55 protein-coding genes and 3 tRNA genes (1 of these 58 running past the window's edge) are annotated in these 56,412 nt (G+C 69.5%); 33 read left to right on the top strand and 25 right to left on the bottom strand.

Going from position 1 to position 56,412, the window contains the following annotated elements; genetic code table 11:
* From OG758_RS22840 to OG758_RS22760, 17 genes are all read left to right on the top strand, one after another.
* On the top strand, positions 1-829 hold the 3' portion of the coding sequence (locus OG758_RS22840; RefSeq protein WP_326711685.1) for a complex I subunit 1/NuoH family protein. Its footprint begins 140 nt before the window's first position; the window shows 829 of its 969 coding nt (coding positions 141-969); its start codon lies off the left edge, out of view; the stop codon is at positions 827-829.
* Positions 829-1,431, top strand: coding sequence for a NuoI/complex I 23 kDa subunit family protein (locus OG758_RS22835; RefSeq protein WP_326711684.1), 603 nt, complete (start codon positions 829-831; stop codon positions 1,429-1,431). Before OG758_RS22840 ends, OG758_RS22835 begins: the two co-directional genes overlap by 1 nt.
* Positions 1,428-2,048, top strand: a complete 621-nt coding sequence (locus tag OG758_RS22830; protein ID WP_326711683.1) for an NADH-quinone oxidoreductase subunit J family protein — start codon at positions 1,428-1,430, stop codon at positions 2,046-2,048. Before OG758_RS22835 ends, OG758_RS22830 begins: the two co-directional genes overlap by 4 nt.
* Entirely contained in the window at positions 2,048-2,464 is a 417-nt protein-coding gene (gene nuoK, locus OG758_RS22825; RefSeq protein WP_326711682.1) for an NADH-quinone oxidoreductase subunit NuoK, read from the top strand. Before OG758_RS22830 ends, nuoK begins: the two co-directional genes overlap by 1 nt.
* Entirely contained in the window at positions 2,461-4,455 is a 1,995-nt protein-coding gene (locus OG758_RS22820; RefSeq protein ID WP_326711681.1) for an NADH-quinone oxidoreductase subunit 5 family protein, read from the top strand. The genes nuoK and OG758_RS22820 overlap by 4 nt, the downstream gene beginning before the upstream one ends.
* A 6-nt stretch (positions 4,456-4,461) precedes the next feature.
* Positions 4,462-6,036: a complex I subunit 4 family protein gene (locus OG758_RS22815; protein WP_326711680.1), complete on the top strand. Its 1,575-nt coding sequence runs from the start codon at positions 4,462-4,464 to the stop codon at positions 6,034-6,036.
* Positions 6,033-7,574, top strand: coding sequence for an NADH-quinone oxidoreductase subunit N (locus OG758_RS22810; RefSeq protein WP_326711679.1), 1,542 nt, complete (start codon positions 6,033-6,035; stop codon positions 7,572-7,574). Before OG758_RS22815 ends, OG758_RS22810 begins: the two co-directional genes overlap by 4 nt.
* A 46-nt stretch (positions 7,575-7,620) precedes the next feature.
* Entirely contained in the window at positions 7,621-8,076 is a 456-nt protein-coding gene (locus OG758_RS22805) for an MscL family protein (RefSeq protein ID WP_326711678.1), read from the top strand.
* Positions 8,077-8,250: 174 nt separating this feature from the next.
* A complete protein-coding gene (gene htpX / locus OG758_RS22800; protein WP_326711677.1) occupies positions 8,251-9,114 on the top strand; it encodes a zinc metalloprotease HtpX in 864 nt (287 codons plus the stop codon).
* Entirely contained in the window at positions 9,111-9,503 is a 393-nt protein-coding gene (locus tag OG758_RS22795; protein WP_326711676.1) for a YccF domain-containing protein, read from the top strand. The genes htpX and OG758_RS22795 overlap by 4 nt, the downstream gene beginning before the upstream one ends.
* A 172-nt stretch (positions 9,504-9,675) precedes the next feature.
* Entirely contained in the window at positions 9,676-12,756 is a 3,081-nt protein-coding gene (locus tag OG758_RS22790; RefSeq protein ID WP_326711675.1) for an AAA family ATPase, read from the top strand.
* Positions 12,734-14,020, top strand: a complete 1,287-nt coding sequence (locus OG758_RS22785; RefSeq protein ID WP_326711674.1) for a serine/threonine-protein kinase — start codon at positions 12,734-12,736, stop codon at positions 14,018-14,020. The genes OG758_RS22790 and OG758_RS22785 overlap by 23 nt, the downstream gene beginning before the upstream one ends.
* Before the next feature lie 3 nt (positions 14,021-14,023).
* Positions 14,024-18,793: a hypothetical protein gene (locus OG758_RS22780; RefSeq protein ID WP_326711673.1), complete on the top strand. Its 4,770-nt coding sequence runs from the start codon at positions 14,024-14,026 to the stop codon at positions 18,791-18,793.
* On the top strand, positions 18,790-19,251 hold the full coding sequence (locus OG758_RS22775; protein WP_326711672.1) for a hypothetical protein: 462 nt from the start codon (positions 18,790-18,792) through the stop codon (positions 19,249-19,251). Before OG758_RS22780 ends, OG758_RS22775 begins: the two co-directional genes overlap by 4 nt.
* On the top strand, positions 19,235-19,939 hold the full coding sequence (locus tag OG758_RS22770) for a hypothetical protein (protein WP_326711671.1): 705 nt from the start codon (positions 19,235-19,237) through the stop codon (positions 19,937-19,939). Before OG758_RS22775 ends, OG758_RS22770 begins: the two co-directional genes overlap by 17 nt.
* A gap of 32 nt (positions 19,940-19,971) precedes the next feature.
* Complete coding sequence (locus OG758_RS22765) at positions 19,972-22,599, top strand: Hsp70 family protein (protein ID WP_326711670.1); 2,628 nt, start codon at positions 19,972-19,974, stop codon at positions 22,597-22,599.
* Positions 22,596-23,078, top strand: a complete 483-nt coding sequence (locus OG758_RS22760) for a tetratricopeptide repeat protein (RefSeq protein WP_326711669.1) — start codon at positions 22,596-22,598, stop codon at positions 23,076-23,078. The genes OG758_RS22765 and OG758_RS22760 overlap by 4 nt, the downstream gene beginning before the upstream one ends.
* Here OG758_RS22760 and OG758_RS22755 read toward each other — a convergent pair.
* From OG758_RS22755 to OG758_RS22745, 3 genes are all read right to left on the bottom strand, one after another.
* Complete coding sequence (locus OG758_RS22755) at positions 22,966-25,029, bottom strand: CHAT domain-containing protein (protein ID WP_326711668.1); 2,064 nt, start codon at positions 25,027-25,029, stop codon at positions 22,966-22,968. The genes OG758_RS22760 and OG758_RS22755 overlap by 113 nt on opposite strands.
* The gene (locus OG758_RS22750) at positions 25,026-25,451 is read right to left on the bottom strand and encodes a hypothetical protein (RefSeq protein ID WP_326711667.1); all 426 of its coding nucleotides are present in this window, start codon (positions 25,449-25,451) and stop codon (positions 25,026-25,028) included. The genes OG758_RS22755 and OG758_RS22750 overlap by 4 nt, the downstream gene beginning before the upstream one ends.
* Before the next feature lie 127 nt (positions 25,452-25,578).
* Positions 25,579-26,067 carry a YajQ family cyclic di-GMP-binding protein gene (locus tag OG758_RS22745; protein WP_116511131.1) on the bottom strand — a complete coding sequence of 163 codons (489 nt, stop codon included), beginning with the start codon at positions 26,065-26,067 and terminating at the stop codon, positions 25,579-25,581.
* Positions 26,068-26,283: 216 nt separating this feature from the next.
* Between OG758_RS22745 and OG758_RS22740 the strand changes: the two genes are divergently transcribed.
* Positions 26,284-26,365, top strand: a tRNA-Tyr gene (locus tag OG758_RS22740).
* A 163-nt stretch (positions 26,366-26,528) separates the two neighbouring features.
* Here the strand turns inward: OG758_RS22740 and OG758_RS22735 are convergent.
* The 15 genes from OG758_RS22735 to OG758_RS22665 all read right to left on the bottom strand — a co-directional run bounded on the left by OG758_RS22735 (position 26,529) and on the right by OG758_RS22665 (position 37,501).
* On the bottom strand, positions 26,529-27,890 hold the full coding sequence (locus tag OG758_RS22735) for a tyrosine-type recombinase/integrase (protein WP_326711666.1): 1,362 nt from the start codon (positions 27,888-27,890) through the stop codon (positions 26,529-26,531).
* Between the two features lie 59 nt (positions 27,891-27,949).
* A complete protein-coding gene (locus tag OG758_RS22730) occupies positions 27,950-28,138 on the bottom strand; it encodes a helix-turn-helix transcriptional regulator (protein ID WP_266741820.1) in 189 nt (62 codons plus the stop codon).
* 298 nt (positions 28,139-28,436) lie between these two features.
* The gene (locus OG758_RS22725) at positions 28,437-29,984 is read right to left on the bottom strand and encodes a YfjI family protein (RefSeq protein ID WP_326711665.1); all 1,548 of its coding nucleotides are present in this window, start codon (positions 29,982-29,984) and stop codon (positions 28,437-28,439) included.
* On the bottom strand, positions 29,981-30,310 hold the full coding sequence (locus OG758_RS22720; protein ID WP_326711664.1) for a hypothetical protein: 330 nt from the start codon (positions 30,308-30,310) through the stop codon (positions 29,981-29,983). Before OG758_RS22720 ends, OG758_RS22725 begins: the two co-directional genes overlap by 4 nt.
* Entirely contained in the window at positions 30,307-31,224 is a 918-nt protein-coding gene (locus OG758_RS22715; RefSeq protein WP_326711663.1) for a bifunctional DNA primase/polymerase, read from the bottom strand. Before OG758_RS22715 ends, OG758_RS22720 begins: the two co-directional genes overlap by 4 nt.
* Before the next feature lie 89 nt (positions 31,225-31,313).
* Entirely contained in the window at positions 31,314-31,598 is a 285-nt protein-coding gene (locus tag OG758_RS22710; protein WP_326711662.1) for a hypothetical protein, read from the bottom strand.
* Positions 31,599-31,610: 12 nt separating this feature from the next.
* Positions 31,611-31,976, bottom strand: coding sequence for a hypothetical protein (locus tag OG758_RS22705; protein ID WP_326711661.1), 366 nt, complete (start codon positions 31,974-31,976; stop codon positions 31,611-31,613).
* Positions 31,973-32,233 carry a hypothetical protein gene (locus OG758_RS22700; protein ID WP_326711660.1) on the bottom strand — a complete coding sequence of 87 codons (261 nt, stop codon included), beginning with the start codon at positions 32,231-32,233 and terminating at the stop codon, positions 31,973-31,975. The genes OG758_RS22705 and OG758_RS22700 overlap by 4 nt, the downstream gene beginning before the upstream one ends.
* Positions 32,230-32,835, bottom strand: coding sequence for a hypothetical protein (locus tag OG758_RS22695; protein WP_326711659.1), 606 nt, complete (start codon positions 32,833-32,835; stop codon positions 32,230-32,232). The genes OG758_RS22700 and OG758_RS22695 overlap by 4 nt, the downstream gene beginning before the upstream one ends.
* A gap of 10 nt (positions 32,836-32,845) precedes the next feature.
* Positions 32,846-33,034 (bottom strand): hypothetical protein, encoded by a 189-nt coding sequence (locus OG758_RS22690; RefSeq protein WP_326711658.1) that lies wholly within the window; start codon positions 33,032-33,034, stop codon positions 32,846-32,848.
* Positions 33,035-33,038: 4 nt separating this feature from the next.
* Positions 33,039-33,332, bottom strand: coding sequence for a hypothetical protein (locus tag OG758_RS22685; RefSeq protein WP_326711657.1), 294 nt, complete (start codon positions 33,330-33,332; stop codon positions 33,039-33,041).
* Positions 33,333-33,484: 152 nt separating this feature from the next.
* Positions 33,485-35,659 (bottom strand): cell division protein FtsK, encoded by a 2,175-nt coding sequence (locus OG758_RS22680; RefSeq protein WP_326711656.1) that lies wholly within the window; start codon positions 35,657-35,659, stop codon positions 33,485-33,487.
* A gap of 83 nt (positions 35,660-35,742) precedes the next feature.
* Positions 35,743-36,129, bottom strand: a complete 387-nt coding sequence (locus OG758_RS22675; protein ID WP_326711655.1) for an RRQRL motif-containing zinc-binding protein — start codon at positions 36,127-36,129, stop codon at positions 35,743-35,745.
* Positions 36,129-37,238 (bottom strand): conjugal transfer protein, encoded by a 1,110-nt coding sequence (locus OG758_RS22670; RefSeq protein ID WP_326711654.1) that lies wholly within the window; start codon positions 37,236-37,238, stop codon positions 36,129-36,131. Before OG758_RS22670 ends, OG758_RS22675 begins: the two co-directional genes overlap by 1 nt.
* The gene (locus tag OG758_RS22665) at positions 37,235-37,501 is read right to left on the bottom strand and encodes a DUF6284 family protein (RefSeq protein ID WP_326711653.1); all 267 of its coding nucleotides are present in this window, start codon (positions 37,499-37,501) and stop codon (positions 37,235-37,237) included. The genes OG758_RS22670 and OG758_RS22665 overlap by 4 nt, the downstream gene beginning before the upstream one ends.
* Positions 37,502-38,101: 600 nt before the next feature.
* On the opposite strand from OG758_RS22665, the gene OG758_RS22660 reads away from it, so the two are divergent.
* The 3 genes from OG758_RS22660 to OG758_RS22650 all read left to right on the top strand — a co-directional run bounded on the left by OG758_RS22660 (position 38,102) and on the right by OG758_RS22650 (position 40,529).
* On the top strand, positions 38,102-38,485 hold the full coding sequence (locus OG758_RS22660; protein WP_326711652.1) for a GntR family transcriptional regulator: 384 nt from the start codon (positions 38,102-38,104) through the stop codon (positions 38,483-38,485).
* A gap of 130 nt (positions 38,486-38,615) precedes the next feature.
* Positions 38,616-39,800 carry a hypothetical protein gene (locus tag OG758_RS22655; RefSeq protein ID WP_326711651.1) on the top strand — a complete coding sequence of 395 codons (1,185 nt, stop codon included), beginning with the start codon at positions 38,616-38,618 and terminating at the stop codon, positions 39,798-39,800.
* Positions 39,801-39,818: 18 nt separating this feature from the next.
* Entirely contained in the window at positions 39,819-40,529 is a 711-nt protein-coding gene (locus OG758_RS22650; protein ID WP_326711650.1) for a creatininase family protein, read from the top strand.
* 41 nt (positions 40,530-40,570) lie between these two features.
* Here OG758_RS22650 and OG758_RS22645 read toward each other — a convergent pair whose 3' ends face one another.
* A complete protein-coding gene (locus tag OG758_RS22645) occupies positions 40,571-41,731 on the bottom strand; it encodes a hypothetical protein (RefSeq protein WP_326711649.1) in 1,161 nt (386 codons plus the stop codon).
* Positions 41,732-42,072: 341 nt separating this feature from the next.
* Here OG758_RS22645 and OG758_RS22640 point away from each other — a divergent pair, with 341 nt between their 5' ends.
* Both OG758_RS22640 and OG758_RS22635 read left to right on the top strand, forming a co-directional pair.
* The gene (locus tag OG758_RS22640) at positions 42,073-42,975 is read left to right on the top strand and encodes an S-4TM family putative pore-forming effector (protein ID WP_326711648.1); all 903 of its coding nucleotides are present in this window, start codon (positions 42,073-42,075) and stop codon (positions 42,973-42,975) included.
* 62 nt (positions 42,976-43,037) lie between these two features.
* The gene (locus OG758_RS22635; RefSeq protein ID WP_326711647.1) at positions 43,038-43,871 is read left to right on the top strand and encodes an SMODS domain-containing nucleotidyltransferase; all 834 of its coding nucleotides are present in this window, start codon (positions 43,038-43,040) and stop codon (positions 43,869-43,871) included.
* Between the two features lie 250 nt (positions 43,872-44,121).
* On the opposite strand, the gene OG758_RS22630 is transcribed toward OG758_RS22635, so the two are convergent.
* Positions 44,122-44,352, bottom strand: a complete 231-nt coding sequence (locus tag OG758_RS22630) for a winged helix-turn-helix transcriptional regulator (protein ID WP_326711646.1) — start codon at positions 44,350-44,352, stop codon at positions 44,122-44,124.
* Positions 44,349-44,549 (bottom strand): hypothetical protein, encoded by a 201-nt coding sequence (locus OG758_RS22625; protein WP_326711645.1) that lies wholly within the window; start codon positions 44,547-44,549, stop codon positions 44,349-44,351. The genes OG758_RS22630 and OG758_RS22625 overlap by 4 nt, the downstream gene beginning before the upstream one ends.
* Positions 44,550-45,148: 599 nt before the next feature.
* On the opposite strand from OG758_RS22625, the gene OG758_RS22620 reads away from it, so the two are divergent.
* On the top strand, positions 45,149-45,973 hold the full coding sequence (locus tag OG758_RS22620) for a reverse transcriptase domain-containing protein (protein ID WP_326711644.1): 825 nt from the start codon (positions 45,149-45,151) through the stop codon (positions 45,971-45,973).
* Here OG758_RS22620 and OG758_RS22615 read toward each other — a convergent pair.
* A complete protein-coding gene (locus OG758_RS22615) occupies positions 45,924-47,186 on the bottom strand; it encodes an IS4 family transposase (protein ID WP_326709833.1) in 1,263 nt (420 codons plus the stop codon). The two genes, OG758_RS22620 and OG758_RS22615, sit on opposite strands and share 50 nt — an antisense overlap.
* A 2-nt stretch (positions 47,187-47,188) precedes the next feature.
* Here OG758_RS22615 and OG758_RS22610 point away from each other — a divergent pair, with 2 nt between their 5' ends.
* Both OG758_RS22610 and OG758_RS22605 read left to right on the top strand, forming a co-directional pair.
* On the top strand, positions 47,189-47,995 hold the full coding sequence (locus tag OG758_RS22610) for a reverse transcriptase domain-containing protein (RefSeq protein ID WP_326711643.1): 807 nt from the start codon (positions 47,189-47,191) through the stop codon (positions 47,993-47,995).
* A 464-nt stretch (positions 47,996-48,459) separates the two neighbouring features.
* A complete protein-coding gene (locus tag OG758_RS22605; protein WP_326711642.1) occupies positions 48,460-49,779 on the top strand; it encodes a calcium-binding protein in 1,320 nt (439 codons plus the stop codon).
* 499 nt (positions 49,780-50,278) lie between these two features.
* On the opposite strand, the gene nadE is transcribed toward OG758_RS22605, so the two are convergent.
* Positions 50,279-51,124: an ammonia-dependent NAD(+) synthetase gene (nadE, locus tag OG758_RS22600; protein WP_326711641.1), complete on the bottom strand. Its 846-nt coding sequence runs from the start codon at positions 51,122-51,124 to the stop codon at positions 50,279-50,281.
* Positions 51,125-51,250: 126 nt separating this feature from the next.
* On the opposite strand from nadE, the gene OG758_RS22595 reads away from it, so the two are divergent.
* The gene (locus tag OG758_RS22595) at positions 51,251-51,475 is read left to right on the top strand and encodes a hypothetical protein (RefSeq protein WP_326711640.1); all 225 of its coding nucleotides are present in this window, start codon (positions 51,251-51,253) and stop codon (positions 51,473-51,475) included.
* Positions 51,476-51,481: 6 nt separating this feature from the next.
* Here the strand turns inward: OG758_RS22595 and OG758_RS22590 are convergent, their stop codons facing one another.
* Positions 51,482-52,138, bottom strand: coding sequence for an NAD(P)H-binding protein (locus OG758_RS22590; protein ID WP_326711639.1), 657 nt, complete (start codon positions 52,136-52,138; stop codon positions 51,482-51,484).
* Positions 52,139-52,214: 76 nt separating this feature from the next.
* Here OG758_RS22590 and OG758_RS22585 point away from each other — a divergent pair, with 76 nt between their 5' ends.
* Positions 52,215-53,297: a hypothetical protein gene (locus OG758_RS22585; RefSeq protein WP_326711638.1), complete on the top strand. Its 1,083-nt coding sequence runs from the start codon at positions 52,215-52,217 to the stop codon at positions 53,295-53,297.
* 114 nt (positions 53,298-53,411) lie between these two features.
* On the opposite strand, the gene OG758_RS22580 is transcribed toward OG758_RS22585, so the two are convergent.
* On the bottom strand, positions 53,412-54,671 hold the full coding sequence (locus OG758_RS22580; protein ID WP_326711637.1) for an amidohydrolase family protein: 1,260 nt from the start codon (positions 54,669-54,671) through the stop codon (positions 53,412-53,414).
* 286 nt (positions 54,672-54,957) lie between these two features.
* On the opposite strand from OG758_RS22580, the gene OG758_RS22575 reads away from it, so the two are divergent.
* The 5 genes from OG758_RS22575 to OG758_RS22555 all read left to right on the top strand — a co-directional run bounded on the left by OG758_RS22575 (position 54,958) and on the right by OG758_RS22555 (position 56,411).
* Positions 54,958-55,030: transfer RNA gene (locus OG758_RS22575), tRNA-Thr, on the top strand.
* Positions 55,031-55,075: 45 nt separating this feature from the next.
* Positions 55,076-55,148: transfer RNA gene (locus tag OG758_RS22570), tRNA-Met, on the top strand.
* An 87-nt stretch (positions 55,149-55,235) separates the two neighbouring features.
* A complete protein-coding gene (gene rpmG, locus OG758_RS22565; protein ID WP_100594914.1) occupies positions 55,236-55,400 on the top strand; it encodes a 50S ribosomal protein L33 in 165 nt (54 codons plus the stop codon).
* A gap of 127 nt (positions 55,401-55,527) precedes the next feature.
* Positions 55,528-55,980, top strand: a complete 453-nt coding sequence (locus OG758_RS22560; RefSeq protein WP_116511118.1) for a MaoC family dehydratase N-terminal domain-containing protein — start codon at positions 55,528-55,530, stop codon at positions 55,978-55,980.
* 2 nt (positions 55,981-55,982) lie between these two features.
* Entirely contained in the window at positions 55,983-56,411 is a 429-nt protein-coding gene (locus OG758_RS22555) for a MaoC family dehydratase (protein ID WP_326711636.1), read from the top strand.
* Position 56,412: the final 1 nt, after the last annotated feature.

The raw sequence follows: 56,412 nt of genomic DNA, 5'->3' as shown, positions 1-56,412 counted from the left end.
CTTCCACGGGTGGGCCCAGCTCGTCGCCGACGGCGTGAAGTTCGCGCAGAAGGAAGACGTCGTCCCCGCCGACGCGGACCGCCGCATCTTCCAGCTGGCGCCCGCAGTCGCGCTCCTGCCGTACCTCCTCGTCCTGCTCGCCATCCCCATCGGCCCGAGCGAGGGCGCGGTCGGCCAGGTCGTCGACGCCGGCATCTTCTTCGTACTCGCCGTCATGGGCGTCGGAGTGCTCGGCTCGCTCATGGCGGGCTGGGCGTCGGCCAACAAGTTCTCCCTCCTGGGCGGCCTGCGCACCGCCGCGCAGCTCCTCGCCTACGAACTGCCGATGCTGCTCGCCGCCGCCTCGGTCGCGATGGCCGCCGGCACCGTCTCGCTGCCCGGCATCGTCGACGCGTTCGAGTGGTGGTGGGTGCCGTGGCAGATCGTCGGCGCTCTCGTCTTCTTCGTGGCGGGCCTCGCCGAACTCCAGCGCCCGCCCTTCGACATGCCGGTCGCCGACTCCGAGATCATCTTCGGCGCCTACACCGAGTACACGGGCCTGCGCTTCGCCCTGTTCCTGCTCGCCGAGTACGCAGGGATCGTCGTCCTGTGCGGACTCACCACTGTCCTGTTCCTGGGCGGCTGGCACGGGCCGTGGGGCGCCGACGGCCTCGGCTGGGTCTGGACGCTGCTGAAGACCGCCGTCCTCGCGTTCGTCGTGATCTGGCTGCGTGTCACCTACCCCCGTCTCCGCGAGGACCAGCTCCAGAAGCTTTCCTGGACCCTCCTCGTCCCCCTCGCACTCGCGCAGATCGCGCTCACCGGAATCGTGAAGGTGGCGATCAACTAGTGGCTCCGATCCCAGGCGCAGGTCTCGCCAAGGGCCTCGCCGTCACCCTCCGCACGATGACGCGTAAGACCGTCACCCAGCAGTACCCGGACGTCCAGCCCGAACTGCCGCCGCGGACCCGTGGCGTCATCGGTCTGTTCGAGGAGAACTGCACGGTCTGCATGCTGTGCGCCCGCGAGTGCCCCGACTGGTGCATCTACATCGACTCCCACAAGGAGACGGTGCCGGCCGCCGTCGAGGGCGGCCGCGAGCGCAGCCGCAACGTCCTCGACCGCTTCGCCATCGACTTCGCCCTGTGCATGTACTGCGGTATCTGCATCGAGGTGTGTCCTTTCGACGCGCTGTTCTGGTCCCCGGAGTTCGAGTACGCGGAGACGGACATCCACGAACTCACCCACGAACGCGACCGGCTCCGCGAGTGGATGTGGACCGTCCCGGCCCCGCCCGCGCTCGACCCGGCGGCCGAGGAACCCAAGGAACTCGCCGCCGCCCGCAAGGCCGCCGACAAGCTGGCCGCCGCGCAGGCCGCCGCCGCGGAAGAACCCACCCCCGGCGAATCCACAGCCGGCGAATCCACCCCCGGAGAGGAGGGACCCGCGTGACCTCCGTCGCAGCGGCCGCCACCGCGGCCACGCAGACCCACGGATTCCTCTCGCCGACCGGCGTCGAGATCGCGTTCCTCCTCGTCGGCCTGGTCACCTTCGGTGCCGCGATCGTCACCGTCACCACCAAGCAGCTGGTGCACGCGGCCCTGTGGCTGGTCGTCTCCCTCGGCGGCCTCGCCGTCGAGTACCTGCTGCTCACCGCCGAGTTCATCGCCTGGGTGCAGGTCCTCATCTACGTCGGCTCCGTCGTCGTCCTCCTCCTGTTCGGACTGATGCTCACGAGGGCGCCCATCGGCCGCTCCCCGGACGCCGACTCGGGCAACCGGTGGGCCGCGCTGACGGTCGCCGTCGCCGCGGCCGCCGCCCTCGTCTGGGTCGTCGTGGACGCCTTCCGTACCACCTGGGTCGACCTCGACGGCGTACCCCAGGGCACCACCGCGGTGACCGGATCGATCCTCTTCCAGCACTGGGTGCTGCCCTTCGAGGCCCTCTCGGTCCTGCTGCTCGCGGCCCTGGTCGGCGCGATCGTCCTGTCCCGCAGGACCGCCAGGGCACAGGACACGAACACGAAGGCACAGGACACGAACACCAAGGCCCGGGAGGGGAACCGCTGATGCACCTCGCCTACCCCGCCGTCCTCTCCTCCCTGCTCTTCTGCACCGGCCTGTACGGAGTGCTGGCCCGCCGCAACGCGATCCTGGTCCTGATGTCCGTCGAGCTGATGCTCAACGCCGTCAACCTCAACCTCGTCGCCTTCGACGTCTGGCTCAGCAAGGCGGCCCGCGACACCCTCCACTCCGGCCAGGCGCTGACCCTGTTCACCATCGCCATCGCCGCGGCCGAGATCGGCATCGGACTCGCGATCGTGCTCGCCGTGTACCGCGGTCGCGGCACCTCCGACATCGACAAGCTCCGTGACACCGCCGAGTCCCCGGACGACGGCGGACCCGACGGCTCCCTCCCCGACGGCTCCGCACCGGACGCCGGCGCCGAGGCCGTCACGGACGAGAAGGCCGAGGCCACCGCGTGACCACCACGACCCTCGCCGTGCTCGTCCCCCTCCTCCCGTTCCTCGCCGCGGCGGCGGGACTGCTCCTGGGCCGCACCGCGCCCGGCTTCGTACGGCCCCTCGCCGTGCTGCCGACCCTCGCGGCGCTGGCCCTCACCGTCCTCGTCGCCGTGCGCCAAGGCGGCGGCGCGAGCATCGACGCGGCCACCGAACTCACCCCGACGGGCTCGGTCCCCATCGAGCTCGCCCTGTACATCGACGGCTTCGCCGCGCTCGTCGCCGTCCTGGTCTGCGTCGTCGCGTCGTGTGTGCAGATCTACTCGACGGCCTACCTGCGCGACGACCCGCGCTACCCGTCCTACGCCGCGCTCGTCTCCCTCTTCACCTCCGCGATGCTTCTCGTCGTCTACTCGGGCGACCTGATGGTGCTGCTCGTCGGCTGGGAAGTCATGGGCATCTGCTCGTACTTCCTCGTCGGCCACTACTGGGAGACACCGCAGGCGCGCGCCGCGTCCCTCAAGGCGTTCCTGGTCACGAAGCTCGGCGACGTCCCCTTCCTGATCGGCCTGTTCGCGCTCGCCGTGGACGCCGGGTCCTTCCGCATCACGACGGTCCTCGGCGCCGTCGCGAGCGGCGGCCTCGACCACCCCACGCTGATCGCGCTGCTGCTCCTCGCGGGAGTGGCGGGCAAGTCCGCGCAGTTCCCGCTGCACACCTGGCTGCCCGACGCGATGGCCGGCCCCACGCCGGTCTCCGCGCTGATCCATGCCGCGACGATGGTCGCCGCCGGTGTCTACTTCGTCGCCCGGCTCCTCCCCGTCTTCGCCGGCTCCGGCGCCGCCCTGGTCGTCCTCGCCGTCATGGCCGCCGTCACCATGACCGGCTCGGCGCTGGCCGCCCTCGCGCAGGACGACATCAAGCGCGTCCTCGCGTACTCGACGATCGGCCAGCTCGGTTACATGACCGGCGCCCTCGCCGTCGGCGACCGCGGCGCCGCCGTCTTCCACCTCCTGTCGCACGGCGCCTTCAAGGCGCTGCTGTTCCTCGGGGCGGGCGTGGTCATCCACGCCGCCGGCACCAACTCGCTCGCCGCCATGTCCCGTATGAAGGGCCTGCGCGACCGCGTCCCCGACGCCTACTGGACGATGACCGTGGCGCTCCTCGCGCTCGCCGCGATCCCGCCGTTCAGCGGCTTCTTCTCCAAGGAGGCCGTCCTCGGCTCCGCCGAGCACGCGGCCACCGGCCACGCCGAGGCGATCCCGTCCTCGGCGGGCTGGATCGTCCTCGTGTCCGGCCTTCTCACGGCTCTGCTCACCGCCGCGTACGCCACGCGCCTTTGGCTCCTGGTCTTCCGGGGCCACGGCGCCGAGGCCCCCGACCACGGCAAGCAGCCGGTCGCGATGAACGCCGTCCTGTGGGTCCTGGCGATCCCCTCGCTCGCCTTCGGTCTCACCGTCGGCGTCGTGCCCGACTGGTTCGACGGCCGTTCGCTGGCCCCGACCCTCACCACCTCCGTCCTCGGCACCGGCGTCGCCCTCGTCGGCGGGCTCGTCACCTACGCGGCCTGGCGCCACACCACGGCCCTCGCCGCGGGTGCCCCGCTCGGCGCCGTGGCCGCCCACCCCGACGCGGACGGCGGCGTCGTCGAGGCCGAGGCCATCGCGACCCATGCGGCCGCGTACGGGGACATCGCCTACGCCCCCGATCCGGCGGACCCGGGCCGTCTCCTGCTCGGCCCGCTGCACCGCCACGCGGCCACCGGCTTCCACCTGGACGCCGTCTACGCGGCCCTGTTCGTCCGGCCGGTCATGGCCGCGGCCTCACTGGTCCGCTTCCTCGACCGCGAGGTCGTCGAGACCTATGTGCGCGGCGCCGCCGCCGTACCCAACTGGCTGGGCCGGGCCGTCCGCCGTGCCCAGACCGGCAACGTGCAGACCTATCTCAGCGCCCTGCTCGCAGGGACCGTCGTCCTGGCGATCGCCGTCGTCCTCGTCGCCACCGCCGGAGCGTGAGCAGCCGTGATCGATATCAGCGAATCCGTGATGCAGTTCCTTCTCGCACTGATCGTCGTCGGCCCGCTCGTCGGAGCCGCAGCCGCTCTTCTCCCTGCCCCGCCCGGGCTGAAGGGGAAGTCCCCGGACCAGGCCGTGCTCCGCCACGGCGTGACCGTGACCGGCGTGATCCTCATCGCCGCGATCGTCCTCGCGCTCGGCTTCGACCATGACCACCCGTCAAAGATGCAGGCCACGACCGATATCAGCTGGATCCCCGCACTCGACGTGCGCATCCACCTCGGCGTCGACGGCATCTCGCTCCCCCTCCTGGTCCTGACCGCGCTGCTGACCTTCCTCTGCGCGCTGTACTCCTACTTCAAAATGCCGGCGGGCCCGTCTCCCAAGGCATTCGTCGCGCTGATCCTCCTGCTCGAGTCCGGCACCCTCGCGACCTTCGCCGTGCTCGATCTGCTGCTCTTCTTCCTCGCCTTCGAGATGGTCCTCATCCCGATGTACTTCCTCATCGCCCGCTGGGGCGGAGAGCAACGGGCCAAGGCCGCCTGGAAGTTCATCCTCTTCACGCTCCTCGGCTCCGTCGTGATGCTGCTCGGCATCCTCCTCATCGGACTCAAGTCCGGCACATTCGACATGGTGGCACTCGCCTCTGACAACGGCCGCGGCTTGAGCACGTCCGTGCAGGTCACCGCCGTTCTCGCGATCGGGATCGGACTCGCGGTCAAGACGCCGATGTGGCCGCTGCACAGCTGGCTGCCCGACGCCCACACCGCCGCGCCCACCGTCGGCTCGGTCCTCCTCGCCGGCGTGCTGCTCAAGATGGGCACGTACGGGTTCGTCCGGATCCTGCTGCCGGTCACGCCCGACGGGATGCACACGTTCGCGCCGTACCTCGCCGCGTTCGCCGTCGTCGGGATCATCTACGGGTCCCTGGCTTGCCTCGCCCTCGCGCGGCCCGGTGCCAAGGGCGACCTCAAGCGCCTCATCGCGTACTCGTCCGTCGGGCACATGGGCTTCGTCCTGCTCGGCATCTCGACGATGTCGCCGACCGGCGTCAACGGCGCGCTCTTCGCGAACATCGCCCACGGCCTCATCACCGGCCTGCTGTTCTTCCTCGTCGGCGCCCTCAAGGACCGCACGAGCAGCACGGACCTCGACACGCTTGCCCAGCAGGGCGGCATGGCGCTCTACGGCAAGGCGCCCCGCCTCGGCGGGCTCCTCGCCTTCGCCGCCGTCGCCTCCCTCGGGCTGCCGGGCCTCGCCGGGTTCTGGGGCGAGATGCTCGCCCTGTTCGGCGCGTTCAAGCCGGCCGCCGACCTGAGCCGCCCCGCGTTCCTCACGTTCATGGCGATCGCCGCGTTCGGCACGCTGCTCACCGCCGCGTACATGCTCGCCGTCGTCCGCCGGGTCTGCATGGGCCCGCACGAGGCCGGGGCGCCGAAACTCGCCGACGTCCAGGGCTACGAGTTCGCCGCCTGGACCCCGCTCGTCGCCCTCACCGTCGTCGGCGGGCTCTGGCCCGCGGCCCTGATCGGCCTCACCGACCCGGCCGTGCAGAAGCTCCTCGCAGGAGGCATCCAGTGACCGCCGTCGCCGCGCCGTCCGTGGCGTCCCTCGTCCAGTCCGTCGACTGGCTCGCGATCGCGCCGCCCACCATCGCGGCGGTCGTCGCCCTCGTGGTGCTCGTCGCGGACCTGTTCCTCGGCGAGCGCAGGAAGGCGCTGCTCGGTTGGGTCTCTGTCGCAGGTCTGGCGGCCGCCGCGCTCGCGCTGCTGCCCCTTCTGGACGGCGACCGCTCGACCTTCTGCCTCAAGACGCTCAAGGGCGAGCAGCCCGCGTGCAGCTACACGGCCGACCACTTCACGCTCGTCATCCAGTTCCTCGTCCTGGCCGGCGCCCTGCTGACCGCGCTGCTGTCCATCACCGGCATCAAGGACGCGAAGAACACGCCCAGGGAGCTCCCCGAGGGAGAGTTCTGGTTCCTGCTCCTGTCCTCAGCCGCGGGCGCCGCGCTGCTGCCCGCGTCGCGCGACCTGGCCACCCTTGTCGTCGCCCTGGAAGTGGCGTCCCTGCCGGCGTTCGCCCTCGTCGGAATCAAGCGGGACGACCGGCGCTCCTCGGAAGCGGCCCTGAAGTTCTTCCTGTCCTCGGTCACGGCGACCGCGGTCACCCTCCTCGGCGTGAGCTTCGTCTACGCGACGACGGGCACCCTGCACCTCACGAGGATCGCCACCGCCCTGACGCACGTCGACGGGCAGTTCCACACCCTGGCCCAGGCGGGCGTCGCCCTCACCCTGGTCGGTTTCGCCTTCAAGACCGCCGCCGCCCCCTTCCACTTCTGGGTGCCCGACACCTACGTAGGAGCCCCGCTGCCGGTCGCCGCCTACTTGTCGGTGATCGGCAAGGCGGTCGGCTTCTCCGGGATCATCCTCGTCACCGTCGTCGCCTTCCCGTCCTACGCCGACGTGTGGGGCCCGGCCCTGGCGGCGCTCGCCGCGCTCACCATGACGGTGGGCAACGTGGCGGCGCTGCGCCAGCAGGCCACGCGCGCGTACAGCGCGGTACGCCTGCTCGCCTGGTCCTCGGTGGGCCAGGCCGGCTACCTCCTTGTCCCGATCGCCGCGGCCGCCTACTCGAAGGACGCCGACAAGGCCATCGGCTCCACCGTCGCGTACGCCCTCATGTACGCCGCCGTGAACCTCGGCGCCTTCGCCGTGGCCGCCCTCGTGGCCCGTACGAAGCCCCTGAACCGCATCAGCGACTACCGCGGCCTGTACCGGTCCCGGCCGCTGGCCGCCCTGGTCCTCGGCTTCTTCCTGCTCTGCCTCGCGGGCCTGCCGCCCGGCATCATCGGGCTCTTCGCGAAGGTCACCGTCTTCTCGGCGGCCGTCGACGCGGGCCTCGGCTGGCTCGCCGTGGTCATGGCCGTCAACGTCGTGATCGCTCTCTACTACTACCTTCAGTGGACGGCGACCCTGTTCCGCTCCGCCGAGGGCGAGCAGGCGGTACAGCGGATTCCGGCACCGCTCACCGCGGCGATCGGGCTCACCGCCGTCATCGGGGTCGTCCTGTCGGGTGCACCTCAGGTGGTTCTCCGTTTTGCGTCGACGGGCCTCTTCTAGGCACCCTCGTAGTGACCTCAATGTCGTACACCAGGGAGACACTGCCGTGCTGAGCGGGTTCAAGGACTTCATCCTTCGCGGAAACATCGTGACCATGGCGATCGGCCTCGCCGTCGGTGCCGCCTTCACGGCCGTCGTGACCGGCTTCAGCACGGCGTTCATCGCCCCGCTCATCGGGCTCGCCACGGCCTCGACCGGCGACTTCAGCGACGCGTACTTCACGGTCGACGGCTCGCGCTTCCCGTACGGCAAGTTCGTCGCCGCGGCGATCGCCTTCGTGATCACGGCGGCGGTGCTCTACTTCCTCGTCGTCGTCCCGATGATGAAGTTCCAGGCGCGCCTCGACCGCGGCAAGCCGGTCGACATCAAGGCCGCCCTGCGCGACTGCCCGCGCTGTTTCAGCCAGATCCCCGCGATCGCCACCCGCTGCTCCCACTGCACCAGCGAGCTGAAGGCCGACCCCGCGGCCCTCGCGCTCGCCGGGCTCCCCGAACAGCGCTGACCCCCGCCGGCGGGGCACCGTCCCACCCGTACGGCCCACGCGCCCTCCGCGCGCACAAGGGAACTCGTCCTCCTCGTCTGGCGTTGACCAGTACGGGAGGGTCCACTGGACCGTGGAAGCACCCAGCACCAGTAAGCAGAGGGTTCCCCTGCCGCACCACATGGAGGGCGTACCGTGCACCGCCGGCACAACGGGCTGAAGACCGCCGTACTCCTCGGGGGGCTGTCGGCCCTCATCATCGTCATCGGCAGCTTCTTCGGTCGTACGGGGCTGATCGTGGGCCTCGGCATCGCCCTCGCGACGAACGCGTACGCGTACTGGAACAGCGACAAGCTGGCCCTGCGCGCGATGCGCGCGCGGCCCGTGAGCGAGTTCGAGGCCCCCGCGCTCTACCGCATGGTCCGCGAGCTGTCGACGCAGGCCCGCCAGCCGATGCCCCGCCTGTACATCTCGCCGACGGAAGCGCCCAACGCCTTCGCGACGGGCCGCAATCCGCGCAACGCCGCGGTGTGCTGCACCGAGGGCATCCTCCGGATCCTCGACGAGCGCGAGCTGCGCGGCGTCATCGGGCACGAGCTGAGCCATGTCTACAACCGCGACATCCTGATCTCGTCGGTCGCCGGCGCGCTCGCCTCGGTGATCATGTTCCTGGTCAATTTCGCCTGGCTGATCCCCGTCGGCCGTTCGAGCGACGACGACGGCCCCGGCCTGCTCGGCATGCTGATGATCATGATCCTGGGCCCCATCGCGGCCACGGTCATCCAGCTCGCCATCAGCCGGTCCCGGGAGTACGAGGCGGACGCGTCGGGCGCCCAGCTCACCGGCGACCCGCTGGCCCTGGCGAGCGCCCTGCGCAAACTCGACGCGGGGACCAAGCAGTTGCCGCTCCCCCCGGAGCCGCGGATCGAGACCGCAAGTCACATGATGATTGCGAACCCTTTCCGTCCCGGGCAGGGCATGTCCAAGATGTTCTCCACGCATCCGCCGATGGCGGAGCGCATCGCCCGGCTAGAGCAGATGGCAGGTCGTCACCCGTGAAGACAATCCTCAACATCATTTGGCTAGTGCTGAGCGGCTTCTGGCTGTTCCTCGGCTACCTGCTCGCGGGCCTGATCCTGTGCATCACGATCATCGGAATCCCGTTCGGCATCGCGGCGTTCAGGATCGGCGTGTACGCACTGTGGCCGTTCGGCTATACGACGATCGAGCGCCAGGACGCGGGCGCCCCGTCCTGCGTCGGGAACGTGTTGTGGCTGGTCCTGGCCGGCTGGTGGCTCGCTCTCGCCCACATCGTGACGGGTATCGCGCAGTGCATCACGATCATCGGCATCCCCCTGGGCATCGCCAACTTCAAGCTGATCCCGGTCTCCCTGATGCCACTCGGCCGCGAGATCGTCCGCACGGACCAGCCGTTCGTATCGCGGTAGGCGCCGGCCTGACGTCGTAGCTGGAGGGGATCAACTCGGCCGTACGGCCAAAGAGTTGTCCCCTCTTTTGCGTAGCAAAGGGACCCCGCGTACTCCGTGTGGAAGCATGGCCGGTGCACGGGGGAGGTGGGCAGGCAGGCCCGAAACGTCGTGAAGCCGTGGCCTGCGCGCGATGATGCAGCACGATTCCGCAAAGAGTCCGGACAGTCCCGACAACGGCCCCGAACGCGGCTCCGACAACGGTCCCGAAGGCGGCTCCGAAGACCGTTCCGAGGGCCGTTCCGTGCGCCGTTCCGTGCGCCTCTTCACGGACGGCTTCCTCGATCCGGACGCCCTCGGGGACGAGCGCACCGCCACCGTCCTGCTGTCCGCCGCGGAGCGCGCCAACGAGCGCTTACGCCCCGGCGACATCCTGTACGCGGCGCTCGACGCCCGTGACCCCGCGGTGCTCCCCGCGTTCGAGGGCGCGCTCGCGGAGGGTGCGGCCCCGCATCACCTCCTGGAGACAGTCGCCGTCTACGCCCCGCCGGGGAACGGCTACGCGTTCGACGGCGCGCGCGACCATGTGAGCCCCGAGCTGGCCGCGGCCTTCGAGGAGTTCGAGTCCCGGTGCACGCGGGACGCGGTGGGCGCCGAGGTCCGCCTGGAGCTGCTGCTGGCTTGTCTGCTCGACGCCCCCTCCGCGGACGAGCGGGACTTCCTGTCCCCGCTCCTCGATCTGCCCCTGGCCGCCGAGGCGCTGCGCAGGCAGGTCGGGGTCCACGCCGACGAGCCGCCCGAGCTGTACGACGACGCGTCGGGCCGGCTGCGCTCCGAGGAGTTCACGAACGACGCGTGGGCCGTCCTGGAACTGGCCGCTCAGCGGGCCGCCGAGCTCGGCTACGACCGGCTGCTCCCGCCGCACTGCCTGATAGCTCTCCTGTCGGAGACCGAAGGGCCCGCCGAGCGCCTCTTCCGGCTCCAACTGCCGCTCCAGGTCGGCCTGGTGAAGGCCGTGGAGATCATCACGCAGGCGTTCCGGATCACCGAGCGGGGAAGCCGGACCGCCCCGCGCCTCGACCGCGACGGGATCGGCGAGTCCCTGCGGGACCTGCTGCACGCGGCGCGCACGACGGCCGCCCGCTGGGACGCGGAGCAGATCGACACCCCGCACCTGCTCGCGGCCCTCCTGGACAGCCCGCCGCAGCGACTCGCCTCCGTCCTGGCCGCCGAGCCGCTGCGCCTCGACATCAAGCGGCTGCGCGAGAGCGTGCGCGACGTACTCGGCGAGACCCGCTCGACGGCGCCCCGCGAGGTGCCTTTCCGGCTGCCCGCGTTCCTGCCGCCCTCCGAAGACCTCACCTGGCTCGCGAGGACCGGGGCCATCGGCCCGGCCGCCCACCTGGACGGCTACTTCGAGCCACTGTGCCGGGCCCTGCACCGTACGGAGAACAACCACGTACTGATCACCGGCCTGCCCGGCATCGGCACCACCACCCTGCTGCGCGAGCTCGCCCGGCGGGCCGCCACGGGCGAGATCCCGTTCCTGCGCCGCAAGCGGTTCCTGCGCGTCGACTGCAGGGACGTCGCCGCGGAAAGCAGTGGCGAGCAGCTGACGGCCCTGATCGGCCAGGTCGCGGGCCGCACCGACCTGGTCGTCTGCGTCGACGGGCTCGGCCCTCTGCTGCGCGGCCGGCACGGCGCCGACCACCTGCTGGAGCTGCGCCGCGCACTCAAGGAGCGCAGCATCCATCTCATCGGGGTGCTCGCCGAGCACGACTACGAGGATCTGGTCGCCGCCGACCACGTCCTCCAGGAGCTGACCTGCCGTATCGACATGGCCGAGCCGGAGCGGGAGGCGGCGCGGGCCATGGTGCGCCTCGCGGCGGACGCGCTGGAGACGGAGTTCACCGGCATCCGGATCGAGCGCCACGCGGTGGCGAGGGCCGTGGTCCTCGCGGGTGACTTCGTCCGGCACCAGCGGCTGCCGCTGTCCGCCGTCAAGGTCCTGCGCCGCGCCTGCGAGGACCTCGACTACGCACGCAGGCAGCACGGCGACGAGCGCAGCGCCGTGACGCTCGACGAAGTGGCCGACGTGGTGTCCGAGCTGTCCGGGATGCCGCGCGAGCAGATCGCCGGCACGGGCGGCGAGCGGGTCGACTACGCGACGGCGCTCGGCGCGGAGGTCGTCGGGCAGGACCAGGCGGTCCGGGTGGTCGCGGACGAGCTGCGGCGCATCAAGGCGGGCCTGGCCGCGGTCAGTTCGGGGCCGGCGTCGGTGCTGCTCTTCGCGGGTCTGACCGGCGTCGGCAAGACCGAGCTGGCCAAGCGGGTCGCCGGTCTCTACTCGGCGTCCAAGCGGCTGCAGACGTATCCGATGGAGAACTTCACGGAGCCGCACAGCGTGTCCGGCATCCTCGGCTCACCGCCGGGCTACGTGGGGCACGAGCGCGGCGGGCGGCTCATCAACGAGCTCAACAGCGACCCGTACTGCGTATTCCTCCTCGACGAGGCGGAGAAGGCGCACCCCGAGGTGCTGCGGCCCTTCCTCAACCTCTTCGACGAGGGCTGGATCACCGACCAGCGGGGCGTCAAGGCACACGGCGACCGCGCCATCTTCATCCTCACCACGAACGCCGGGCACGAGATCATCTCGCGCCTCGGCGAAGGCAGTTCGGACGAGGAGATATCCGCCGCCGTACGCGCCAAGCTCGCGTCCGAGCGCAGCCGGGACGGCACGCCCGTCTTCACCCCCGAGTTCCTGGCCCGCGTCCGCCGCGTCATCGTCTTCCGCCCGCTCGGCGGCGACGCGATGACCGCCATCGGCCGCAAGGTGCTCGACCGGCAGGCGGCCTTCTGGCGCGAGAAGCGGGAGAAGGAGCTGACCGTCCCCGAGGGTCTGGTGCAGTACGCGGGCGCGCTCGGCCACCGCCTCAACTCCGAGGCGGGCGGGCGCGAGGGCGGCCGCATCATGGCCAAGGTGCTCTCCGACCTGGTCGAGAACCCCGTTCTCGCGGCGGCCGAGGAGCGGGCGGAGGAGTTCCAGGCCTGCGACCGGATCGTCGTCGACTTCGCGCCTCCACCGCCGCCGGGCGTGCGTGACGCCCTGTTCTCCGGCCGGGACGGGACCGGAAGTGGTTCCCGTACGCGGGTGCGCTTCCTGTCGCCGGAACCGGCGGGCGGGGTTGAACTGTCCTCTGTGGAAGGCGGGTTGACCAAGTCCGGCGGGAGCGGAGAGGGGGGCGCACACGATGAACCAGGCCGCACCGGATGAGTCCGACCTGCGCGGGCTCGAAGGCCGGGTGGTCGACGGCCGCTACGCACTGAGCGGCTGGATCGGAGGCGGCGGTTTCGGGGCGGTCTTCCGCGCCGACCAGTACATCCTCGGCCATCCGGTGCGCAGTGTGGCCCTCAAGCTCTCCCGGCGCTCGGGCCTGACCGAGGAGAACGCCGCGGAGCTGTTCCAGGACGTCCTGCTGCTCGCCGAGGCGATGGACACCATGGCGGACGCCGAGGCCCGCCGCCATCTCGTGCACGTGTACGACGGCGGCCTCGCCAAGGGCCTCGGCGGCCGCGCCTTCCTCGCCATGGAATACGTCCCCGGGGCCACCCTCGCCGGCCAGTTCGCCGAGATGGGGCGCGTCCCGGCGCCGCTGCTGGTCAAGTGGGCGCGGCAGATCTGCGTGGCCCTGCGCGGACTGCACCGCCTGGACCCGCCGCTGCTGCACCGCGACCTCAAGCCCGACAACGTCCTCCTGGGCAGCGACAACTGGGTCCGGCTCATCGACTTCGGCCTGGCCGCCCGGATGCTGGAGCTCGGCCACGTCCCGGGCACGGTCGGCACCCTCCAGTACATGGCGCCGGAGACCGCGGCCGGCTCCAGCGTCCCCGAGTCCGACCTGTACTCGCTGGGGCTCCTGATGTACGAGGGCCTGACCGGCCGCCACGCGTACGCGCATCTGACGCCGCCGCCCGAGCTGCCCGAGTCGGCGCACGGCGACTGGCTCCAGGAGCAGAAGCGCAATGCGCCGCCCGTACGCCCCTCGGTCCACAACAACCTCGTCCCGCCCGCCCTGGACGCCCTCGTGATGCGCCTGCTCGAACTGCGGCCCGCGCAGCGGTTCCGCAGCGCGGAGGAGGTGATCGCCGCCCTGGACGTGGTCCTGGAGAGGCCCGTCGTGCGGCAGCCGGGCGAGGCCGAGCTGGCGGAAGGGCGGTGGCTGAGGACGTCCGGGCAGGGCCAGGCCGCCGCGACCGTGCTCCGCAGGGGCCTCGAACGCAACCACGTCCCCGACCCGTTACGCCTGGGCCTGCTGACCGAACTGGGGCAGGTCCACGAGTCCGCGGGCGATCACCTGGCGGCCGCCCACTCCTGGGCCGACGCCTGTGAACTCGTCCGCGGGCGCGCCCTGATGCCGTCCGGCGCGGACCGCGCCAGGCTCGCCCGCCGCGCGGAGGAGGCGTTCCGCAAGGCCGGCAACCGTTTCCAGGCGGAGCGGTTCGGGCGCCTGGCCCGCGCCGAGCGGGACCGGGGGTGACGGGTGGAGCCCCAGCGGTCCCTGAGGAAAGGTCTGTCCCGGCGCGGCCGGCTGGAGAACGCCTGGGCGAGCGCGCTCGCCGACGCCGATCCGCGCGCCGGCCTCGTGAGCCTGCGCGCGGTCCTCGCGGGCATCGAGGAATACCAGGACCGCACCGCTGACCTGTGGCCCTCCTTCCAGCGGTCCTTCCTCGGCCCCCGCTTCCTGCCCCTCGTCGAGACCGCCGACCTGGACCGGCTCGCCCAGGTCGGCGAGCGCATGGCGGCCGAGGGGCGCATCGGACTCCACCAGAGCTGGGTACCGCTCGCCGACGCCGCCGTGGCCCGGTCCGACGCAGGTGACCGGGACTTCGCGGTGTCCCTGTACACGCGGCTCTACCGCAGCGCGTTCGTCCACGAGGAGTCCCGCTCCATCGCCGCCACCGCCCTGGCCAGGATCGGTGCCGACCAGGACGACCAACTGGCCATCTACGTGGACATCTTCAGGCGGTACGCGACCGTGCCGCCAGAAGTGCACCAGGCGGTGGGGCGCCTCCTCGGAGCCGGATTCGCCGACGAGACGGGCCGCGTGGAGCGGGCCTTCGCGTTCGCCACGCAACTGTCCGCGGCGGGCCTGCGCCTCGCCGGCCTCGACCGCACGCTCGGCCTCGGCGCCCTGCTGCTGCACCGCGAAACGGCGGACGCGGCCGACCACTTCACCCGCGCCTGCAGCGCCGACCCCACCGACGGCGAGGCCCTGCGCGGTCTCATCGCCGCCCGCCTGCACAGCGGCGCGTACGCCGAGGCCCTCACCGCCGTACGCGGACGGGAAGCCGCCCTCACACCGCGCGGCGCCGAACTGACCGACCTGTGCCGGATGCTGGAGTGGCTCGAACTGGAGCCCGGCCGCGACGGACCCCCGGGGCCCGCCACCCCGGCCCCGCTGACGGCCGTACGGCTCGCCACGATCGGCGACGGCGGCGACAGCCGTCCCTGGGGCCGCTACGCCCAGGGCCGAGCCCAGCTCCTCGAAGGCAACGCCGACCTGGCCGCGAAGAACCTCGTCGTGGTCGCCGACGCGTTCCCGGACCGGTCCGACCTCGGCTATCACGCGGCCTGGGCCCAGCTGCTGTGCGGCGAACACGAGGCGGCGGGACGCCGCTGCCGCGCGCTGCTCGCCGACGGCGACGCGCGCGCCTGGCCGCTCGGCTGCCTCCTGGCGGACGCCGATCCCGGCCACCGCGCCACCGACGGAGAACGTACGGTCATGAAGGGCGCGGCACACGCCTTCACCGCGGTCGTCACGGCCCGGCTGAGGCTCGCCGAGGGACAGGAACCCGGCGTCGACCTGGCCTGGGACCCGCTCGGCGCCGAGGGCGCCACCGTCCCGGAACTCCTGGAGGCCCTGCGCACCCTCCTCGGCGTCGAGGTCGCCGGCGGCCGCCGGAACGCGGTCGGCCACCTCACTGCCCTCTCGCTCTTCGGCCGCCTGCCCCTGCCCGAACAGCTGTTGTGGCGCGCCCTGTCGGCCCTCCCGGAAGACCGCGACCGGGCCCACTCCCTGCTCGAACAGGCCCGCGGCCAGGGCCTGGACCGCGCCACCCTCGTCCTCGCCGTGACCGAACTGAACGCCGGACACCCCGACCGGGCGGCTGACCTGCTCGACGGCATACGCGGCCCCAAGGCCGAACTTGTTCGCGCCCGCGCCGAACTGGCCCTCGGCCGCACGGCCGACGCCGGGCGGCGCCTCGATCGCCTGCCGACGCCCCGGGCCCGCTACGAGAGCGGCGTACTGGCGCTGCGCGAGGCCGCGGCGCTGTGGGCCGGCGGGGAGGCCGACCGGGCCGTGCAGCGCGCCGGGTGGGCGGCGGCGCGGCTCATCGACGCGCAGGTCACCGGGCCCGGCGCCCTCCCGCCCGTCCCCGCCGACGCCGGACGCCTCGCCCGCGCGGCCCGCCTCCTCGCCGAACGCGCGGCACGGCCCGCCGACGGTACGGGCGCCGCGCCGTGGCGCATCGTCCGCCATCACCCCCGTACGGCCTGGCTGCTCGGGCTGGGACAGCTGCTGGTGGAGCCGCGCGGGGCGGAGCCCGTACTGGTGGAGGCGCTGGTGGGGTGGGCGGGGGAGGCCGATGGGCCGACCGCCGCCGATGTGGGCGACGCCCGTGCCGTGGAGGTGCTCGCCAGGGCTCTGGGGCGGGCCTGCCTGCTGGGCGAAGAACCCGCTGTACGGGGCGAGTTGGCCGAGGCGCTCGGTGTTCTCGCGGAGGCATGGCCGCTGCCGGCGGTGGCGCGCGAAGCCCGTCGTGCCGCCTCGCTGGCCGGGCCGCACGACGAAAGGGCCAAGGACGCGGATGCCGATGCGGATGCCGCGGCCGAGGTCAGGGACGACCCGCTGCTGGCCCTGCCCCTCGCGGCGGCCGCGCTCAAGGCCGGTGACAGGGCGGATGCGGTACGGCTGCTGCGGGCTGTGGGCGACATACCGGACGGGGGCACGGAGGGCCGGGAGGGCGATGTACAGGACGGGGGCGCGGAAGGCCCGGAGGGGGACGTGCAGGATGAGGGCGCGGAGGGCGCCGACGGCGCAGGCGGCGCCGAAGAGGCCCGTCGCGCCGCCGCGCAGGTCGTCGCCTTCCTCGCCCGGGCCCTCGAAGGCAAGCCGCCCGCCGAGCTGCCGTCCGTCGGCGGCAACCCCGCCCTCCCCGCCCCGCTCCTCGTCGTCCAGGCGGCCGGTCACCTCCCGGCCCAGCGCGCGAAGGCGGCCGAGGCGCTCACCCTGGCCCTGCGCGATCACGACCTGACCGGCCTGGTCGACGTGGCCGCGACCCTGCCCGCGCTCTGCGCCAGGGTGGCCCGCGCCAGGCGGCGGGACGGCCGCGCCCAGGCCCTGGCGGAGGTCGTACGCCGTCTGGCGGACCGCCTCACCGAAGACTCACCGGAAGCGGACGGTCTCGTACCTTTCGATGCCGTCACCCTCGCCCGGTGCGCCGCCGCCGTCGGGGACCACGAAGTCGCCGACAGGCTCTGGCGGCACGTCCTGAACGCCGATGCCGACGCCGACACGGCCGCCGCCGAGTACGGGAAGTACCTGTGCCACCGGGCGGTGGCCGCCAAGGCGGACGGAGACCCCGCACGGGCCCTGGAACTCCTGGGCCGGGCCGCCGGTCATCTCCCCGGGGAGCACCCGGCTCACCGGCACCGCGCCGACCTGGAGCGCAACGACCGCTCCGACGCCCTCCTCAGCCACCTCTTCCCGGACGCGGCCCAGACCTGGGAACGCCCGGGCCGGCTCCCGGCCGTGGAGGCCGCGATGGCCGAGCACCCGGTGTGGCAGGCGCTCGCGGCGGACCGGGCAGGCGCCATAGAGCGGGAGCTGACGCGGTTCTTCGCGCACAGGGCCGCCCGTAACGACATCCCCGTACTGCACTCGATGGCCGTGGTCTACCGCGAAGAGGCCCTGGCGAAGCTGACCCGCACGGGAGCCGCCGACCAGGACCTGGTCACTGCGACCGTCCTGTGGGTCCTGCTGCTGTGCCATCCAGGATTCTGGGAGGCGTTCGCCGACCGCTCAAGGTCCGACGACGCGGGAGTCCCCGGCGCCGACGCGGCGACGGGCCCCGACGGCGAGTATCTGCGCACCTCCCTGACCGAGGAGCTTCTGACCCTGCACCGCGGCCACGGCGCGCGGGCCCTCGCCGAGCACCGCGAGGATCAGGCCCGCCTCCATCTGAACTGCCTGACCGCCCTGCGCCAGGGCACCGATGTCACCCGAACCCTGCTGGCCGAGGGGCCCCTGGCCGGGGTGCTGCCGGGTGTCGACGAGGACCTCTTCGCCGCCGTCTCGGACCGCGCGGGCGCCCTGCTCGACGACTGGTCAACCGACCTGGTGCGCGCGGCCGAGAAGCGCATCGACGACCCCGAGCGGGTCCGCGCCCTGCCGGACGGCATCGACAAGGACTACGAAGAGGGCATCAGCAGCCTGGCGAACGCCGTCGACCACGGCTTCGCACCCAGCAACGTCCTGTGCACCGTCGTCGCCTGGCACAACGAGTGGCAGAACTGCCTCTACCAGATGGGCGACCGGGACCACATGCGCACCGTCGTGACCAAGGCCGTGCGGTACGCGGAACTGCTTGCCCAGGGCGCCGTGAAGGGACGCCCGCACCTGCGCGATAACCAGCTGCTCGCCGCCCATTACGTGGACCGTGGCCTCCTCGACCGGGACACCGGCAAGGCCATCGCGTACTTCGAACTGGCCAAGGAGTGGAACCCGGCCAACACCAACGCCTCGCAACTCCTGGAGCAGTACCGCCAGGACGCCCTGTTCAGCGCCGCCCTCGAACACATCAAGGCACGCCGCTACCCGAAGGCCCTCGCCGAACTCGACCGCGTCCCGAGGACCGACGCGACCAAGAAGACCCTCGACCGGCTCCGCACCAGCACCCTGATCAACCACGGCTACGTCCTGCTGGACGCCGAGCGGCTCGACGAGGCGGAGCGCTCGGTGCGCGACGCGGAGCGCATCGCGGCCGCCGGCGACGACCCCAAGATGCGCGAAGAGGCCGCCAAGGCGCTGCGCGCGGTGGCCACCGGGATGAACAACCGCGCCGTGGCCATGAGCAACGCCGCGCTCAGCAACCTCGAACGCTCCGTCCGCATCGGCCCGAACGCCGTGGAGGGTGAACTCCGGGCGGCCGTAAGCCTGTTGCGGCGGGCGGAGCGGATCGCCCCGGAAGCCGCCACCCGGGACAACATCACCCGTATCGAAGACCTCCTGCGAAGGCTGCGCCCATGACGACACTGCCGTCGGCGAACCGTCGGCCCAACCCCTTCCATGTACTCGGACTCCCCGTCGACGCCACCGAGGCGCACATCGTGGAACGCGCCGAGGAAGGCATCCAGACCGCGTCCACCGCCCAGGACCGCGACCTCTACGACTGGGCGATGCGGGAACTGATCCGCAACCCGCGGGCCCGGCTGCGGTACGAGGTGACCGAGCCGCCGGGCACCGACTACCGCGACCGCCGGTGGGACGCGTTCGCCCGCACCCACCGCACCTACCCGGCGGACCTCGGGGGCCAGAACCTGCGGCCCGAGGACTTCGACCTGCCGGAGGCGCTGCGCCGCACCGTCCGTGCCCTCGCGGCGGCGCCCGTCGCGGGGGCGGACGACGCCCTGCGCACGGTCCCTGCGGCGGCCCGTGCCCAGGACGAGGAGCCGGAACTGGAGGTGCGCGATGTCCTCTTCGGATGAGCCCGACGCCGCGCGGCCGGGCTGGGAGAACTTCGCCGAGCGCCCCGTCCCCGAGGTTCACGGCGCGACCACCGCACCGGAGGCCGAGCTGGCCGGCGTACTGCAGCGCCGTCACGAGGAGCTGGCCGCTGCCCGTGGCGCCTCCGCCTCGGCCGCGACGCGCGTGCACGCCACGCTCTTCGAACTCGCCATGCTCATCGGCACGTTGGAGCAGCAGGTCAACAGGGCGGGAGAGTCGCGCGAGGCCGTGGACGAGAAGCTCCGGCACCGTGAGCTGAAGAACGTGAAGGACCGGATGCTCGACGTGCTGCGCGGCGCCGGCGTGGAGGTGCGTGACCCGAAGGGCCTGACCGCCGACGAGGTCCTGGACTGGGCGGATCCGGTGCACTGGCTGCAGAGCCCGGAGTTCGACGCCGAGGTCGTGGCCGAGACGAACGAGTACGCGGTGTTCCATGACGGCGCCGTGGTGCGCTTCGCCCAGGTCGTCATGGGCGCCCCCGCCCCCGCCCCCGCCCCCGCCCTCGCCCCCGCACCCGCCCCCGCACCCGCCCCCGCACCCGCACCCGCACCCGCCCTCAAGCCCGAACCCGAGCCTGAGGCACCCCCCGAGCCGGATCTCCAGGTGAAGCCCGATCCCGGCACCGAGATGCCACCGCCGGGACAGACACCTGCACCCACGGACACCTGAACGAGCAGGCCAAGAAGGAGCGGTCACCCCACATGAGCCAGCAGATCGTCAGCAAGGCCGTAGGCATCGACCTCGGCACGACCAACAGCGCCGTAGCCGTGATGAACCCCTCCGACAGCGACATCGTGATCCACCGCGATCCGGTCTCGAAGTCGTACACGACGCCCAGCTGCGTCTGGCGCAGCCCGGCCGGCGGTGAACTGGTCGTGGGCCGCAAGGCGTTCGCCCGCAAGGGCAGCACCCCGGAGCCGGTCACCTCGGTGAAACGCCTGATGGGCAGCCGTACGACCGTCGACCTGGCCGGCGAGGAGTACACCCCGGCGCAGGTCTCGGCCGCGATCCTGGCCGAGATGAAGCGCCGGATCGAGACGGACGTGGCGGCGTTCGACAGCCCGGACGTCCGCTGGATCGTCGACCGGGCCGTGGTGACCGTGCCGGCCTACTTCGACCAGCCGCAGATCGACGCGACCCGCAAGGCCGCCGAGCAGGCCGGGCTCGAAGTCCTCGGCCTGCTCCACGAGCCGACCGCCGCCGCCAGCCACTACTGCTGGCGCACCACCACTCGTAACGGCACCTTCCTCGTGTACGACCTCGGCGGCGGCACCTTCGACGTCAGCGTCCTGCGCTGCACGGAAGGCACCTTCGAGGTGCTCGGCATCAGCGGCAACAACCGCCTGGGCGGCGACGACATCGACGAGGCCTTCGCCCGGTACCTCCAGAAGATGCTCCAGGCGGACGGCTACGCCCTCGACCTCGACCCCGAGAACGACCCCGAGGACCGGCTCCGCTTCAGCCAGCTGAAGATCCTCGCGGAGGGCGCGAAGAAGGCGCTCACGGACCAGCCCGACTACATGCTCCGCGACACCGGGCGCCTCACCGACCAGGAGAAGCGGCCGGTCGTCATCGACGCGCTCCTGGAGCGGCCCGAACTGGACGACATCGCCCGCCCGTTGATCGAGCGGACCTTCGCCTACTGCGACGAGGCCCTGCGGCGCGCCGGGGAGCGGGCCGGCATCACACTCGCCGACGTCGACCACATCATCCTGGCGGGCGGCTCGACCCATATGCCGCTGGTCAGGGAGATGGTGACGCAGGAACTCTGCGCGAACCCCGCGTCCGGCTCCGACCGCCAGGTCCGCGCGGCCTGCGAGGCGCCGGTCGTCGAGCACGCCGACACGGCCGTCGCGCTGGGCGCCGCGGTGCGCGCGGCGGCCGTCGGCGGTCTCGCCGTCTACGACGAGGCCCGTACCGTACGCGTCTCGTTCCACGGCTTCGCCGCCACGGGCTCCGAGGCCACCCACGTCGGCGGCACCGTCCAGGCACTCGCCGACGGCCTCGACCTCTCCGGCGGCCGTGTCCACCTCACCACCACCGGCTTCGAGGACGAGGCGGACCTCACCGAGGAGGGCGCCTTCGCCTTCACCCAGGTCCCGGTGCAGCCGGACGCGGAGAGCCTGCTCACGTTCGAGGTGTACGACGCCGAGGGCGACGTGGTCGCCACGGCCGGCCGGGCGCTCGCCCACAGCGCGCGGCCCGGCGGTGGCGGGGGAGGAGCGGCCATCACGGCCAAGTCGGTCCTCCTGGAGGTGGACCTGGGCGACGGGCGCACCGGCCGCCGCGAACTGATCCCGGCCATGCAGCAGCTGCCCTTCGAGGCCGACTTCGACTTCGGGCACCCCGGCCGGGAGCAGGTCGAGCTGCGGCTGTTCCAGCAGGCCGTACCGATCCAGGTGATCAAGGTCGTGGTCCCCTCGTCGACGCCGCGGGGGACGGCGATCCGGATGAACGTGGCCATGCAGGAGGACGCGTCCATCACCGTCCGCGGCTCGATCGGCGAGGACACCACCTTCGACGCCCTGCTCGAAGTGCCGGTCGACCCGCCGATGCCCGACGCGTCCGTGGTCGAGGAGCTCTACCACCGCTTCGAGGAGAACGTGGGCTATCTCGCGACGGGCCCGCAGACCGTGGTCCGCGCCAAGTGGACCAAGGCCCGCCGCGCCTTCGAGGAGGCCCGCGACCGGGGCGACGTGGCGGCGGCGGTGCACGAGTTCCGCGAGCTGGAGGAGATCGTGGCCGTCCTGGGCGAGGTCGACCAGGAACTCCAGCCGCCCAAGCGGGAGTTCGACGCCCTGGTCGACGACTGCCTGCGGCTGCACGCCCATCTCTCCGAGGCGGGACCGGCGGGCGACAAGCCGTTCGACGCCCCCGAGGTGATCCGCGCGATCGAGGCCCAGCGCGCCGAGGGAGAACGCGCCCACGCCGCCGGTGACCAGCGCAGGTACGGCGAGGCGATCGCCCAGCTGCAGGGCCACTTCACCTACCTGAGGGGGCTGCTGCGCTCCTCCCCGGGCGGGGAACTCTCCCCGCAGGAGCGCGCCGAGGGCCTGCTGCGCTTCGGGTTCCAGCGGGCGGAGGAACTGAGCCGGGTCGCCGTGGCCACCGGCAGGACCTCGGAGGAACGCGACCTGACCGACGTCAGGAACCGCCTGGAGCAGCTCGTGCCCCTCCTCGCCACGAACCCGGAGCAGGTGGGCCAGGACGCGGGCAAGCTGGTCGCACGGCTGCGTCAGCTCGGCCAGATCCTGCTCACCGAACGGGCCGAGGCCGTCGGCATCCCGGTCGACAACCCCGGGAACCGGTCCGCAGGGGGGAACTGGTGACGTCGGACCCGGGCCGGCTGGCCTGCCCCCTGCCGCGCTGCCGGGCCGTCAACAGCGCGACGGCGGAGACCTGCCGGTCCTGCGCCACCCCGCTGCGCGCGTGGGCGCGCCTGAGGGCCCACCCGGCGAAGCTCTTCAACGCGGGTCTTGAGGCGGCCAGATCCGGCCGTACGGCCACCGCACGCGACCACTTCGCCGCCGTCGTCCACTGGTGCCCCGGTGACGCCGAGGCCCGCAGTGCCCTCGCGCTGGCCTGCCTCCTCCTGGACGACCCGGAGGAGGCGCGCGACCACTGGAACCAGGTCCTCATCCGCCGCCCGAGCGACGCGACGGCGCTGAAGGGCCTGGCCCACCTGGACTCGCGGGTTACGGAGAGTCCGGAGCCCGCGGAGTCTTCGACGCCCCCGCAGAATCCGCAGCATCCGAAGCCGTCGGAGCCGCCGAAGCCTCCGGAGAAGGAGCCTGCAACGACTGAATGACCAGCTCCGGCGCCACCCCCAGGCGCCGCAGCATCGTCCGCGCCGTGGAGTCCTCGTCGGTGAGCATCGCTATCAGCAGCGTCTGCTCGTCGACGGGCTCCTGCGCGTCCCGGCAGGCCTCCTGCACCTTGGACAACGTCCGCGAGGAGAACTCCCTCGGTTTGGGATTCCCCAGCCCGGCCAGCTTCCGGAACGCGGCCGCGCCGTCCTCGCCCTGCGCGGCGAGCGCCCCGCGCAGTGCCTCGCTCCCGACGACCCCGAACGCGCGCAGCATCATGTACGTGCTGATCTTCTTGCGTTGCACCGAGGCGAGCAGCCGCGCGCACTGCACGGCGGCGGCCGCACGCGGGTCGAGCGACCCGATGTCCACGCGCTCGTCGTCGCCCAGCGCGGGCGCGTCCGAGTGCGGCAGCAGCAGCCGCTCGGGTGCGACCCCGATGAGCTGCAACAGCTCGGCGCAGCTCCCGCCGCCCGTCGCGAGGAACGCCAGGGAGATGTCGTCGACGCCGATGTCCCGCCCGGCCTCCTGGGCCCGTGCCTCGGCCCCGTCGAGGACCCGGGTCACGGTGCCGGACAGCCCGATCCGCGGCCGGTGCCCGTTCACCGCGGTGAGCGACGCGCTGCTCGACCCGGCCTGGGTATCGCTCCCGCGCGGTGTCTGCCCCTGCATCTCGCGCAGCACCTTGGCCAGCAGATCCATGCGCTGGGCCCCGATCCGCGCGGCGGCCCGTTCCCGTACCGCCTCGTCCTCGAGCAGGGCCATCAGCAGATCGATGGAGGTGACCAGACCGCGTACGGCGGCGAACTCCCGTGTCTTGCGCAGGAGTTCGGCGGCCTCGGGAGTGAACTCGGGCCGCTCCGGCGCGGTGGGCGGCGGTGGGGCGTGCTCGGCCGCGGTGGAGATCCGCACCTCGGGATCCCCGTAGAGCACGAACGACGCCCAGGCCCAGTCCGCCCGCTGCTCCAGATCGGCCCGCGCCTGCCGCATCGCGGCCCCGGCCGTGATCTGCTCCTGGAGCTGGCCGTAGAAGGCCTCGGCGAAGCGCAGCGCGCTCGCGTCCCCGACCGGCGTCCGGGTACCGACGACGGTCTTGGCCCCCATGACCATGAAGGACATGCAGGCGCTCATGGTGAGCGAGGCCTCGGCGAGCGCACGCGAGGCCGGTTCGAGCGCGGGGTCGGCGGACGCGCAGCCGTTGATGAAGACGACGGGGGGCGCCCCGAGCCCGGCCAGCGGCTGGAGGGCGTCCATGTCGATCAGCTTCCGGTTGTGCACCATGAGCCCGGCGGCCCCGGAGACCCCGGACACGTGCCCCGAGTAGTGGAAGAGGTCGTACGGATCCTCGTCCTCGGCCAGTTCCTGGATCACCCGGACCAGGGTCGCGTCCCGCCCGATGAGGACGGTGCACGCGACGCCGTGCCCCTCCAGCCAGGCGCTGATCCGCTCGGTCTCCTCACGGGCCGACGGCAGATCCCCCAGGGTGTCCCCGACGATCAGCGCCCGCCGCACCTGTGTGCACTCGCGCCCGCCCACCACCGGTCTGCTGACGACGGACCGCCGGCCGAGCTCGTGCACGAGGCCGAGGAAGCTCTCCCCGTCGTGCAGCAGTTCCCACGGCACCAGGGACTCGTTCGTGCTGACCAGGAGCGATCCCGTCGACTCCTTCAGCTGGCGCACCATCTCGCCCGAACCGGCGCGTGGAAAGAGCGAGTTGAAGAGGAGTCTTCCCTTCTGCCTGAGCACTCTGCCCAGCGTCGGATCGTCGTCACGGGCGTCCTTGAGCGCCTCGTCGATGTCCTTGCACAGGTCCTTGACCAGGTCCTGGCTGACATCGACGGCGTGTTCCTGCTCCAGCGGCCCCACCACGGACCCGCCACCGGACTTCAGCCCGTACGCGTACTGGGTGCGCCCCGGCCCGTGCGCCGAGGTGCGTACGTCGAGGGTGGTCATCGCCCGTCCCGCCGGTGCAGGTCCAGAAAGCGCGCGATGGCATCGCTCTGCGCGCGGTCCGACGGATACGTGATCTCGAGGCGCTGGTCACCGATGGTGATGACGACGGACGGGACCACGTCGTCCGCGCCGGCCGGGGCGGGCTGCCGCGCCGCCGCCTCCCGGCGCCCGGCGAGCCAGCCGCGTACGGCCTCGACGATCGACACCACGTCCACCGCACCGCCGACGAGCAGCGTGCAGACCTGGACCAGCTCGGCAACCCGCTGGTCGGAGGAGGGCGCGGTGAGTCGTACCTGGTCGACGCTGGCGGCCCCCGCGGCCGTCAGCGCCTCGTGGAGGGTGGCCAGTTCGGGCCCCGGATCCGGCCCGTGCAACGCCAGTTCGAGGGTGGAACCTGCGCCGACCGTGGGTTCTGCCGCCACAACAACCTCCAGTGCCCTGTGGGCAGCGGGAATCTAGTCCCACCAGCCTCGCACCGGGAGCGGCGGCAGACCATCACGTCAGGGCAATTGCCCCTGCTTCAGCGACAGTTGCGGTCACCCGCTGTCCCTACCGGTAGTTCACGAACTGCAGCGCGAAGTCGAAGTCCTGGCCCTTCAGCAGCGCCTGCACGGCCTGGAGGTCGTCACGGCTCTTCGAGCTGACCCGCAGCTCCTCGCCCTGGACCTGCGCCTTGACGCCCTTGGGGCCCTCGTCGCGGATGATCTTGGCGACCTTCTTGGCGTTGTCCTGCGAGATGCCCTCCTCGATGGAGGCGAAGATCTTGTACTCCTTGCCGGAGAGCTGGGGCTCTCCCGCGTCCAGCGCCTTCAGCGAGATCCCGCGCTTGACCAGCTTGGTCTGGAAGACGTCGAGGATCGCGTTGACGCGGTCCTCGGAGTTCGCCTCCATCAGGATCTTCTCGCCGGACCACGAGATCGAGGCGCCGACGTTCTTGAAGTCGTAGCGCTGCGAGATCTCCTTGGCGGCCTGGTTGAGGGCGTTGTCGACCTCCTGCCGCTCGACCTTCGAGACGATGTCGAAACTGGAGTCGGCCATGTCCTGTGGCTCCTTGTATCGGGTGGTGAAACGGCTTGCGTCTGAATGCGTCATCCACGGCCCTCGGTCCCCGGGCCGCATCCGCAAAGCCTAGCCACCACCCCGCCCCCAGGTGCCGATCAATCGGGTGGCGAAGCACCCCCGTCCATCAGGTATCGTTTACGTCGTTGCCACGGAGCACCGCCCCAAAGCGGAGATCCAAAGCAGCAAACCCATGGCGGTGTGCCCGAGCGGCCAAAGGGAGCAGACTGTAAATCTGCCGGCTCAGCCTTCCCAGGTTCGAATCCTGGCGCCGCCACACGACCGAGAGGGTCCGTGACCAGCGAATACGCTGGGAACGGGCCCTCTCGTCGTTTCCTCGGGCGGTAGATCCGCTTTAGGCGCATTGCCCCACTGTGTCTCACCCTGATTCGCATGCTGACCAGCGTGTGTGGGGCAGCCGTGGGGCGCCCCACGAGCCACTAGCCCTTCAACGCGGCCTCGATCCGAGCGTTGGCGGTGGCCGCCGCACCGTCCAGGCACTTCGCGTAGACGCGGAACAGGACGGCCACGCTGTGTCCCGCTCTCTGCGCGACCGCCTGTGGCTCGACTCCGGAGCTCAACCATGTCGACACGGCGGCATGACGAAGGTCGTATGGGCGCTTGGCGAGGGTAGACGCGTACTGCGTTGGAGAGAGCGCCCGCCGGCGAGCCTCGGCCCACACCTCGCCGTAGCCGGTGTCTTGGATGATGCCGCCTCGCAGGGTGCGGAACAGGCGGCCGTCGGGTGACACCCCGTACGCCGTGACGTGCCACCGGAGCAGCGCGACCAGGTCCGGGGGGATGGGGACCACTCGGACTGCCTTGCGGGGCCGGTGCTTCAGTCCCCGCCTGTCGTGAGACTCGCCCGTGTCGGTCCAGGCGGATCCAGAGCGGGGGCGCGTCTCGCGCAGTCGCAGCGTGCCCCATCCGCGGCGTGGGAGGTCGCAGTCTGCCAAGCGGAGCCCGATCACCTCCGCTGGCCGTGCCGCCGCGAAGTACATGCATCCGAAGAAGGCGACCATGCGGCGCCCTCGGGGGCCCTGTGCACGCACGGCACTGAGCAGTGTCGCCGTTTGGCGCGGTCCCGGCACGCAGGCGGGATCCACCTCGTCCGCGACCTGCTCGGGTGCCTTCCACTGGATCTGGGGTAGCGGATTGGCGGGGAGGCGATCGGCGTCGACCGCGTAGCCAAGGGCGTTGTGGAAGATGGCCCGCTTCCGGCGGATGGTGCTCGCAGCGGCCGTCGTACCGTCCAGCTTCTTGGTGAGCGCATCGAGTGCTGTCCGTACGCGCATCCGGTCGGACAGTGCCGATGTGGGGAGTGACTTCCGCTCGAACCAGTCGAGCACCTTGGCCACGTCGGCGGGGGGTTCCTCGTCGCGGCGGTGCATGTTGAACGCCCAGCTGTACAAGGCTGCGCGCACTGTCTTGGCATCGGCCATGCCCTTGGTGTCTTTCACGAGCACAGGGGTGACGGTGGCCATCGCTTCTGCGAGCGTGCGGCGGGTCGAGCCGGGGGAGTGGGGCCACTTCATCGCGATGTAGTCGAGGGCGTGCTGATACCAGCTCACGTCGTTGCGGTCCCGAAGCTTCTTGACCGGTACGCCCGTTTCCTCATCGAACGGCTCGCCAGCGTGCACCGCGCGAAGAAGTTCGGCGCGGCGGCCTTCGGCCAGTGTCTTGGTCTGGAACGTCCGAGAGTGCGGAGTGTCGCCTGTCTTCCAACGCAGCTCTGCTGAGGCTTGCTTACGGTCTTTGCGCTGCCGGACAGCCCAGATGCGGACGTCGTACGTCGTGCCCATGCTTCTCCAAAATCAAAAGGGCCCGCCCCGGAGATCCGGGGCGGGCTCAAAGGGCGATGTCAGGCAGCGCGCTGCTCGCAGGCAGCCCACCAGGCATCGAGGTCGTCTCGGCTGACACGGAGGTGCCCGTTGGGCAGCCTCTGGAGGCGGGGGGCTTGGCCGCGGGCGCGCATGCGGTAGAAGGCGGCGCGGCTCATGTCGATCTCTTCGAGGACTTCAGCGAGCTTGAGCTTCTTGGGGCTGGCCACGGTGTGACTCCTTCGCGGATCCAGTGCGAGAACCGGGGAATCGCTGACAGAACTGACAGAACCTCGGCGTATGGCCTCTGACCTGCATGTATGGGCTGGTCGGGATCTTTGACAGAACTGAATTAAAACCTGACAGAACCTCTTGGGAGGGGGTTCTGTCACAGCGCCCCCGGCGCGGGGCCGGGAGTTCTGTCAGCATTAAATTCAGTTCTGTCACAACCGCGATCATGGCCGTTTATGCAGGTCAGGGGCGTTGTCGGGGAGTTCTGTCAGTTCTGTCAGCGGATTTGGGGTTGTGTCAGGCGCCCCGGCCGATGCGGGGGTGGGTCTCGTAGCGGGGCGAGGGCGGCCGGCCACCGCGTCCGGTGCGCGGGGGCGGCGGCTGTTGGCGGATCCAGCCGTGTTCTTCGAGCAGGGCCAGGGCCGGGTCGAGGTCGCCGATGGCGGGGAAGTCGGCCCGCCGCAGGGCCCGGAACAGCTCGCGCTTGGTGAACTGTGCGGGGTTGCTGGAGACGAGTTGCGCGAGGACGGTCACCGCGGATTCGTGGGCGGGGTCTGCGCTCATGACGCTGAACACGTCCAGGGCGTGCGCGGTGAAGTAGACGCCCAATTCGGTAGCGGCGGCCATGGTGGATGCTTCGATGGGCTTGTGCCACCCGTCCTCGGGGTGAGCGGCGAGGTGCAGGAGTCCGGCGATGCGGGCCACGGCGCCGTCCCGCTTGGACGCCCATTTCACGATCGGCGCGAAACTCCCGTCCGGACCGAGGCGCGATTCGGTGACCTTCTGAAAGGCCAGGAGGACCGCGTCGGCTTCCGGGGCGAGCTGGATGAGGGCGGGGTCGGACCAGTCCGCCAGGGCGAGCGTCAGACCCGCCAGGTGCTTGGCGTAGGTAGCGGCCACCTGCTCGTCCAGTAGGGCGGGGGTCAGGCTGCGGGAGCCCACCAGGGACAGGGGCTTGGAGTAGAGGAAACGGGCAAGGAGCCCGCGCCCGTCAGCCCCGTCGATACGGCTGAGCGCGTCCAGAACTTCCGGCTGCACCGCCAAACCGATCGTGACTGCCGGTGAGTCGACGTGCTGTGCGCTGCGGCCCTGCCGGTTGACCCGGAGCATGTCCCCGGCGTGGCCTTTGAGGAACATGCCCATGTTGGGCTTGCCGGTGTAGCGCCCGGCGATGATGTCGAACAGCTCCCCCTCAGCGCTCAGGCAGGAGATGCGCCCGCCCTGCTCGTCCAGGAGCGTCCCGACGTTTTCCGGCGTCACGTCGTCTGCGACGAGTTGCGGTTCGGCGGGGACCCTCATCTTGTCTGCATCTTGGGCGAGTTGGACGGCGTCGGCGGTCAGGGTGTCGCGGTGTTCGGGCTCCGCGTTTGCCGCTTTGCCTGCTGCCTTCTCGGCTGCGGACTTGGCCAGCCTCGCCAGGGTCTCGGCTTCCGCCCTCACGGGTCCGGAGAGTTCGATCAGGGCCTTCTCCGCATCGAGCAGCGGTTGAACCATCAGGTCGAACACGGCCGACTTGCGGTTTCCGGGAGGCAGGGCGATGGCGGTGTAGATGTTCACGGGCTCACGCCAGTGACCGCGTACGCATACTTTGACTCGCCCGCCGGCGGCGGTGGCGAGGACCGCCAGGGCCAGGCATCCCGCAAGGTCGGCGGGGGTCTGGGTCTCCTCGGCGACACCGCGCACCATGCTGCCCAACCAGGCGGGGAGGACATCCACAGGGAAGTCCGGGAGAGGCGGGCGGGTACGAAGGGGAACGGGTTCTTCCCAGGCCGGGCCGGTGATCTGCTCGGGGTCGATGTCGAACCCCTCCCACAGGTCGGGGCTCATGTCATGGGGGATGCTCATACGGCCTTGCCTCCTTCCTTGGCGCGGGCGAGCTGCGGGCAGGTGTCGCGGTGTTCGTTGTGGGCGGCCACGAGGCTCAGTACGGCAGCGCGGCCGATGGCGGTCCGTTCACGGCCGCAGGAGCACCACGAGTGGGCCGATGGGGTCACGCTCCAGTCCGGGGGCGCCACGACGTGCAGAACGGCCCGGGGGCGGTATCCGTCGTTCGTCTGCGGGTCAGGGCGAACAGCAATGGGGACGCCTTCGGCGACGCCCTTCTCGTCGCCCACCACGAGGCGCAGGTGCCGTCGTTCGGCGGCATGCGGGGAGCGAGGACGGCTACTCATGCCGCCCTCCCCGCTTCGGCGCCTAGGCCGTTGCCGACGGCGCGGGCTGCGTACGGCTCGGGGACCCCAACCGAGACGGCCGCGGCGATGACCTCTTGCCCGAGCACGTCCAGGCCGCAGGGGCCGGGGCACTGGGCGTGCTGCTTGGCGAGGAACTGGGCCACTCCGAACGCCTGTGAGGCCGCCCCGGATTCGGTACGAGCCGTCACCAGGGCTAGGCCGCGTTTCAGGCCGGTGCGGACATAGGTCGCGGTGTGGCGACAGCCTGTGGCCACCCTTGCGTCCCACGTGGCGCGGCTGGCAGATGAAGAGACCACCTCCCCGCGGGCGGGGGTGGTCTCTTCCTTCTCGACCAGGGCGCGGACGGCGTCCGGCAGGGGCGCCATGGAGCCGGTGCCGGGTCCGAGCCAACGGGCGTACTGCATGAGCGACTTGATGTCGATGCCGGGACGTACGGCGTTGGCGGACCGCATCGGCCCCAGGTAGATCCAGTGCTCCCCACGGGTGGTGGGCACGGTCCGGGTTGGCGGCAGGCTCTCGCGGGCCCACGCGACCGCGTCGGCGTCGTCCAGGTCGACGACCGTGAGCCCGGCCCCGCCGGGGTGGTAAGCGACGGCCGAGGCTTGCACCCACGCGAACGTCCATGCGCGTGAGGTGAGGACGTCAGGGTTCGTGGTGGCGGCGGCCCATGCGTGGCAGGGGCGCAGGCAGCGGCACGGGCCGGACGTCTTCATGTTCAGCCGGCCGCCACAGGCGTTCTTGGCGCAGGCCGGGCAGTTCCCGAACGGCACCTTCCCCGCTCGTAACGGCAGCGCGGGCACGCCGTGGGCCGCGAGACGGAGGGCTGTGAGCCGGTGCTCGTCGAGCGGGCGAGGACGGGAGTGCTCTCGCCTGATGTCGGTGGGTTGGGTCATGCTGGAGGTCTCCAGTTCCTTCGTGGGTGCTGGCTGGCAAGGGCGGCCCCGCTTCTTTGGCGAGACGGTGGGGGCCGCCCTTGGCGTAGCTAGAGGTCGGTGAGGGCGTCGGTGGGGATCTCGTAGACGTCGATGACGTCGGCGACACCGGTCCAGTAGCCGGGCGTGTAGTGGACGTAGCCGATGTGCAGCGGCGTCCCCTCGCGGTCGGTGGTGGCGTACACGTGGACGGCATCCACGACCTTGCTGGGCTGCCTACGGGCACTGCGGATACCGGCGGTGGCCTGGTGGGCGGTCAGATGCCTCGCGCTGCAGAGGCGGTCGTCGATCAGGGGGTACAGCGTGGCGCGGCGGGCGATGGTGTTCTTGGCCATGGATTCCTCCGGTCAGGCTTCGGTGCTGGTGTCGTAGCCGAGCGAGGACAGCTCGGTGTGAGCGCGGTCCAGGAACTCGGTGAGGGTCTGCGCGATGATCGCGGCGGAGGCGAGGGCGGAACGCGCCTCAGCGAGGTGGTCGTCCGGGGCGCCGTAGTCCGCGGTGACCGCACCAGTCTTGGCGAGCGTCTCCAGGAAGCCGGAGAGCTGGTCGAAGCTCTGGGGCAGACGCTGGGTGAGGAGCGCGAGTGACGCGACGGTCTTGTACGCGTCGCCGGGGTAGACCAGCTCACCCTTGGCGCTCTGGGTCGCGTGGTTGAGGTTGCGGATGGCCTCGGCGGCTTGGGCCGCGAGGTCTGCCGGATTGGCGATCGTCATGCGCGGGTCTCCTTGCACTGGGGGTAGCGCTCGCCGATGGAGCACCGGTCGTAGTCGTCGATGTAGACCTGGAAGTCCTTGCGGTCGCCGTCGGCGGTGCGCACGGTCAGGAAGTACGGGCGCGTCGCGCTGGCCGGGGGCGTGCGTTCGGCCTTGGCGACGACGACGCCAGCCGGGCCGTCGGGCAGGGAGCACCCGGCAAGCAGGGCCACAGCGCCCGCGGTCATGGCGAGCGCGGCGTAGGTGCGGCGGTTCACGCTGCCTCCTGGTCGGTGGCGGGGAGTTGGGGCAGGCCCGCGTCTGCGAGGGCCTGCGGGTTGAAGCCGGGCAGCGCGGCCCGGGTGAGCAGGGCGGTGGCGAGCTGTTCGGCGTAAGCAGCCCCAGCGCGGGCCGTTTCGATCTGGGCTCCGGCCTCGATGGCGGTGACGCGCTCGATGTGGGCGTGCTCCTCGCGCCGCACCGTGGTGTGCCGCTCGTGGGCCACGGCGGTGCGGCGGTCGGTGCGCCAGTAGCGGGCCGCCAGCCCGTACGCGGCCACGGTCGCCAGGACCCACAGCAGCAGGGGCAGGGAGAGGCCGTCGGCGTATCCGGCGATGCCGGTGAAGGCGAGGGCGCCGGAGGTCGCGAACGCGGTTCCGGCGATGACCTTGTCTCCGGCGTAGCCGGTGGAGGCGAAGACGCCGGCCGCTCCGGCCGCGAGCGAGAGCGCGGCCATCAGCACGGCGTTGCCGGTGGAGTGTTCGGCGCCGTTGGCGTTCCAGATCCTCGCCAGGATGAGGACGGTGGAGGTGGCGAGGGCGGGCGCGGCTTTGGGGGCGATGAGGGGCAGCCAGTGCCGGGCGATGATCTGCTCGTTCATGACCGGTCTCCTAGAGGTTGCCGATGGCGTGGATGACGGCGGTGGTGAGTTGGTTGATGGGACGGGCGGCGCCGGTGGAGGCGAGGAAGAACCCGAACCCGGTGGCGATGAACGCGCTGCCGTAGCCGAGGCTGTGGGAACGGAGCAGGAAGAACAGGACGAGGCCGAACAGAGCGACGAGCGAGACGGTGATGGCCATCGGGTTATCCCTTCGCGGCAGGCTTGAAGGCGGGCTGCTTGGTGGGGGTGTCGGTGCCGTCGCGGTACAGGCGCAGCCACACGTTGTAGAGGTGGCGTCCGACGCGTATGCGCTTGCCGTGGCCCTTGCAGCGGCGGCATGTCTTGCCGGGCTTGGGCCGTCCCTTGCGGTCGGTCTTGAGCGCGCGCCCCATGCCGCGGCACTTGCGGCAGTCGCCGAACGGACTACCTGCACAGAGACTGGCGTAACCGAGCGTGACGGCGAGTAGGCAGGCGCTAGCAAGGAGGATGAGGGTCATGGGGTGCCTTCCAGGCGGGGTTTCCGGCGTTTGCGCAGGTGGGGTGCTAGGTGCGAGTTCGCAGATGGGGGCCGGTTTGGGCTGCTAGCGGGGGTGCTAGACCTAGCAGCGATGGCTGCTAGGTCTAGCACTCGTGCGCGGCGCCCTCCGGACTACTTTCCGTCACGCACGGTGACGGCTTTGGTGATGTCGGCGCGGGCGATGCCGCGCCGCGTGGTGCCCTTGCCCTTGTCGCTCGTGCCCCATACGTCCTGTGCGGCGACGCCGTGCGGCTTGAGGTTCGAGGTGACCGTCTCGCCCTTCCAGCCGCCGTAGACCTCCGGGCGCAGGGCGGCGAGCCGGGCGGCGACCTTCTCGTTCCAGACCTTGTCCTCATCGGCCGGCACGACCTTGAGGATGTCGGCCAGCAGATCGAAGGTGGCCTCACCGCTCTCGGGCTCCAGTCCGATGGCGTGCCCGGTGACGTTGCCGTACTCCTCGCGCATCGCGCGGGCCCGGCCCACGACCTGCTCAGCCCCGAGCGCGTCGACGAACGCGGAAGCCACGATGCGCGGGTCATCGCCCTCACCGGCCATCCAGCAGATACCGCGGTCGGTGCGGGAGAACATCGTGGCCCGGTACCCGGCCTTGTACATCGAGGTACCCAGCACCATGTCGTTGGCGGGCTGGCCCATGACCTTCAGGCAGAACCGCAGCACGGCGTTGGCTGAGATGCCGGTGGGCAGCGACTTCGCGTCGGGGCGCTGGGTGCCGAAGAGGGTCACCATGCCGAGCGCGGGACCGCGCTTGCACAGGTCGGTGGCGATCTCTTCGAGCTCCGCGCCGTACTTCTCGTGCTCGAAGGGGACTTGGCACTCATCGAACCCGGCGACGATCGGGTGCAGACCAAGGGACTTGTCGCCTGCCAGCTCCGCAGTCACCTTCGATTCCGGGCAGCGCGAGCGCGGCAGGGACTTGATGACCTTCGCCCGCCTGCGCAGCTCGGTGCGCAGCTCCCGCAGCGATTCGAGGACGTAGAGGATGTCCTCGTCCTCGTCACCTGCGCGGTAGCGGTGGCAGACCGGCTCCAGGGCGCCGAAGTCTCCGGTGCCCTTGAAGTCGAACGCGTACAGCTCCGCACGCGGATCGAGTGCGGCGATCAGCAGGAACAGTCGCATCAGGAACGTCTTGCCCATGCGCGGGATCGAGCCGACGACCACGCTGGCGAACATGAGGGTCACGGACACGTCGCCCATGCGCTGGTCGTTGCCGAACACGACCGGCTTGAACAGGTCCACGCTGCCCGACTTGAGCAGCGGCCACGCGGGCTTGGTGGTCTCGTTCATGGGCTTGTCGCCCACCCACAGGATCAGGCGTCCCTCGTGCTCGGTCGGGTCGGCTGAGGGCCACACACAGCCGACCTTGCGGCGCAGGCCGGACGCCAGCGGCTTGCGGGCCTCCATGATGTCCTCCGGGGTGACACCCCAGGGAAGGTCCAGGTCAGCGCGGTATCCGGGACCGTCGCGGGTGATCTCGGAGGTGAAGCGCATCCCGTTCATGTCGGCGCCCTTCTTGATGGCGGCCGACAGCTTCGCGTTGCCGATGTTGTCCAGCGCGCGCAGCACGATCGATCCGGTGAGCTTTTGGATCTCGGTCTTGAGCACGGCCGGGCCGATGACGGGCTGATCCTGGGGCGCCCCCCAGAACCCGGCGACCAGCACCGCAGTCGACGCCAGGACCGTGAGCCAGCCCGGGGCCATGACGTACATGGTCAGCGCGAACACGGATCCGAAGATCAGGCCGACGGTGGTGACGAGGACCCGCAGGCGTACCCGGTGGTCGCGCTGACGCGACAGCTTCAGGTACTCAGCGGTGTTCTCCTTGTAGACCTCGTAAGCGCGCAGCGGAGCCGCCTCCGCGTCCCACACCCACCGGTTGGTGTTGCGGACCATCCGGGCCGCGCCGCGCGGGGCGTGCAGCCCGAGCTGCAGCGCGTACCAGGGGGTGCGGATGCCGTGGAAGACGGTCGCATAGAACGCGTTGCTGGCCGCGCGCTGCGTGGTCGAGACGAACCCCGGCTTCGAGGTCAGCCAACTCGGCAGGATCGGCCTGCGCTTGTAGGTGGTGATACCCGGGGCGGGCAGATCGGGCGAGTCGACCGGCCGCGGACGGGGCGACTCGTCCTCGTCGTCGTCCGCCTCCACCGGCGCGACAGGCGCCGGGGTTTCGGCCGGCGCCGCATCGGGGGCGGGGGCTGGAGCGGCGGGCAGTCCGGTAGTGATGTCGAAGACCTCAGCGTCAGGACGCTCGGGCTCTTCGGGCTGGCCAGTGACGGTGTTCTCAGACACGGTGGGTCTGCTCCCTCTGGTCGAGTGGGGCGAAAGGGCCCGGCCGTCGCTGTAGGAGGTGGGCGGCCGGGCCCTTGCGGAGTTCAGGCGACGCACTGTTCGTTGGGGTAGGCGCAGGTCACGCACATGCCGAGTGAGGTAGGGATGACGTATCCGGCGTCCAAGTGGCAGGCCGGGCAGGTGCGGCGGGCGAGCATCGCCAGGGCGAGCGCGCCCCACTTGCGGGAGGTCATCGGCCGCACGGGCTTGGCGAGGTCGAGGCGGTACAGGAACGCCACGCTCACGCCTGCTTTGCGGCGGCGGGAGCGGCGCATGAGTTGGGCCGCTATCGGCTGTCCACCCGGCCGCAGCCCTTGCGCCCGGAGCTGTCGGCGCGTGGCCAGACCCTCCGGGGCAAGGCGCCACGGGTAGGTAGGGACGCCGTAGCGGGCGCCGTTCGGGTCGTAGCACTTGCCGAACGCCGCGGACATCAGGCCGCTGCCTCACCGGCGCGCTCGGCTCGCAGCGTGTCCCGCAGCCACCGGGCGTTCTTCGGGGAGGTGTGCACCGCGAGGCGGATGCCCTCGGCGGTCAGCTTCGCGTCCGGCCAATCGGCCGTCACGGTACGGGCCTCATCGAGCAGCTCGGCCGCGGTCCGCTTGGGCCGACTCGATCGGGCAGCGTCCGGCACGCGACCGGTGGCCCCACGGGGCCGGGTCGATTCCGCAGGCACGGTGCGCTTCTCGATCGACCGGACCGGGGCCGACTCGATCGCCGGGACGGGCTTGGTCGCAAGGGTCGACTTCAGGAAGCCGACCGCGACCGGAGGCGGCAGCACGATCGGGTTCGCGGTGATCGGCGCCGGGGTCGATTCGGGCAGGTCAGGCGTAGACCGAATCCTCACGGTCTCGGTAGATTCCTCCGTATTCGCGCCGACAGGCGGGAGAGCGTCCGGGGCGAGGCGGAACATCGACCCGAGGGCGGCGTCCGCGCCGATCGTGACGCGCTGGCGCTGCACATCGAGCAGCCTCGATCCCAGTTCCGCATCGCCCGATCCGACCTTGCGGGCCAGTCGCCACGACGCCCGATCCGACCACTTGCGGATTCGTTCGCTGGGGTGGTTGGCGGCGCGGGCCCGGTGGTAGGCGAGCCGCTGGACGACCTCGACCGCCCGGCGCTCGCCTTCCGCGTCGCGTCCGTCGGTGTGGACGGCGATGCGGCGGGCCAGGAACGCCATGCCCTCGGCCGAGACGCACATGCCCATCGGGGTGATGGCGTAGATGACGGTCGTGCCCGGGTCGTCGGCGGCCATCGCGGCCATCGCGGATGCGGCGGCCGGCAGGGCCCAGAGCCCGAGTCGAATGATGTGCGGTGAGGACTGGCCCAGCATGGTCAGCCCGAGCAGCACGAGCGCGAGGACGGCCGTGGCACCCTCGCCCGCGGACACGGCCCCGAGCGCGGTGCCCTTGCCGTAAGCCCCGCTGATGTTGGAGTACGTACCGGCCCCACCGAACAGGCCGGTGGCGACCATCGGCACGAACGCCGCACTCAGCACAATGATCTGCGTCTTCGTCAGAGGTGTGCGGGTCTGGGCAGTCATGCCGCACCGCCCGTCACCGCGGCAGCGGCCCGGTTGGACAGTTCACGGCGCGCGGCCAGGACCCGGCGGCGGGCCCGGCGGATGCGCCGCTGGTCCAGCTCGGTCGGAGCGTGGTCCAGCGTGACAATCTGCGCGTCCAGCAGCTCGACACGAGCCAGGATGACGGGCATCTCGGCCTCGATCGCGTCCAGCTCCGCGGCCGTCGGCTCGCGGTCGAACTTGTCGGCCGTAACGACGGCCTGAAGTGCAGCGATGTTCTTCATGAGTCGTGTTCTCCCTAGCAGGCGGTACGGCTCGAAAGCGGCCCCGGTGTTCGAGCACCGGGGCCGCACGCCGTTGAAGTCGGTAGATCCGGCTCCCCTCGACCCCGCCCGTACGAGACCGCCCCGCAGGGCTCCCGGACGGGCGAAGGAGGCAACCGGCGCGGCGCTAGCCGCCGCGAAGCGGTCGAAGCTGACCGGTTGGCCGCGGCGCTCGCTCGCGCTCACAGACCGAGAGATGAAGCGGCGCCGCCGTACCGGTCGATCACGGCTGCGCCCATCGCTTTCGTCGACTCACGGCCACTCCTTCGCTCGCTGAACAGGGAATACGCACTGCAAGGGGACCTAGTCCCACCCTCCGGCCGTTGCTCGCGGTCACCGGGCCACCTCGCCAGTCGGGCCTAAGCCCTGATTTCTGGCCTTTAGCGGGATTGCAGCGTCCCCGCCCTGTGCGTTCGTGCAGGTCAAGCAGTGGTGCATGCAGCCGATCGACCCTTGCGGGCTCCCTTGCTGGCACGTAACAGCATGTACTAGCACGTGACATCGCGCAAGAGGTCCGTGCAAGGAACGTGCTAGGTCGTGCTAGTGGGTACGCTCGAATGCGTGACGATCGCTGAGGACGACCCCAGACAGCCCTACGAGCAAGCAGCCGAGACCCTGCGACGTGAGATCAGGGATGGAGTCATCAAGCCCGGCATCAAGGTGGGCTCCGTACGGGAGTTGGCGAGCCGCTTCAACATCTCGCCGACCACCGTGCAAAAGGCGCTCGGGGTCCTTCGGGATGAGGGACTCCTGACGACCACGGGGCGAGGTAACTACGCCCGGGATCCGAAGCAGGTCGCCGAAGCAGGTAAGGCTGGCAACGGCGCGGATCTCTCCGAAGTCTTGCGTCAGCTCGAACATGTCACCTCCCAGCTCTCGGAACTTCGCGGCCGAGTCGAGAGGCTTGAAACGAGGCGCCCCGGTCGCGCTGACGAGAACCAGTAGGCCCGATTCCGCGCCGGTTGACAGTGGACAGCGGTTAACACCCCCGCTGTGTTACCTGTTAACTCCCCACGTCAGCGGTGTTATTGGGCAATCATGTGAGTCCGGAGCATCGCCTGACGTTGGGGAAGCGATGAAGACCAAGTTGCAAGGCGCGCGCGTTGCTCGCGGGTGGTCGCAGGCTGAGTTGATGGACGCGATGGCGGACGCTGCCGCGAGACTCGGCTTCGAACTTCCGTCGCGGTCCAGTCTGAAGACGCAGCTCTCCATGTTCGAGAACGGGCGCCGGCCGCCGGGCCCCGAGTACCAGGCGATCTTTTGTGAGGCCTACGAGGCGACTCGCCTGGAGCTCGGCTTCGCGTTGGAGACCGCGCCCTCACAGCTCGATGCACTGCCGAAGCTGCCCAGTCCGCGGGGTCCGGCGCCCACGGCATCTCCGGAAGTCCTCGACTACCTCAAGTCCGTGTTTGTGCAGCACGCCCAGGCTGAGCCACTCGTCGGCCCGAGGTTCCTTGTGCCCGCGGTCCAGAGCCAAGTGCCGCTCATCGAGCAGTTGTGCGCGGATGCTGCCGGCCCGGCAAGGAGTGAAGTCCTCCGTGTTGGTCTGCGGTATGCGGAGTTCCTGGGGTGGCTCTATCAGGACTCGGGGGACTCACAGGAAGCGATGCTGTGGACGAACCGGGCCCTGGACTACGCGTACGAACTCGATGACCCGACCCTGAGCGCCTACGTCTTCCAGCGGCGCGCCAACATCGCGACGGAGGCCGGGCACGCCGGCTACGCCCAAGGTCTGGTCAATGCCGCGCTGAACTATGCGGGCAAGATCCCGAGCCAGGTGGAAGCCGTCGCCTTACGAGCGCGAGCGAATGCTCACGCCGTGCTGGGCAACGCGAGCCAGACGGCCCGAGCGCTAGATGAGGCACGCACCCTCGCAGGGAAGGCCCCTGGGGACGATGACGGTCTAGCTCCGTACGTCTCCGTCGCGTACATCGACATGGAGGCGGCCAACTGCGCCATTGCGCTCAACCGGCCTGAGGATGCCGTGCGGACGCTGGAGGAAAGCCTCACGCAATGGCCTGCCCAGCAGCAGCGCGACCGGGGCCTGTGCCTCGCTCGGCTGGCCACGGCGTATGCGCAGAACGAGGACCTGGAGGGCGCCGTCAGCGCGGCCACGCAGGCGGTGAGCATCGCCCAGACGACCGGGTCGGCGAGGATCTTGGCAGAGTTGACCCGGCTGCAAACGCACCTGGAACCGTTCCGCAAGCTTGTGGAGATTGCAGAACTCAACCGGGCCGTGGGCAGTATGAAGGGGACGTGACCACATTGAAGGAGAGCCGTGAACCTGCTTCCCGCGATCACCACCACTGACGTCCAGGAACAGGAACCGCGAGTCGCCATTCTTCCGATCGGTTCGTTCGAGCAGCACGGCGCCTACCTGCCGCTCATCACGGACACGGCGATCGCGTGCATCATCGCCCGCGAGATTGCCGCTGCCTACCCGGTGCTTCAGCTTCCGCCAGTGACGATCGCGTGCAGTCATGAACACGGGACCTGGCCCGGCACGGTGAGCATCAGCGCCCGGACGCTCCACGCCATGGTCAACGACATCGCCGCGTCCCTCGAAGCCTCCGGGATCCGCAAGCTCGTACTCGTCAACGCCCACGGTGGAAACTACGTGCTGTCGAACATCGTCCAGGAAGCCAACCTCACCGAGCCGCGGATGACGCTCTTCCCGCAGGGCCGCGAGTGGAACCGGTCCCGTGAGCGCGCCGGCCTCGTGTCCGACGCTCATGGCGATATGCACGCGGGGGAGATTGAGACGTCCATCCTGCTCCACGCGGAACCGGCTCTCGTCCGTGAGGGCTACGAAACCGCGGACCACGACGGCGGGGAACGCCCGTTCCTGCTGACGCACGGAATGAAGGCATACACAGAGACGGGGGTAATTGGGTTCCCGTCATATGCATCCGAGGAGAAGGGCAAGGCGGTACTGTCGAGTCTCGTGGCAGATTTCGGCACCCATTTGGAAGCACTCGGAGAGGCCTGAATCGCTCATGCCGACGATGACGCTTGTTGCGACGACATCGGTCACCAATCCATGTTCGCGGCCTGGTCCGTTAGGTAGGAGAAATACTCTATAAAGCTTTCGAAGTGATCCGGCGACTCCGCCGCCAACGTTGCTTGGGTTCGAAAATTTTCGTCATAGTAAACGTCCAGTCCGCTCTCGATCCATTTCATCGCCAGCGGCGCTGCTTCTTTGGTGAGCCATTCGTCTATTGAGTCGAATGAGAGCTTCACCCGACTGAAATCGTCAGCGTCAATCGGAACGAAGCTGAAGTATGGGGTTCCGCGGATATCGCTGAGTACGGCAGGGAGTGCGCCGATATCTTGCATGTGAAACAGGAAACTCGAACCATGCCTATCGAAACCGCCATGCCCGTAAGTATTGCGATACTCCTCGGCAATCCTATAAAGGGCGTCAAAGTGTTTCTTCGCTGACGGGTCTGCGTCTACTGTGAAAACGTTCCTGAACTTGTCCCCCCACCGGTCGCCGATGAAGTCTTTCAGGGCAGATTCGGAGGGATTGAAATCTCTGAAGGGGAGCAATAGTACTAGCGTGTGTTCAAGTAGGCTGAAGTACGCGGTCACCATGGCTACAGTGTTGTAGAACCCCTCGGTGGCGTGAGGGTTAAATTGCCGCCCCCCGCCGGGCAACTGAGGGTTTAGCCTCCCTTGCCCCGCGAAGGCAAGGGTCGCACCCTCTTGAAAGTACTCATAGATGCTGCGCAGTCGACGGTACTGATTGCGAATCGTCAAGCGGCCCTGGCGAATTTGCTCATCGGCGAACTGCCTAAGTTGACGCTTCTCTAGGCTGCGCTGTGCGCTTTCCAGGGATTTCGTTATGCGTTCGAGCAGTGCCGATGCGTCATCCCCGGAGGGCATGGCAGCGGAATCAACATATAGGCGAAGGCCGAATTTTTGATGAGCTAGCGAGCAGGCGATGCCATCGACTTCGAACGCATACTCCCACGCGAGCTTTTCCGCATGCCCCAGGTCTTGTAGGTCGATCAGTTCGAAAATTATGCGAACAATCCCTGGAATTTGAATTCGGTGCGGGTCTACCCCGAGTCGGTAGTGGGGGCGGCCGATCGTCATAGCGAAGCCTGGGTCACGGGGATCTGCAGGCTTAATCACGCGCATGATGGTTGACATGTGCTCTTTGAGCTTCGCATCCGCAAAAAGGTCCATATGTCCCCCTGGTGTGCAGCGCCGCCCTCGCATGCTGCCGACAGTTGGAGCTCTCGACATCTGGGTGCTTTGCGCGTTTTGTGGCTAGTATTTAGATCGCTGTTCCGGCGTAGACGGTCCAAAATAGAGGAAACAGTCCTCCGGCGGGTCGGCGATCGGCACACTCAGGTCATGACCGATCCTGACCCCTTGTTGGCCGGCTGGCGCCAGTTCACTCCAGGTTGGCTTGCGCTCGCGTGGACGCTCGGTACCGAGGCTCGCAGGGTACGGCTGCGGCGCCATCAACTCGCACTGGGACTGGGCCCTGAGGCCGCCGTCCTCACAAGCGGAGACCCACGGTGATGGCGGAGCCGACCTCACCTAGGATCTGGGACGCCCAAAACACCACAGACAGGCGACGCATGGTTGCCGCGTTCGCTCGCCTCTACACCGACGCCAAGATCGTGTTCGCTTTCCGTGTTGCTGCCGTTTTCGGACTCGCGATCGCCGGCGCTGTCGTGGCGCTCACCAAGCCTGGCTTGCGCACCATGATCGGCGGCGGTGGCGGCGTCCTTCTCCTGATCCTCTCCTTCGTCATCGGGAGCATCGAAAAGTGGTACCGAACGCGGGCGTCCGCCACGCAAGAGAAGTTCGACACCGATATTTTTCAGTTGCCGTGGAACAACCTTCACGCTGACCATCCACCTCAGCACGTCATCTCCAGGGCTGCAGCACGCTACAAGGGCATCCGCGATAAGGACTGGTACGCCGACACCGGAATGACTCACCGGCCCTTTGATGTGTTGATCTGTCAGGCATCAAGTTTCGGCTGGGGAGCCACGATGCACCTCATTTGGGCTTGGATGCTCGTGGGGGCGGCTGTAGTCATGGCGGGGACTGTCTTTATCGTCGGTCAACTGGTCGACCTGTCGGCTGGGGACATCTTCGTCTCTCTTGTCATCCCATCTCTTGCCCCGTTCAAGGAAGTGGGCGAGCAGATAAAGGCCAACTTCGAAGCGGCGAAAACCAAAGAATCTATTGAGCGCAAGGTCAATGACATATGGGCAAAAGGCATGAGTGATTCACGCATTGCTGCGGAGGGGGAATTGCGCTCTGTTCAGGACAAGATCCTGCTCCTGCGTCAGAGCAACCCATACATCCCCGACTGGCTCGACAATGCGTTTCACAAGAAGAACGAGGCAGCAATGCGATCCAGTGTTGCCGACAAGGTCGCACAGGCTGAACGTCAGGGGCATGCAGGCTGAAGGCGGGTCAGCCGCCGTTGGGAGGCTGAGATGCCACGGCGGCAAATCAAAGGGGACTATGAATGGCAGAGACCACGCTCGCTTACCTCAATGGCTTGATGTCGAAATACACGCCCTCCAGTACTTATTTCGACGCTGCACGAACTCATCGATCGGGCATACAGGCGCGACTGGACTTGTGGCTGGGCGTGAAGGAGATGTTTGAGACTGGCTCCCTCAAGCACGGAACTGGTGTGTGGTTTTATAGCGACGTCGACTACATCGTCAGCCTAAAGGGTGCCCGTCCGACGCCGACCACAGCGCTCAACAAGGTTCGCGATGCTCTCAAGGACAGGTACCCCAATACTACGGTGCGCGTCAGTCGGCCCGCGGTTGTCTGTGAGTTCGCCAAGGGGGATGAGACCGTCGAGGTCGTCCCGGCGTTCGAGGCAGTTGGTGGTGGCTACTGGATCCCTGACCCCAAGACTGGCGACTGGATGAAGTCGCACCCCAAGGACCACAACGCCTACGTCAATGTCGTTAATAAGAAGCACTCTGGTGCGGCAAAGAAACTAGCTCGACTCGCGAAGACATGGAAATATAAACGCTCTGTTCCCGTATCGTCCTGCTACCTCGAAATGCGAGCGGCAAAGTACACGGACGGCGAGACAGCTTGGGTTCTTCCCATCGATCTCTACCAGTACCTGAAGAATCTCCGCGAAATCCAACTCGCAGCGATGAACGACCCCACGGGTTTGGGTTCGCGCTTCAGCGCCTACTCGTCCGAGTCCACTAAGACCGACGCCATTTCCAAGCTCGACACGGCAATCAGCCGGGCCTCAAAAGCCAAGAGCTACTATCACGCAGATGAGCACGCCCGAGCAATCGAGCAGTACAAGTTGCTCTTCAACCAGTAGCAAGCTACTGCCCTCCCACCAGCCCGCATCGATCGACGCGGGGGGCCTGGTCCAGTGATCAACCACGCTTGATGAGATCGTGCACGCGTCCAAGCCTGGCAGCAGGGTCACACCGGGGCCCGAGGATTGTGCACGATACGCGATAGAGATCGGGTGCTGAATGGGCCGTCCGAGGGCGGCCAAGGCCAACGAACAACGACCACCAACAACCGCTCGGGGAACGTGTAAATGGGGCGGGCGTCGTCGGACGTCAGCTGAGCCGGTAGTCCCGCGAGCCGGCGCCCCGAGCGCGCCGAACGACCCCTGCCTCCTCAAGGCGGCGCAGCTGGTACAGCGCCGACGAAGGGCTAGCCAGGCCGACGGCTGCAGCGATCTCCCGCACTGTGGGGGCCTCGCCGTGATCGGCGATGTGGGCGCGTATCGCGGCGAGTACCGACTGCTGGCGCTCCGTGATGTCCCACGACCGTCGGACGCGAGTCACGGTTTCTCCTCGGCCTGCCGGCGCAGGTCTGCGAGCTGCTCCCGAGGAACGTCCTGGACGAGGCGGCGGGAGAGATCGATCAGGCGCCGCCGCAGGCGTGTATTGCTGCCGGTCGGGGCCTCGGCGAGGGCGCTGTAGGTGCGGATCCAGTCGCGCTGGGCCTGCACGATGTCGCGAGAATGCTCGGTGTGCACCATGAACCCAGTAGAGCATGTGGTGTGCCACGAATGTGGAAAGGAATTCGAAATGTAGGCGGAATTCTGGAAGCAATGCTTCACGGGAGATGAAGGATCTGGCCCTTCGGAGCCGCCCTACGGGGGGAGGCTTCAAACCGCCACATGCTGCGGGAGTGGTAACGCAACCGTGGTGAGCGATGTGGAAAAGGCGCCTCAAGGCGTCAGGTAGGGATTAGGAAGACGAACGCAAGTGAACCGCCGACGAAGTGTCGTTATCTACTAAAGTGGCATCAAAACCGGGGGGAACACGTGTCCTCCGGGATGAGCCTGGTGGAAACCCGTTTACTGGCCAGGTGGTGTCCGGCATGAAGGCGGCGTGAGCCTAATCTGCTGCTCTTGTGAGGAACGTGGGAAGGCGCGTCTCGATACTGCCCCCGGTCGGGGGCGAGAGGGAGAGCCTCAAGCGGAGGTCCCGTGAGGGGTGGAGTACCGATGCGGGAAGGCGCTGGCGGACCGGCTCGTAGTAGTGACGAAGCCCCTGTAATGGGGGTGGAGCGAAGGGGCCGGGTCATTCGTAGCTGTGTATGTCTGGTCAACCGGATATTTTCCGGGAGGAGCCGATGAACAAGCTGAAGTCACCGAACAAGCCGTTTGATATTTCCAAATGGGAAGTCATGGAGGCGTATCGGGACGTCAAAAAGAATAAGGGTGCGCCGGGAGTGGACGGGCAGTCCATCGACGAGTTCGAGAAAGACTTGCGGGGAAACCTGTACAAGCTCTGGAATCGGATGTCGTCGGGGACTTACTTCCCTCCTCCGGTGCGTGCGGTTGAGATTCCGAAGCAGCATGGCGGCGGGACGAGAATGCTCGGCATTCCTACCGTGGCCGACAGGGTCGCGCAGACTGTAGTGGCGAGGCATCTGGGAATCCGAGTGGATCCGATTTTCCATGAGGACTCGTACGGGTACCGGCCGCGAAGGTCAGCCCTGCACGCGATCGAGACGTGCCGGCAGCGTTGTTGGAAGCATGCCTGGGTTATCGATCTGGATATCCAGAAGTTCTTCGACAGCGTGCGTTGGGACCTGGTTGTCAAGGCTGTGCAGGCTCATACCGACGCCGTTTGGGTGAAGTTGTATGTAGAACGGTGGCTGCGTGCACCGCTCCAACTGCCCGACGGCTCCTTGCAGGTGCGGGATCGGGGGACCCCTCAGGGCAATGCCGCTTATTTAAGAAACGGCAAGGATTTTGATGTGGGGTGGGTCCGGGTGACGGGTCGTGGTTTCGGTGCGGAGTTTCTTCCTGTAGGCATGGACGTGGATACGCTTGACGGCTCGTGGACTACTGCGGTTCCGTCGGCAAGGGTTGAGTCTTTCGATTATTTCTGCATATGCCTTGTCAAGGGCGTTCGTGAGGCGGCAGGGGGGAAAATCCCGCCTGGTCGGTGACCTGACGGCGGATGACGCGCAGTGAGCGCATGAAGGACAGTCGGTCCGGGTCGATGTCGGCGTGGTCGGCTGCCTCGCACATCAGGTGCCTGACCGCGTAGTGAGTGAGAAGCAGTGCCCAGATCTCCTGCTCGACCATGTCCGGTGATTTCGAGCGCAGTACGCCGCCGCGGCCTCGTTGATGCGTCTTGATCTCGTCCAGGCTGGATTCGAACTCCCAGCGTTCGGCGTAGGCGGCGGCAAGTTCGGCGGAGCTGGCCTCATCCGGGTCCATGATGGTGGTGATCAGGCAGAAGATCTCGCCTTTGCCTCCACGGTTCGTGACTTCGTACTCGACGACTCTGACCGGGATCCCGGACGGCTTCTCGATGGCGGCCGATCCACGGTGGCGCTGATTCGCACGCCGGTTGCGGACCTTGGGGTCGAGGAGAAAAGACTCGTACGATCCGTCCTCCAGCGGCCGGACGACCGGCAGATGAGGACCGTCGGGCATGCGCCACAAGAGGTCCGCACCGGTAGCGGCAGCGGCTTCCCACAGACGGTACGCGTAGAATCCCCGGTCGGCGGTGACCAGCATGCCCGGTTCGAATTCGGAGACAAGCTGTCCAGCGAGAACTCCCTCATCCACTCGCCAGGGACCCAGCCGCGCAGCCACCACTGCATGGGTCCCGCATTCACCCAGCCCCACGATCTTCACCTGGGGGAAAGGCGCCGGATTCGCCTTTCCCCCGGACCGGCCGAACTCCGCATCGTTCGCCGGGGTATCAGGAATGTCCAGCACGAACCCGTCGATGGCCATCAGCCGCCACCGCCCCAGCCACGCCCCCTGTGTCCCCCGCTGAGCACAAGGCACTGCCACCCGCTCGAACAGCACTCGCAACGGCTCCGGCCCCAGACGCCGGCGCGCCTGCGAAATGGCACCCGTGGTAGGAACCGTCCAGTCTTTCCGCCAGGTCCCCAGAAAACGAAGACCGTTGACGAGAAGACGCATGACTTCCTCGTACGACTCCCCGAAGAAGAGGCACAGGGCCAACACGTAATAGACAACAACACGCGCCGGAAGCAGACGGGACCTCTTCTCCGTCCGCCTCGTCTCCGCGAGAACCTCATCGACCAGATCACGATCGACCAGACGCGTCAGAACCCCGACACCCACCCGATCGGTCAACCGGACACCCGAAACCGCCGCCGAACCATCCCGCACCCCACCCATAGGTGAGGAAGATAACCGGTCCACCGGGAACAACGAAGCGCCGGTATCGCATAGTTGACTATCCACAGGCAGCCCGGGCGTGCCTCTGTGCATATGTGGACGGCGGAACGCTAACCACTTATCTAAGTGGCATTGCCCCTCAGGGTTCGGCGGTCTCGCCCGTGCTCGCGAACCTGTTCATGCACTACGCGTTCGACACCTGGCTCACTCGGGAGTACCCGGGGCTCGAGTTCGAACGCTATGCGGATGACGCAGTCGTGCACTGCGTCACCCTCCGCCAGGCCCGCGAGGTCCTGGCGGCGCTGGAGAACAGGATGGAAGAGGTCGGGCTGCGATTGCATCCCGACAAGACCCGAATCGTGTACTGCAAGGACTGGAAACGGCGCGGCTCGTATGAGCACACGTCGTTCACGTTCCTCGGGTACACCTTTCAGGCCCGCGAAGCGTGGTCGCAACGCAGGAAGACGAGGTACACCAGCTTCCTGCCTGCGATCAGCAAGGACGCCCTGAACAAGATCAGCAGTGAAGTTCGCTCCTGGCGGCTCCACAAGCAGGTCAAAGCGACGTTCCACGAGCTCGCGCGACAGGTCAACCCCGTCGTGCGGGGCTGGATCCAGTACTACGGAGCCTTCTACGGCTCCAAGCTGATTCCCCTCCTCCTGCGCATCAATGCCTACCTGCTGCGCTGGATCAGGAAGAAGTACAGACGGTTCAGTTCGTTCAAGAAGGCTCACGCGTGCTGGCAGCGCATCACCCGCCAGCACCCGAGGCTCTTCGCCCACTGGGCGTTGAACCCGAGAGCCTGGTGATCAGGATGACAAGAGCCGTGTGAACCGAGAGGTTCACGCACGGTTCTGTGGGAGCCCGGAGGTGAGATCCCTCCGGGCGACCCGACTTCGATTTTCTGTGCACGTCGAAACGCGCCCCCGCATGACAGTCTGAGCGTCCGTGCCCCATGTCGACGGGCTCCCTGACTCCGCTCCGGAGAGTCGTGGGGGCTTCCACGGTCGCGAGATCAGGGCCATAGATAGGGCCTGTCCGGCGGATCATGTGACCAGCGGCGGAGGGGTCCCTGTTCCTAGTCGGGCAGCGGCTGGTCGGTGGATTGCGGGCGCTATGACGGTGTGTCTGTATGGCCGCACAGGGTGCGTGTGGCTTGATCGTCGGGCGGTCCCGGCAGGGGCCTGAACACCAACCGACGTCCGTGGCATGTGCTGAGTGCCGCGCTCTGTGTCGAGGAGTCCCCTTCGTGAGACCGACCCTGCAACATGCCATGTTCCCTCGACGTGGCGCGGGAGCCGCGGGTGAGTGGCGGCGCCCGGCCAGGCGTGCTGCCGTCCTGCTCGCCACGGTGGCGCTGCCGGCGGCCCTGGTGGTGCCCACGGCCACGCCCGCCGCGGCGGCGCCGACGACCGTCACCTTCAACGCCGGCGCCGACCAGCCCTTCACCGTCCCTTCCGGCGTCACCCAACTGACCGTCACCGCCACCGGCGCCGCAGGCCAGAACGGGAATCTTTATCCTGACGCAAACAAAGACGGGGCCGCAGGCGGGAACGGGGCCACCGTCACCGGCACCCTGACCGCCACCCCGGGCAGCACCCTGTTCGTGAACGTCGACACCGGCGGCGCCCCGGAATCCGGGGACCTCCCGGGCGGCGCCGGCGGCGGTTCCAGCGACGTCCGCACCTGCAGCTCGGCCGCCTCCGGCTGCACCCTGACCGGCAGCCCCGGCACCGACCCCCGCCTCATCGTCGCCGGCGGCGGAGGCGGCGGCGGCTTGGGTTCCATCAGTGCCCACGTCCCCGAGTCCACCGGCGGGGACGCCGGCGACACCGGCCAGCCCGGCGGCGACAGGCCGGAGGGCGGCGTCGGCGGTGGCGGAGGTACCCAGACCACCGGCGGCACCGGCGGAGCCACATGCCTGGGCTCAGACGCCGCCGGCACCGACGGTGCGGCCGGCACCGGCGGCACCGGCGGGGGCGCCATCGGGGGAGGCGGCGGAGGCGGCGGCTGGTTCGGAGGCGGCGGAGGCGGCGGCTGCGGCTACATCGGCAACGAGGGCCAGGGAGGTCCTGGTGGTGGCGGTGGCGGGTCGAACCTCGTGCCTGTCGCCGGTACCTCCGGACCCGCCACTGGGCCCGCCCAGGTCACCATCACCTACGAAGGGACGACCCCGGCGACCTGCGCGACCGCCACGGCCACCATCACCGGCACCAACCGCAACGACGTCCTGACGGGCACCCCCGGCGACGACGTGATCTTCGCTCTCGCCGGGAACGACGTGGTCGACGGCCGCGGCGGCAACGACCTGATCTGCGGCGGTGACGGCAACGACTCCCTCACCGGCGGCGACGGCAACGACCGCGTCGAGGGCGGCAACGGCAACGACTCCCTCACCGGCGGCAACGGCAACGACACCCTCACCGGCGGTGACGGCAACGATGCCCTGTCCAGCGGCGCGGGCAACGACGCCAACGATGGCGGACCCGGCAACGACGCTCTCAACGGCGGACCCGGGACCAACACCAACAACGGCGGAACCGGCCACAACAGCTGCACCAACCCCACCACCGGAACCGGCTGCAACACCTGATCAACGATCACCAGAAACGGGCCCCGGCACGTCCCTCGCCGCAACGGCGACCGACGCACGGGGCCCGCTTCAACGCTTTGTCCATCCGAGGCAAGTAGGCCTGCACGCACGCGGAGCCGAGTCCAGCGGCAGGCGTTCAGCAGTGAAGTACCGCAACCCAGCAGCCGCCCCCGAACGGGGCGCACTCGGGGATTCGGCCACGAAGTCGTGCCAGGCGTGCCGAACCGCGATGCGCCGGACACGCCCTAGTGGGGCCAGCGTGGGGCAACGCGCTAGTCCCTCAGAAAAGGGCCAGGTCAGACCCACTCGCCTGTGGGGACTGTAAATCTGCCGGCTCAGCCTTCCCAGGTTCGAATCCTGGCGCCGCCACATGGTGGAGAACCCCCTCCGAACTGCGGAAACGCAGTTCGGAGGGGGTTCTTTGTATTCCGGGGTCCGTGCGCGGGGGTACGAGACCGCGTCGGACGGGCGGTCTCGTACCGGCCCCCCGCAGCGCCCTCTAGGGCGCGATGGGGAGTTGGCGCTTGTGGTCGGTGAGGCGGTAGCGGTGGACGATCGTCTCGAAGGCCCGCCCGTCCACCGGCTTGCCCTCCAGGAAGTCGTCGATGTCGTCGTAGGTGACCCCGAGCGCGTCCTCGTCGGCCTTGCCCGGGTCGAGGGTCTCCAGGTCGGCCGTCGGGACCTTCCACACCAGCTCGGCGGGCGCACCCAGCGCGTCCGCGACGGCGCGCACCCGGCGCTTGGTCAGGCCGGTCAGCGGGACGAGGTCGGCGGCGCCGTCGCCGAACTTGGTAAAGAAGCCGGAGACGGCCTCGGCGGCGTGGTCCGTGCCGACGACCAGGCCGTTGTGTGCGCCGGCCACCGCGTACTGGGCGACCATGCGCTGCCGGGCCTTGATGTTGCCGTGCACGAAGTCCTGGTGACCCTCGTCGCGGAAGCTCACGTCCGCGGCCAGTGAGGCCTCGAGCGCGGCGTCGCTGGCGGGCTTGATGTCCACGGTCAGCACGTGGTCGGCCCGGATGAAGGAGAGCGCGAGCTGGGCGTCGTGTTCGTCGGCCTGGACCCCGTAGGGCAGCCGCATCGCGTAGAAGCGCGCCTCGTGTCCGGCGGCCCGGGCCCGCTCGACGGCGAGCTGGCACAGCCGGCCGGCGGTGGTGGAGTCGACGCCGCCGCTGATGCCGAGCACGAGGGAGCGCAGCCCCGTGGAGGTCAGCCCCGTGGAGGTCAGCCGTTCGGTGAGGAAGGCCACCCGGCGTTCGATCTCGCGCTCGGCCTCGAAGGTCTCGGCGACCTGGAGCTCCCTGGCGATCTCCTGCTGCAGGCCGTTAGACGCCGACTCGCTCACGTCTGCTCCTTGCTCCGGTTCATGAGGTGCTGTCGCGCCCACCCTACTGGGGGTGTCCGGCGGCTCAGGGGGCGCGGGATGTGTGCGGACGGAGCGTGGCCGAGGCCCGTGGCGCAGACTGACCGCATGCCCGTACCGTCGGCGTCTCGCCGCAGAAACTGCCCCGAGTGCCGCCGCGACATCGCCGTCGTGGCCGGCCGTTTCGCCCGCCACGACCCGCCCGGGGCCCGCAGCGCGGGCGAGCTCGTGTCCTGCCCCGGCTCCCGCAGACCCGCGCAGCTGGGAGCCGCGCAGCCGTCCCTCGACGGCTACGTGGTCCCGGACGTGCCCGGCCAGCTCCCGCTCTTCTGAACCCGCTCAGTTCCCCGCGATCGACTTGACCGCCACCGTCACCGGCGCCGACCCGGAGATCAGCTCCAGCGTCAGCCCCGCGGTGGCGGGCGTCTCCACCAGCTCCGCGAGCACCGCCGCCACGTCGTCCCGCGGCACCGGACCCCGCCCGGTGGACGCCTCCAGGCGTACGAGTCCGGTGCCCGCGTCGTTCGTGAGCATCCCGGGACGCACGATCGTCCAGTCGAGTCCGGTCCGGGCCCGTACGGACGCGTCCGCCTCGCCCTTCGCCCGCAGATACGCGTCGAAGATCTCGTCCCCCTGATGGGCCGGGTCCGCGCCCATCGACGACACCACGACATACCGCCGCACCCCGGCCCGTTCCGCCGCGTCCGCGAACAGCACGGCCGCGGCGCGGTCCACCGTGTCCTTGCGCCCAGCCGTGCTGCCGGGCCCCGCGCCGGCCGCGAACACCGCCGCGTCCGCGCCCTCCAGAAGCCCGGCGACCTCCTCCACGGACGCCGATTCCAGGTCGCACACAAGGGGCTCGGCCCCGGCCTCCCGCAGGTCGTCCGCCTGCTCGGCACGGCGGATGATGCCCGCGACCTCGTCTCCGCGTGCGGCGAGCAGACGCTCGAGCCGCAGCGCGATCTGACCATGACCCCCAGCGATGACAATGCGCATGCTTCCGACCGTACGCCGGGCCGCCCCCGTTCGCCGCGCAACCTTGTACGTGCCTCGCGGGTCTCCTCAGCGACCCGTGCCGCCGACGGCCGCCGGGTCTCTCATCGGACCTCTGCGGGAGTCAGACATCAGCGCCATACGTACCACCACCCTTACCGCGGCCGGCTGCGCCGCACTGCTGCTCGCGACCACCTCCGCCTGCGGCACCGTCGAAAATCTGACGGCAGGTCAGAGGCTCGACAAGGCCGCCGACAGGCTCGGCGAACAGAAGTCGCTCTCCTTCGAGTTGGGCCTCGACGCGAAGCCGGACGCGCTCATGGAGCTGGCCGGCGGACAGGGTGACGAGGCCATGCCGCCGACGATCGCCAAGACCTTCGCCGGTGCCCACGTCACCTTCTCCGTACGGTCGAAGAAGCCGCTGTCCGAGTCGGGCGAGAAGGACTTCGTCGGGATGGGCATGAAGGTGTCGGTCCCGGGCGGCACCCTGGCCGAGTACCGGCTCGCCGGAGACTTCGTCTACTTCCGCCTCGACATGCAGAAGACGTCGGAGCTCATGGGCTTCCCGGTCCCCTCGCCGAAGGACCTGCCGAAGGGCGAGGAAGGGCTCGCGAAGGCCCTCGAAGGCGAGTGGGTCAAGGTGGACCTCTCGGACGTCAGGAAGAACACCTCGGGCAAGGGCTCCAACGATCCCAAGGACTCCGGCGGGCTCGACGAGAAGACCCAGCGGAAGGTCCTCAAGGCCCTGCGCGGCGCCATCGCCGACGACGTCACCCTCCGCAGCGCCGGCACCGAGGGCAGCACGGAGCGCATCGTCGCCAAGGCGTCCTTCCGTGAGCTCCTGACGGACCTCTTCGACAAGCTCGGCCCCCTGAAGGACGAACTGCCGCCCGGCGCCGGATTCCCCACCGCCAAGGACCTCAAGGACGCCCCGGCCAAGAAGGTCGCCGTCGACTTCTCGATCACCAACGGCGCGCTGTCGAAGGTCTCCTTCGACCTCGCGGCCCTCGCCGACGGCAAGAAGGGCGCGAAGGTCCCGCTGGTGCTCAAGTTCGGCAAGGCGGGCGACATCAGCGCACCGTCCGGCGCGACCGAGGTCCCGCTCGGCGAGCTCGCCGGCGGCAACCCGTTCATGTCGGGTGCCGCCATGGGCGGCTTCTGACGGCTCGACAGTTCGTCAATGCCGCGCGTGGGGGCGGCGGATGGGCCGACAGGAGCTGAAGCGGCAGAGGGGTCGGCAGGAAACCGAAGGGGTCCCGTGTGCGGGCGGGTCTCCTCAGCTCCGCCCGCCGCCCCCGCCCTCCAGCGGCTTCCCCGCCCGCCCCTGCCGCGGCAGATCGAGCGCCGCCGAGTCGCAGTACTCCCGCACCGCACTGGTGCGCGCCACCACCCGCCCCCAATGCACCACGACCCGGCTGTACGCCAGCGAGAGGGCAGCCGCGAGGCCATCGCCGCGTACGGCGATGAGCTCCGCGGGGAAGCCCGCCTCCACCCGCACCTCGGGCAGTCCGAGCGCGGCCCGCGCCGCCCCGCTGACGCAGTCGTACGCCTCCTCGGGGCGCAGCCCGTAGCGCGAGGCCAGTAGGTACGCAGCCTCCAGGGGATCGCCGCGGCCCACCGGGTTCGCCACGTCGCGCAGTGCCCCGCTGCCCGCGGCGACCCGCACCCCGGCCGCCCGCAGGAGCCGTACGGGAGCGGTGCCGCGCCGGTCGACGCCCGCGCAGCCGCCCTGCGGCAGGCAGACCACCGTGACGCCCGCGGCGGCGAGCTGGTCGGCGGTGCGCGCGGCGACCTCACGCGGCAGCCGCCCGAGGCCGCCGCACGGCCCGATCGTGACGCCGGGACGCAGCCCTCCGGTCATCGTCGCGATCCGCCCGAGCCGGGCCGGATCGCCGCCGTCCGTATGCAGATCCACCGCGCAGCCGTGCTCCGCCGCGACCTCCAGGACCGCCTCCACGTAGCCGGTCGGGTCGGGGTCGAGATCCGGGCAACCGCCCACCACGGACGCGCCCATCTTCACCGCGTCCCGCAGCATCGCCAGGCCGTCGGCCCCCGCGAGGCCCGTCAGGAGCCGGGGCATCGCCACGGTCCGCAGATCGGTCAGGCCGCGCAGCGACCGCCGCGCCTGGAGCACCGCCTCCATCGGGCCGAGGCCCTGCACATCCCCGATCCGCACATGCGCGCGCTGCGCGGTGGCCCCGTGCCCGAGCTGGAGCAGCGCGGCCTCGGCGGCCCGCCGCTGCACGTCGGGCCCGTCGTACGACACCGGCCCCTCCGTCTCCGCGGACAGCGCCGTGTCGCCATGGGTGTGGGGTTCGGCGGGGGCGGGGAGCAGGACGTAGCCGGCGAGGTCCACGCGCTTGGAGCGGGCGATGAGGCTGCCGGCCGTGCCGACGGCCTCGATGCGCCCGTTGTCCAGCCGCACGTCCACGGTCCGGCCGTCGGTGAGCCTGGCGCCGCACAGGAGGAGGGCGGCGCTCTCGGCGGTGGAGTCGTTGCCGGGGGAGTGGGGGTGCTGCGGCTGGTTGTCGGGCATCGCGCTCCTGGGGTTCGGGGGCGGCGGCCGCGTGGGCGGGGGCCGCCCCCGGACCGGGGCGGGCCGGAAGGGCGTACAAGATCACGCAGCGCGGGTCGAGCCTAGAGCTGCGGCAGGCCCGCTTCGCGGAGGAGCGCAATAGTCGTACTGCTGTGGTGCGCGGTGCCGATGAGGCGGCCGTGAGCGGCTGTTGCGGCTCCGGAAGGGCCGTGGTCCTGCCCCTGGGCGGCGGCCGCGAAACGGATTTGGGCGATCGGCAGGCGAGCGTGTAATGTCTTCATCGCTCGCCCCAATAGCTCAGTCGGTAGAGCGTCTCCATGGTAAGGAGAAGGTCTACGGTTCGATTCCGTATTGGGGCTCTGGTGTGAAGTTCCCTCACCTTCGGGTGAGGGGCATCGCATCAAAGCGGTGTAGCTCAGTCGGTAGAGCAAGCGGCTCATAATCGCTGTGTCACCGGTTCAAGTCCGGTCACCGCTACACACAGTAGCCGATTGTGGGGTCGGTCCTCCGGTCGGCTACTATTCATGCGTTCATCCGTCAACCGTCCGTCCAAGGAGCACTCACGTGGCTGCCACCGACGTCCGCCCGAAGATCACGCTGGCCTGCGTGGAGTGCAAGGAGCGGAACTACATCACCAAGAAGAACCGGCGTAACGACCCGGACCGTCTTGAGATGAAGAAGCACTGCCCGCGCTGCAACCAGCACACGGCGCACCGCGAAACGCGCTAACTCAGGCTCGTACATGAGGCCGTCCCCTTACCGAGGGGGCGGCCTCATGTCGTTATCGCGTGTGTGCGGCCGGCCGTAAGATCCGGCAACATCCGGCAACAGCGCAAATCCAGGAGGTGCCGAGTCCATGGCGCTCGACCAGTCCTTCGTGGGACGGTCCTACCCGCCCACCGACCCCTATGAGGTCGGCCGGGAGAAGATCCGTGAATTCGCGGAGGCGGTGCGGGACGCCAATCCCGCCTACGTCGATCCGGAGGCGGCCAAGGCGCTCGGCCACTCCGATGTGATCGCTCCGCCGACCTTTGTGTTCGCCATCACGTTCAAGGCCGCGGGCCAGGTGATCGAGGACCCGCAGCTGGGCCTCGACTACAGCCGCGTCGTGCACGGCGACCAGAAGTTCGCGTACACACGCCCGGTGCGCGCCGGTGACCGGCTCACCGTGACCTCGACGATCGAGGCGATCAAATCCCTTGCGGGCAACGACATCCTGGACATCCGCGGCGAGGTCCACGACGAGGCCGGCGAGCACGTCGTGACCGCCTACACCAAGCTCGTGTCGCGCGCGGCCGAGGGGGCGTGACCATGACGACGACGATTCAGTACGCGGACGTGGAGATCGGCACGGAGCTGCCGGCCCAGGCGTTCCCCGTGACTCGCGCCACGCTCGTGCAGTACGCAGGCGCCTCCGGGGACTTCAACCCGATCCACTGGAACGAGAAGTTCGCGGTCGAGGTCGGGCTCCCGGACGTCATCGCCCACGGCATGTTCACCATGGCCGAGGCGATCCGCGTCGTGACCGACTGGGTCGGTGACCCGGCCGCTGTCGTGGAGTACGGCGTGCGCTTCACCAAGCCCGTCATCGTCCCGAACGACGACAAGGGCGCGACGATCGAGGTCAGCGGCAAGGTCGCCGCCAAGCTCGACGACGGCCGCGTCCGCGTCGACCTCGTCGCGACGAGCGCGGGCCAGAAGGTGCTCGGCATGTCGCGGGCGGTTGTGCAGCTGGCGTAAC

The organism is Streptomyces sp. NBC_01474 (genome assembly GCF_035918215.1).
GTDB classification, from domain to species: Bacteria; Actinomycetota; Actinomycetes; order Streptomycetales; family Streptomycetaceae; genus Streptomyces; species Streptomyces aureus.
This window is presented reverse-complemented; position numbering and strand designations above follow the sequence as displayed.

What these genes read in the sequence shown, in the direction of transcription:
- OG758_RS22710 (WP_326711662.1), bottom strand. Translation starts at nt 31,598, where the DNA reads ATGGCCAAGAACACCATCGCCCGCCGCGCCACGCTGTACCCCCTGATC.
- OG758_RS22770 (WP_326711671.1), top strand. Translation starts at nt 19,235, where the DNA reads ATGTCCTCTTCGGATGAGCCCGACGCCGCGCGGCCGGGCTGGGAGAAC.
- OG758_RS22790 (WP_326711675.1), top strand. Translation starts at nt 9,676, where the DNA reads ATGATGCAGCACGATTCCGCAAAGAGTCCGGACAGTCCCGACAACGGC.
- OG758_RS22655 (WP_326711651.1), top strand. Translation starts at nt 38,616, where the DNA reads ATGAAGACCAAGTTGCAAGGCGCGCGCGTTGCTCGCGGGTGGTCGCAG.
- OG758_RS22625 (WP_326711645.1), bottom strand. Translation starts at nt 44,549, where the DNA reads ATGGTGCACACCGAGCATTCTCGCGACATCGTGCAGGCCCAGCGCGAC.
- OG758_RS22755 (WP_326711668.1), bottom strand. Translation starts at nt 25,029, where the DNA reads ATGACCACCCTCGACGTACGCACCTCGGCGCACGGGCCGGGGCGCACC.
- OG758_RS22715 (WP_326711663.1), bottom strand. Translation starts at nt 31,224, where the DNA reads ATGACCCAACCCACCGACATCAGGCGAGAGCACTCCCGTCCTCGCCCG.
- OG758_RS22560 (WP_116511118.1), top strand. Translation starts at nt 55,528, where the DNA reads ATGGCGCTCGACCAGTCCTTCGTGGGACGGTCCTACCCGCCCACCGAC.
- OG758_RS22595 (WP_326711640.1), top strand. Translation starts at nt 51,251, where the DNA reads ATGCCCGTACCGTCGGCGTCTCGCCGCAGAAACTGCCCCGAGTGCCGC.
- OG758_RS22725 (WP_326711665.1), bottom strand. Translation starts at nt 29,984, where the DNA reads ATGAGCATCCCCCATGACATGAGCCCCGACCTGTGGGAGGGGTTCGAC.
- OG758_RS22705 (WP_326711661.1), bottom strand. Translation starts at nt 31,976, where the DNA reads ATGACGATCGCCAATCCGGCAGACCTCGCGGCCCAAGCCGCCGAGGCC.
- OG758_RS22685 (WP_326711657.1), bottom strand. Translation starts at nt 33,332, where the DNA reads ATGACCCTCATCCTCCTTGCTAGCGCCTGCCTACTCGCCGTCACGCTC.
- OG758_RS22765 (WP_326711670.1), top strand. Translation starts at nt 19,972, where the DNA reads ATGAGCCAGCAGATCGTCAGCAAGGCCGTAGGCATCGACCTCGGCACG.
- OG758_RS22615 (WP_326709833.1), bottom strand. Translation starts at nt 47,186, where the DNA reads ATGGGTGGGGTGCGGGATGGTTCGGCGGCGGTTTCGGGTGTCCGGTTG.
- OG758_RS22635 (WP_326711647.1), top strand. Translation starts at nt 43,038, where the DNA reads ATGGCAGAGACCACGCTCGCTTACCTCAATGGCTTGATGTCGAAATAC.
- OG758_RS22665 (WP_326711653.1), bottom strand. Translation starts at nt 37,501, where the DNA reads ATGAAGAACATCGCTGCACTTCAGGCCGTCGTTACGGCCGACAAGTTC.
- nuoK (WP_326711682.1), top strand. Translation starts at nt 2,048, where the DNA reads ATGCACCTCGCCTACCCCGCCGTCCTCTCCTCCCTGCTCTTCTGCACC.
- OG758_RS22670 (WP_326711654.1), bottom strand. Translation starts at nt 37,238, where the DNA reads ATGACTGCCCAGACCCGCACACCTCTGACGAAGACGCAGATCATTGTG.
- OG758_RS22645 (WP_326711649.1), bottom strand. Translation starts at nt 41,731, where the DNA reads ATGGACCTTTTTGCGGATGCGAAGCTCAAAGAGCACATGTCAACCATC.
- OG758_RS22735 (WP_326711666.1), bottom strand. Translation starts at nt 27,890, where the DNA reads ATGGGCACGACGTACGACGTCCGCATCTGGGCTGTCCGGCAGCGCAAA.
- OG758_RS22580 (WP_326711637.1), bottom strand. Translation starts at nt 54,671, where the DNA reads ATGCCCGACAACCAGCCGCAGCACCCCCACTCCCCCGGCAACGACTCC.
- OG758_RS22590 (WP_326711639.1), bottom strand. Translation starts at nt 52,138, where the DNA reads ATGCGCATTGTCATCGCTGGGGGTCATGGTCAGATCGCGCTGCGGCTC.
- OG758_RS22605 (WP_326711642.1), top strand. Translation starts at nt 48,460, where the DNA reads ATGTTCCCTCGACGTGGCGCGGGAGCCGCGGGTGAGTGGCGGCGCCCG.
- OG758_RS22675 (WP_326711655.1), bottom strand. Translation starts at nt 36,129, where the DNA reads ATGTCCGCGGCGTTCGGCAAGTGCTACGACCCGAACGGCGCCCGCTAC.
- OG758_RS22785 (WP_326711674.1), top strand. Translation starts at nt 12,734, where the DNA reads ATGAACCAGGCCGCACCGGATGAGTCCGACCTGCGCGGGCTCGAAGGC.
- OG758_RS22745 (WP_116511131.1), bottom strand. Translation starts at nt 26,067, where the DNA reads ATGGCCGACTCCAGTTTCGACATCGTCTCGAAGGTCGAGCGGCAGGAG.
- OG758_RS22620 (WP_326711644.1), top strand. Translation starts at nt 45,149, where the DNA reads ATGAACAAGCTGAAGTCACCGAACAAGCCGTTTGATATTTCCAAATGG.
- OG758_RS22690 (WP_326711658.1), bottom strand. Translation starts at nt 33,034, where the DNA reads ATGGCCATCACCGTCTCGCTCGTCGCTCTGTTCGGCCTCGTCCTGTTC.
- OG758_RS22720 (WP_326711664.1), bottom strand. Translation starts at nt 30,310, where the DNA reads ATGAGTAGCCGTCCTCGCTCCCCGCATGCCGCCGAACGACGGCACCTG.
- OG758_RS22555 (WP_326711636.1), top strand. Translation starts at nt 55,983, where the DNA reads ATGACGACGACGATTCAGTACGCGGACGTGGAGATCGGCACGGAGCTG.
- OG758_RS22695 (WP_326711659.1), bottom strand. Translation starts at nt 32,835, where the DNA reads ATGAACGAGCAGATCATCGCCCGGCACTGGCTGCCCCTCATCGCCCCC.
- OG758_RS22775 (WP_326711672.1), top strand. Translation starts at nt 18,790, where the DNA reads ATGACGACACTGCCGTCGGCGAACCGTCGGCCCAACCCCTTCCATGTA.
- OG758_RS22640 (WP_326711648.1), top strand. Translation starts at nt 42,073, where the DNA reads ATGGCGGAGCCGACCTCACCTAGGATCTGGGACGCCCAAAACACCACA.